This window comes from Streptomyces sp. NPDC028635, from assembly GCF_040637635.1.
Classification (GTDB): domain Bacteria; phylum Actinomycetota; class Actinomycetes; order Streptomycetales; family Streptomycetaceae; genus Streptomyces.
Genome location: NZ_JBEZWX010000006.1, coordinates 225,974 through 280,122, shown reverse-complemented (window position 1 = coordinate 280,122; position 54,149 = coordinate 225,974). Strand labels below are relative to the sequence as shown.

The following is a 54,149-nucleotide window of genomic DNA, read 5'->3' as shown; positions in this document are numbered from 1 at the left end:
AAACGCCCGGTTACATTCCGAACCCGGAAGCTAAGCCTTACAGCGCCGATGGTACTGCAGGGGGGACCCTGTGGGAGAGTAGGACGCCGCCGAACTCCTTTTAGAGCTCTGGCTCTTGGGCAGACAGCCCAAGAGCCAGAGCTTTTTTGCGTTGAGGTAGGGTCAGGGGGCATCGTTGGCTCATTTCCTACTGGAGGCCCCCGGGTGGAGGTCCAGGAGACTCGTGTTCAGACAGACCGGGTCCTCACCATCCCCAACATCCTCAGCATGGCGCGGCTCGTCGGCGTGCCCCTGTTCCTGTGGCTCATTCTGCGCCCCGAGTTCGGCGGCCCGAAGAGCGACGGCTGGGCACTTCTCGTGCTGGCCCTGAGTGGTGTCAGTGACTATCTGGACGGGAAGCTCGCCCGGCGCTGGAACCAGATCAGCAGCCTCGGCCGGCTGCTCGACCCGGCGGCCGACCGGCTCTATATCCTCTCCACTCTCGTCGGCCTCACCTGGCGCGAGATTCTGCCCCTTTGGTTGACCGCTGTACTGCTCGCGCGGGAGCTGGTCCTGCTGGTGATGGTGGGCATCCTCCGCCGGCACGGCTATCCGCCGCCGCAGGTCAACTTCCTCGGCAAGGCCGCGACCTTCAACCTGATGTACGCGTTCCCGTTGCTGCTGCTCAGTGACGGGTCTGGCTGGCTGCCGTCACTCGCTGCTATTTTCGGATGGGCGTTCGCCGGATGGGGTACAACGCTGTACTGGTGGGCAGGAGTCCTCTACGTGGTACAAGTCCGCCGCCTGGTCCGAGCGGATGCCACGGCCGACTGACTCCTCGCCCGTCGACGGTGACGGCGGTCCCCGATGGCCCGCTCTGGGAAAGTACGGGAGAATCTGGACGGGAGTAGTCGGCTAGACCGTCGTCTTTAGAGGAGGACGCTTCCGACATGAAGGCCGTCGTGATGGCCGGAGGCGAAGGCACGCGCCTTCGCCCCATGACCTCGAGCATGCCCAAGCCGCTTCTGCCGGTCGCCAACCGACCGATCATGGAGCATGTGCTGCGGCTGCTCAAAAGGCATGGGCTCAACGAGACCGTCGTAACAGTGCAGTTCCTGGCGTCGCTGGTCAAGAACTACTTCGGTGACGGTGAAGAGCTCGGCATGGAGCTCACCTATGCCAATGAGGAGAAGCCACTCGGTACCGCCGGAAGCGTCAAGAACGCCGAAGAGGCATTGAAGGACGATGCCTTCCTCGTCATCTCCGGTGACGCCCTGACCGACTTCGACCTCACCGAGCTGATCAATTTCCACAAGGAAAAGGGCGCGATGGTCACGGTCTGCCTGACCCGTGTGCCCAATCCGCTGGAATTCGGTATCACCATCGTCGACGAGGAAGGCAAGGTCGAGCGCTTCCTGGAGAAGCCGACCTGGGGCCAGGTCTTCTCGGACACCGTGAACACGGGCATCTATGTCATGGAGCCCGAGGTGTTCAACTACGTCGAGCCCGATGTGCCCGTCGACTGGTCCGGTGACGTCTTCCCGCAGCTCTTGAAGGAAGGCAAGCCGATCTACGGCTTTGTCGCCGAGGGCTACTGGGAGGACGTCGGCACCCACGAGAGCTATGTGAAGGCCCAGGCCGACGTCCTTGAGGGCAAGGTCGACGTCGACATCGACGGCTTCGAGATCTCGCCGGGCGTATGGGTCGCCGAGGGCGCGGAAGTCCATCCGGACGCCGTTCTGCGCGGGCCGCTGTACATCGGTGACTACGCCAAGGTGGAAGCCGGCGCCGAGATCCGCGAGCACACCGTGGTGGGCTCCAATGTCGTCGTCAAGAGCGGTGCCTTCCTGCACAAGGCCGTGGTGCACGACAACGTCTATGTCGGGCAGCACAGCAATCTGCGCGGATGCGTCGTCGGCAAGAACACCGACATCATGCGGGCGGCTCGTATCGAGGACGGTGCCGTCATCGGTGACGAGTGCCTGGTCGGCGAAGAATCGATCGTGCAGGGCAATGTGCGGGTCTACCCGTTCAAGACGATCGAGGCCGGCGCCTTCGTCAACCAGTCGGTCATCTGGGAGTCCCGCGGACAGGCGCACCTGTTCGGCGCCCGGGGTGTGTCCGGCATCCTCAACGTGGAGATCACGCCGGAGCTGGCCGTGCGGCTGGCCGGCGCGTACGCCACGACCCTCAAGAAGGGCTCCACGGTCACCACGGCCCGCGACCACTCCCGCGGTGCCCGGGCGCTGAAGCGCGCGGTGATCTCTGCGCTGCAGGCCAGCGCCATCGACGTACGCGATCTGGAGAACGTGCCGCTGCCGGTGGCGCGTCAGCAGACCGCCCGGGGAAGCGCCGGCGGGATCATGATCCGGACCACGCCCGGGGTGCCGGACTCGGTCGACATCATGTTCTTCGACTCGCAGGGCGCCGACCTCTCGCAGGGCGGCCAGCGCAAGCTCGACCGGGTGTTCGCGCGGCAGGAGTACCGGCGCGCGTTCCCCGGCGAGATCGGTGACCTGCACTTCCCGGCCAGTGTCTTCGACTCGTACACGGGGTCGCTGCTGCGCAACGTGGACACCACCGGCATCGCCGAGTCGGGTCTGAAGGTCGTCGTGGACGCTTCCAACGGAAGCGCCGGTCTGGTGCTGCCGAGCCTTCTGGGCAAGCTCGGCGTGGACTCGCTGACGATCAACCCCGGTCTCGACGAGACCCGGCCGACCGAGACCACGGAGATGCGCCGGGCGGGGCTGGTGCGGCTCGGTGAGATCGTGGCGTCCTCGGGTGCCGCGTTCGGTGTGCGGTTCGACCCGGTCGGCGAGCGGCTGTCGCTCGTGGACGAGAAGGGCCGGATCATCGAGGACGACCGGGCCCTGCTGGTGATGCTCGACCTGATCGCCGCGGAGCGGCGCAGCGGCCGGGTGGCGCTTCCGGTGACGACCACGCGGATCGCCGAGCAGGTGGCCGCGTACCACGGCACCCAGGTGGAGTGGACGACCACCTCGCCGGACGACCTGACGAGGGTCGGCGGCGAGGAGGGCACCATCTTCGGCGGTGACGGCAAGGGTGGCTTCATCGTCCCCGAGTTCAGCAGCGTCTACGACGGTACGGCTGCCTTCGTACGGCTGATCGGTCTGGTCGCGCGGACGCAGCTCACGCTCAGCCAGATCGACGCGCGGATTCCGCGGGCGCACGTGCTCAAGCGCGATCTGGCGACCCCGTGGGCCGTGAAGGGACTCGTCATGCGGCGGGTCGTCGAGGCGGCGGGAGACCGCCATGTGGACACCACGGACGGGGTGCGTGTCGTGGAGCCCGACGGGCGCTGGGTGATGGTGCTGCCGGACCCGGCCGAGGCGGTCACCCATCTGTGGGCCGAGGGCCCCGACGACGCCTCCGCTCAGGCCCTGCTGGACGAGTGGGCGGCCGTCGTGGACAGCGCGGGACGCTAGGCACAACGGCACGCGTGCGTGCCGGACAAGGCTCCCCGACAGGGGCCTGTCCGGCACGCCGGTGGGGCCATTCGGAGGAATCCGTCGCGACGTGCGACGATGTGCGGCATGCCGCAGCAGCCCCCCGTTCGGAGCACTCGCACGCCACCGTCGCGGCCGGACGCGTCCATGTCGCTGCTCACCAACGTCATGGACCACAGCCTCGACGACGGCTATGCGGAGGCCGCCGCCCGCAAGCGGGCGGCCGGCTCGGGAGGCCTGCCGAAGACGCTGAGAGCCAAGCTGGGGCTCGCCGCCGGACTGGTGCTCGCGGCGCTCGTGGTCACCGTCGGTGCCGCACAGGCGCGGGTGGCGGCCCCGGTCGTCGCCAAGGAGCGCCAGGAGCTGCTCGACCGGATCGACCGGGAGACGAAGACGGCCGACGACCTCGAGGGCACCGTCGACCAGCTGCGTGACGACGTGAGCGCGCGGCAGCGCGAGGCGCTCAGGACGAGCGGGGGCGGCGAGCAGGCGGAGCTGGCGGGCATCCTGTCCGGGGCGATCGCCGTGCACGGGCCGGGCGTGAAGCTGGTCGTGGACGACGCCAAGGAAGCCACGTCCGGACAGGCCGGCAACCCGCGGGAGACCAGCGGGTTCTCCGACACGGGCCGGGTGCGCGACCGGGACATGCAGCGGGTGGTCAACGGCCTGTGGGCGTCCGGCGCGGAGGCCGTGGCGATCAACGGGCAGCGGCTGACGGCACTGTCCGCGATCAGGGCCGCGGGGGACGCGATACTGGTCGACAACAAGCCTCTGGTGCCGCCGTACACGGTGCTGGCGGTGGGGGACGGCGAGCAGCTCAGCACGCGGTTCCAGGACAGCGCGGACGGGCTGTATCTGAACGCCCTGCAGGAGAACTACGGCATCCGTACCAACATCTCCGTGCAGAGCGACCTCCGGCTCCCCGCGGCACCGAGCGTGATCGTACGTACAGCACAGCCGGACACGGCAAAGACTGAGAAGGGCACATCGTGATCGCCGTACTGGGCCTCGTCGTGGGAGTCGTGGCCGGCCTGTTGGTCCGGCCGGAGGTTCCGGCGGTCGTCGAGCCGTATCTGCCGATCGCCGTCGTGGCGGCGCTGGACGCCGTCTTCGGTGGTCTGCGGGCCATGCTCGACGGCATCTTCGACGACAAGGTCTTCGTGGTGTCGTTCCTGTCGAACGTGGTGGTGGCCGCGCTGATCGTGTTCCTCGGGGACAAGCTGGGCGTGGGCGCGCAGCTGTCCACCGGTGTCGTGGTCGTGCTCGGCATCCGGATCTTCTCCAACGCCGCGGCGATCCGACGGCACGTGTTCCGGGCGTGACGGCGATGAGCAACGACGACAAGACGCCCGGGAAGAAGAGCGACCAGCCCGAGAACCCCGACCACAAGCTGCGCCGGGAGCTGCCCGAGGAGGTGCCGGCGCGGGCCCCCGAGGCCGATGCCGCTCCCGGGGCGGCGCCGAACGGGGCGGCGCCGAACGGGGCGGCGCCGAACGGGGTGGCGCCGAACGGGGTGGCGCCGGACGGTGCGGTGAGCGGACGGCAGCGGCTGGTGAAGGGGTTGTGGCCGCCGCGTGTCACGCGGGCCCAACTGATCGTCGCTGTGCTGCTCTTCGGTCTGGGCTTCGGGCTCGCCGTCCAGGTCGCCTCCAACAGCGACAGTGACAGCGCGCTGCGCGGTGCCCGGCAGGAGGATCTTGTCCGGATCCTCGATGAACTCGACGACCGCACACAGCGTCTTGAGGACGAGAAGCAGGGGCTCGACAAGCAGCGCCAGGAGCTGGAGAACAGCTCCGACCAGGCCGAGGAGGCCCGCAAGCAGACGGTGGAGAAGGAACGGCAACTCGGCATCCTGGCGGGCACGGTGGCGGCGCAGGGTCCCGGCATCACGATGACCATCGACGACCCGAAGGGGACGGTCCAGGCGGACATGTTGCTCGACGCGATCCAGGAGCTGCGCGCGGCGGGCGCGGAGGCGATCCAGGTCGACGATGTCCGGGTGGTCGCCGGCACATACCTCACCGACTCCGGCAAGAGTGTCAGCGTCGACGGGAACAAGATCACCGCGCCTTATCGTTTCAAGGTCATCGGCAAGCCGCAGGACCTGGAACCGGCGCTCAACATCCCGGGAGGCGTGGTGCAGACCCTGGAGAAGGAGCAGGCCACCGTGACCGTCGAGCGATCGAGCAAGATCGTCGTGGACGCCTTGCGAGCGGCGAAGCAGCCTGACTACGCTCGGTCGTCCTCCCAGTGAACCGGGGGTGCATGGGGGGCGTCGGACGAGGGCATGAGCTTGCGGGGGGTCGGCGCACCGAAGGGGTGGTGCGTGGTGGAAACTGTTTGGTGGATACGGACGTTGTGAGGATGTCCGGGTCGACCGGTGTGTTCAGTCAGGGTTCGTCCTGCCCCACGGGCGGGTCTGTTTCGGTCAAGGGGAATCGCCCGTGAAGTTGTTTGCGAGGTTGTTCGGCAAGAGCGCGCGAGAGGGCAGCGACAGCAACGCGACCGCTCGCCATCGCGCCCAGCCGGACGAAGAGGCACAGCGTCCGCTGTTCCGGGACCAGGTGGCTGGTCCGGGCGGTGGCATTTCCGGAGGTCAGGGCGCGCCGTCTGTTGACCCTGCCCAGGCCGGCGGCATAGGTTTCGGCCAACCGTCAACCTCAGGTACGGGTGGAGGGTTCTCGTCCGACCCGTACGCGTCCCATGCCCCGGCGGGGCAGCCGCGGCAGGAGGATCCGTCCATGTCGGCCCTGGTCTGCACGAGGTGCGGTCACCGCAACGCGGAGAACAGCCGCTTCTGCAACAACTGCGGCGCGCCGCTCCGCGCCGGGGCGGTGCCGGAGCGTGCCTCGGAGACGACGTCCACGATCTCCATCTCCGGCATCGAGGCCTACGACTCCGAGGTCACCGGTCAGACGCAGCTCCCGGCGCTCTCCCCGGAGGCGCAGGCGGCCGTGGACGCGCTGCCGCTGGGTTCCGCGCTCCTGGTCGTGCGCCGCGGGCCGAACCAGGGCAGCCGCTTCCTGCTGGACGGTGAGCTGACCACGGCCGGGCGCCACCCGCAGAGCGACATCTTCCTGGACGACGTCACGGTCTCGCGCCGCCACGTGGAGTTCCGGCGCAGCCCGGACGGCACGTTCACGGTCGCCGACGTGGGCAGCCTCAACGGCACCTACGTCAACCGCGAGCGCATCGACCAGGTCGCCCTGCACAACGGCGACGAGGTGCAGATCGGCAAGTACCGGCTGGTCTTCTACGCGAGCCAGCGGGGCTACTGACCCTCCCTCGGACTGAGTCCGGGGGCACCCCCAGGGAAGGTCCATGCTTCGAACACCGGGCGGCGGTGCCGGCCACGGCACCGCCGCGGCGGACAGTGGTCTGATGAGCATCGGCACCGTGCTGAACGCGCTGCGCGAGGAGTTCCCCGAGGTCACCATCTCCAAGATCCGTTTCCTGGAGTCGGAGGGGCTGATCGAGCCGCAGCGGACCCCCTCGGGGTATCGCAAGTTCAGCGTCCAGGACGTCGAGCGCCTCGGCCGGGTGCTGCGGATGCAGCGGGACCACTATCTGCCGCTGAAGGTGATTCGCGAGCACCTGGACGCCCTGGAGCGCGGCGAGACCGTCCGCCTGCCGACGCTCGGCCGGCAACGGGACGGCGAGCAGCTGCGTGAGCTGCCCGAGCAGCCCACCGTCGCCCGGATCGGCCGCGCCGAGCTGCTGGCCGCCGCCGAGATCGGCGAGGACGAACTCCGGGAATGGGAGTCGTACGGCCTGATCGCTCAGCTGGAGGAGGGCGTGTACGACGCGGAGGCGGTGACCGTCGCCTCGCTGATCGCCCAGCTCGGCCGGTTCGGGATCGAGCCGCGCCATCTGCGGGTGATGAAGGCGGCAGCCGACCGTGAGGCCGGGCTGGTGGAGCAGGTGGTGGCCCCGCTCAAGCGCCACCGCAATCCGCAGACCAGGGCTCACGCCGAGGACCGCACGAAGGAGCTGGCGGACCTCGCCGTCAAGCTGCACGCGGCGCTGGTGCAGAGCGCTCTCGGGGTGCGGCTGCCGTGAGCTCGGGCGGGCGCCGGATGTGATGATCATCCATGCGTTCCCGGCCCGACTACCCAAACATCCCGGGCACGGCCTAGGGTTGCTGTGTGAACGAGCTCGATGTCGTAGGTGTCCGGGTCGAAATGCCCTCCAACCAACCGATCGTGCTCCTGCGCGAAGTGGGAGGCGACCGTTACCTCCCCATCTGGATCGGGCCGGGGGAGGCGACGGCGATCGCTTTCGCCCAGCAGGGCATGGCCCCCGCGCGGCCGCTGACCCACGACCTGTTCAAGGACGTGCTGGAGGCCGTCGGTCAGGAACTCACCGAAGTCCGCATCACGGACCTGCGGGAAGGCGTCTTCTACGCCGAGCTGGTGTTCGCCAGCGGCGTCGAGGTGAGCGCCCGCCCGTCCGACGCCATAGCGCTTGCGTTGCGCACCGGCACACCGATCTACGGCAGTGACGCGGTGCTCGACGACGCGGGCATCGCCATTCCGGACGAGCAGGAGGACGAGGTGGAGAAGTTCCGCGAGTTCCTCGACCAGATCTCGCCGGAGGACTTCGGCACCAGCAGCCAGTAGCCGCGGGAAACGGGGCCGACGCGGGCTGGGAGGTCCGGTCCGCGCAGGTCGCGCCGTGCCTCGTGGCGGCCGACGAGGTCGGCATGTGCCGATGGCGCGTGAGAGCGTCCTACGCCCTGCCTCGAGCGCATTCGGCTAGCCTTTCCCCGTGGTGGGGTACGCGAAACCACTCTTAGGGTGATTATCACTCGGCGTGCCGAGTGTGGCGGTCGTTGACGCACCCCTGGTGGCTGCCTACCTTCGAGAAGGCAGGTCGAGGACGGAGGTCGGCGTGGGAAGCAGCGGCGGCGGTAGGGCCGGGGGTGCCCCCGAACGCGGTTTCGGCGGGAGCGGTCCCCTTCCTTCCCCTGGTTCCCGGCTGCGCTCGAGCAGCGGGTATGCCCATCCCGGCAGCGCGGCCGATCACGCTCCGCAGCGACCGACGGCCGTGCCGAGCGGCGGAGAGGCGACGTCCATGGCGTCCGAGGAGATCGGCTACCGGGGTCCGACGGCCTGCGCGGCCGCCGGGATCACCTACCGGCAACTCGACTACTGGGCCCGTACCGGACTCGTCGAGCCCAGCGTGCGGCCCGCCTACGGTTCGGGTACGCAGCGCCTGTACAGCTTCCGGGACGTCGTCGTCCTGAAGATCGTCAAGCGGTTCCTCGACACCGGGGTGTCGCTGCAGAACATCCGCACCGCCGTCCAGCACCTGCGCGAGCGGGGATTCAGCGACCTGGAGCGCATGACCCTGCTCAGCGACGGCGCGACCGTCTACGAGTGCACCTCGCCCGACGAGGTGCACGCCCTGCTGCAGGGCGGACAGGGCATCTTCGGCATCGCCGTCGGTGTGGTGTGGCGGGACGTGGAGCACGCGCTGTCGCAGCTGCACGGCGAGCGTGTCGACACGGGCGAGACCCTCGTCGGGCACAACCCGGGCGACGAGCTGGCGCGTCGGCGCAACCGGGCGGTCTAACCGGCCCCGAGCCCCGGCAGCCGCCGTACGACCCGGTACCGGCCCGGCCGCCGCGGGACTGTGCCGGCCCGGCCTCCCGGGCGGCATTGTCAGTGGCGTGGTGCAGGATCGGACATGTGAGGACCGCGCCCACGATTCTGCATCTGGACATGGATGCCTTCTTCGCGTCGGCGGAGCAGGCGTCCAAGCCCAGCCTGCGCGGGAAAGCCGTCGTCGTGGGCGGGCTGGGGCCGCGCGGGGTGGTGGCGACCGCGTCGTACGAGGCGCGGGTCTTCGGGGTCCACTCGGCGATGCCCACGGCCCAGGCGCGTCGGCTGGCGCCGAACGCCGCGTATCTCACGCCCCGCTTCACTTTCTACCGGGCGATCAGTGAACAGGTGATGGGGCTGCTGCGGGCGCTCTCGCCGCTGGTGGAGCCGCTCAGCCTGGACGAGGCGTTCGTGGACCTGGAGGCCGGGGGCGTCGCCTGGGACAGCGCGTCGGCCGAGCGGGCGGGGCTGAAACTGCGCGCCGACATCCGGGCGGTCACCGGGCTGACCGGGTCGGTGGGGCTCGCCGCGTCCAAGATGATCGCCAAGATCGCCTCGGAGCGGGCCAAGCCGGACGGCCTGGTGCTGATCGAGCCGGGTACCGAGCGGGCGCTGCTCGGGCCCCTGTCGGTGCGGGCGCTGCCGGGGGTCGGGCCGGCGACCGGCGACCATCTGCGGCGGGCCGGGATCACCACGGTCGACGAGATCGTGGAGGCCGGTGAGGACGAACTGGTCCGGCTGCTGGGCAAGGCCCACGGGCACGGTCTGTACGCCATGGCGCTGGCGCACGACGACCGGCCCGTGGTCGCGGAGCGGGAGGCCAAGTCGGTCTCCGTCGAGGACACCTACGACGTGGACATCCACGACCGGCTGCGGATCGGGCTCGAGGTGCAGCGGCTGGCCGACCGGTGCGTGCGGCGGCTGCGCTCCGCCGGGCTGTCCGGCCGGACCATCGTCCTGAAGGTGCGCCGGTACGACTTCTCGACGCTCACCCGGTCGGAGACGCTGCGCGGACCCACGGACGATCCCGCGGTCGTCCGGGAGGCGGCCCTACGGCTGCTGGACGCGGTGGACACGACGGGCGGGGTGCGGCTGCTCGGCGTCGGCGTCAGCGGGCTCGCCGACTACACCCAGGAGGACCTGTTCGCGCAGGCGGCGGGGGAGCGGGCGCGTGCGGAGGCACCGCAGGAGGACGACGTTCCGCACGCGCCGCAGCCCGTCCCCGAGGAACCGGAGCCGGCGGAGCGGCGCTGGCTGCCGGGGCACGACGTGCGGCACGCGGAGTACGGACACGGGTGGGTCCAGGGCAGCGGCCTGGGCCGGGTCACGGTCCGCTTCGAGACACCGGACTCGGAGCCGGGCCGGGTCAGAACGTTCCGGACGGACGACCCCGCGCTGGAGCCGACGGAACCGCTGCCGCTGGTGCGAAGACCGGACGTCCCGGCGGCGTGCCTCGACGGGGCGGCTCCGGGGACGGCCGGACCGGGGGCCGGGTCCGCGGCCGAAGGGCGAGCGGCCGACGGCGGCTCCGGGACCGGCCACCCGGTGGCCGGTGGGTGGAGGGGGCAGCCTTCCCTCGGCTGAAGCGGCGTGCACGGGTGCACGGGCGCACGGGCCCCGTAACGGCCCGCGTGCGGGCGCCTGTGCGGGTCTGCCGGGGAAAGGGCTCGGTCCGGGTCTGCCCGTCAGGGGAAGAGGTTCGGTCCGGGTCTACCCGTCAGGGGAAAAGATTCGGCTCGGATCTGCCCGTCAGGGCTCCTCCGTGCCGGCCACTTTGCCGAAGTCGTGGTCCTGCAGCGGGGGAGGGGCGGCGATGTCGAGGCCGTAGTGGTGGTAGAGCTGGAGTTCCTGTTCCGGGGAGAGATGGCGGCCCACGCCGAAGTCGGGGGCGTCCTTGATCAGGGCGCGTTCGAAGGGGACGTGCAACGCGCCCTCGATCAGTTCGCTCGGCTCCAGCGGGACGAAGGCGTCCCTGCTGAACAGACCCGTTCGTATGGCGGCCCACTCCGGCACGCCCGTCGCGTCGTCGAGATAGACCTCGTCGACGGTGCCGATCTTGACGCCGCTGCGGTCGAACGCCTTGCGGCCGATCAGGTTGCGCGGATCGATCTCGGTCTGCACGGGCCCTCCACTCGCTCGCAAGACTGGTGTAAGCACTACGAAAGAGCACAATGGTGACGGCGGCCACTCGAGGGCCCCGGCGTTGACCCCGCTGGTAGTCTGACTACGGCTGCTGACCCCGTGCGGGAGAGTCCTCCAGACATCATCGGAGGCGCCGAAGGAGCAAATCCTCCCCGGAATCTCTCAGGCTCACGTACCGCACGGACGAGGTCACTCTGGAAAGCAGGGCGGGTGTCGACGGCTTCCGCTCTCACCGACGGTGAAAGCCGGGTGCCCTCGGGCGCTCCGGTGAAGCTCTCAGGTCGAGATGACAGAGGGGGAGGCCGTTCGGGTACCCGTGCCGTGGTGCCCCTCGAAGGTCGTGTCAGACCAGGAGGCCTCCGCAATGACCGCCCATCGCATTCCGCTCTCCGAGCTCGAGAAGGGGATTCCCTTCGAGCAGCGTCACATCGGCCCCGACCACGAGGCTCGGGCCAAGATGCTCGCCCAGGTCGGGTACGGCTCGCTGGACGAACTCACCGCCGCCGCGGTGCCGGATGTGATCAAGAACGCCGACGCCCTCGACCTGCCGGGCGCCCGCAGCGAGGCCGAGGTGCTCGCCGAGCTGCGCTCCCTGGCCGACCGCAACCAGGTCCTCGGCTCCATGATCGGCCTCGGCTACTACGGCACCTTCACCCCGCCGGTCATCCTGCGCAACGTCATGGAGAACCCGGCCTGGTACACGGCGTACACGCCCTACCAGCCGGAGATCTCCCAGGGCCGGCTCGAGGCGCTGCTGAACTTCCAGACCACGGTCGCCGACCTGACCGGTCTGCCCACCTCCGGCGCCTCCCTGCTCGACGAGGGCACCGCCGCCGCCGAGGCGATGTCGCTGTCCCTGCGCATGGGCAAGAACAAGAAGGGTCTCTTCCTGGTCGACGCGGACGCGCTGCCGCAGACCATCGCCGTCATCCAGACCCGTGCCGAGCCGACCGGCGTCGAGGTCGTCGTCGCCGACCTCAGCGACGGCATCCCGGCCGACATCGCCGCCCGCGAGATCAACGGCGTGCTGCTCCAGTACCCGGGCGCCTCCGGTGCCGTGCGTGACCTCAAGCCGGTCATCGACCAGGCGCACGAGCTGGGCGCGCTGGTCACCGTCGCCGCCGACCTGCTGGCGCTGACGCTGCTGAAGTCGCCGGGCGAGCTGGGCGCGGACATCGCGGTCGGCACCACGCAGCGGTTCGGTGTGCCGATGGGCTTCGGCGGCCCGCACGCCGGCTACATGGCCGTACGGGAGAAGTTCGCGCGCAGCCTGCCCGGGCGGCTCGTGGGCGTGTCCGTGGACGCGGACGGGAACAAGGCGTACCGGCTGGCGCTGCAGACGCGTGAGCAGCACATCCGCCGGGAGAAGGCGACCAGCAACATCTGCACCGCGCAGGTGCTGCTCGCCGTCATGGCCGGCATGTACGCCGTGTACCACGGGCCGGACGGCCTGAAGGGCATCGCCCGGCGCACGCACCGGTACGCCACGATCCTCGCCGAGGGCCTGAAGGCCGGTGGCGTCGAGGTCGTGCACGGCGCCTACTTCGACACCGTCACCGCCCGGGTGCCGGGCCGGGCCGCCGAGGTCGTCGCCGCCGCGCGCGACAACGGGGTCAACCTGTACCCGGTCGACGCCGACCACGTCTCCCTCGCGTGCGACGAGACCACCACCCGCGACCAGCTGACCGCCGTGTTCGGCGCCTTCGGCGTCGAGGGCGACATCGAGGCGCTGGACGCCGCAGCCGGGGACGTGCTGCCGCAGGACCTGCTGCGCTCCGACGCCTACCTGACCCACCCGGTCTTCCACCAGCACCGCTCCGAGACCGCGATGCTGCGCTACCTGCGCAAGCTGTCCGACCGCGACTACGCGCTCGACCGCGGCATGATCCCGCTGGGCTCCTGCACCATGAAGCTCAACGCGACCACCGAGATGGAGCCGGTCACCTGGCCCGAGTTCGGCCAGCTGCACCCCTTCGCGCCCGCCGAGCAGGCCGAGGGCTACCTCACGCTCATCCACGAGCTGGAGGACCGTCTCGCCGAGGTCACCGGCTACGACAAGGTCTCGCTGCAGCCGAACGCCGGCTCCCAGGGCGAGCTGGCCGGTCTGCTGGCCGTGCGCGGCTACCACCGGGCCAACGGCGACGAGCAGCGCACCGTCTGCCTCATCCCGTCCTCCGCGCACGGCACCAACGCCGCCAGCGCCGTGATGGCCGGCATGAAGGTCGTCGTCGTCAAGACCGCCGAGGACGGCGAGATCGACGTCGAGGACCTGCGGGCGAAGATCGAGCAGCACCGCGACGAGCTGGCGGTGCTGATGATCACCTACCCGTCGACGCACGGTGTGTTCGAGGAGCACGTCGCCGACATCTGCGCCCAGGTGCACGAGGCCGGCGGCCAGGTGTACGTCGACGGCGCCAACCTGAACGCGCTGGTCGGCCTCGCCAAGCCGGGCCACTTCGGCGGTGACGTCTCCCACCTGAACCTGCACAAGACGTTCTGCATTCCGCACGGCGGCGGCGGTCCCGGCGTCGGGCCGGTCGCGGTCCGCGAGCACCTCGCGCCGTACCTGCCGAACCACCCGCTGCAGCCCGCCGCCGGCCCGGAGACGGGCGTCGGCCCGATCTCGGCCGCGCCGTGGGGCTCCGCGGGCATCCTGCCCATCTCCTGGGCGTACGTCCGCCTCATGGGCGGGGAGGGCCTGAAGCAGGCCACGCAGGTCGCCGTGCTGTCCGCGAACTACATCGCCAAGCGCCTCGAGCCGCACTACCCGGTGCTGTACACCGGCCCCGGTGGCCTGGTCGCGCACGAGTGCATCATCGACCTGCGCCCGCTGACGAAGGCGACCGGCGTGAGCGTGGACGACGTCGCCAAGCGGCTCATCGACTACGGCTTCCACGCGCCGACGATGTCCTTCCCGGTGGCCGGCACGCTGATGATCGAGCCGACCGAGTCCGAGGACCTGGCCGAGCTGGACCGGTTCTGCGACGCGATGATCGCCATCCGCGCGGAGATCGAGAAGGTCGGCTCCGGCGAGTGGTCCGCGGAGGACAACCCGCTGCGGAACGCCCCGCACACCGCCCGTGCGCTCGGCGGGGAGTGGGAGCACGCCTACAGCCGCGAGGAGGCCGTCTTCCCGGCCGGTGTGTCGGCCGCGGACAAGTACTGGCCGCCGGTGCGCCGTATCGACCAGGCCTTCGGTGACCGGAACCTCGTCTGCTCCTGCCCGCCGCTGGACGCGTACGAGGACTGAGACACCCTGACGTGAGCGAGGGCCCCGGTTTCGGGGGCCCTCGTGTCGGTTGGAGGCGGCCGCCGTGCCCGTGGCGCCGCCCCGGGGGACGTCGGTGACCGTGCCGGGCAACCGGTTGCGGATGCTCAGGGTCATGGCGGCGCGCCGTGAGGGCGGTGGCCGGTCAGGCCGGGTATGCGTGGGTCTGCGTCGCCTTGACCGTCGCCCAGACCGGGGCACCCGGGTGCAGGTCCAGCTCGGCAGCGGCGACCGTGGTGAGGTCGGCGGCCAGCGGCAGCTCACCCGTGAGGTCGGCGCGGATCTGGTCGCCGTGGGTCTCCAGTCCGGCCACCTCGCAGCGCCACAGGTTGCGGGCGCTCGAGCCGGTGGGGCGCTCGCGGTGCAGGGTGACCGCGCCCGGCGGGAACGCCACGAAGACCTCTCCGGTGAGGTGCTCGGTGGTGGTGATCTCGCAGCCCGCCTCCAGCGTGACGGTGTGGCCGTCGGCCCGCCCGCGGTACAGGTTCAGGCCGACCAGCTGGGCGATGTAGTCGGTGCGCGGATGGCGGGCGATGTCGCCGGGGGTGCCCTCCTGGACCACCCGGCCGTGCTCGATCACCACCAGGCGGTCGGCGAGGACCATGGCGTCCAGCGGGTCGTGCGTGACCAGGACGGCCACCGCCTCGAACTCGGCGAGATGGCGGCGCAGCTGGGCACGCACCTCCAGGCGGGTACGGGCGTCCAGGGCGGCCAGCGGTTCGTCCAGCAGCAGCAGCCGGGGGTGGGTGGCGAGCGCGCGGGCGAGGGCGACGCGCTGGGCCTGACCGCCGGACAGCCGGCGTGGCTTGGCTGCGGCGTGCTCGGCGAGGCCCATCCGCTCCAGCCACCCGGCGGCCTCGGCGCGGGCCTCGGCCTTGCTCGCGCCCCGGCAGCGCGGCCCGAACGCCACGTTGTCCAGGGCCGTCAGATGCGGGAAGAGCAGGTAGTCCTGGAAGACGACACCCACCGGGCGGGACTCGGGCGGCGTACGGTCCAGGCTGCTGCCGTCGAGGCGCAGCCGGCCGCCGGTCAGCGGAGCGAGGCCGGCCAGGGCGCGCAGGGCGGTGGTCTTGCCGGCGCCGTTCGGACCGAGCAGGGCGACGACGTCGCCGGGTGCGGCCGTCAGGGTCACGTCGAGCCGGAAGGCGCCGCGGTCGACGACGAGATGGGCGTCCAGACCCTCGGCGCCTGGAGCGGGGACGGCGGTCGTCGGCTTCTCGGTGTCGGTCACGAGGCGGTCTTCTCGGCGTCGGTCACGAGGCGGTCTTCCGGGTCGAGGTGGTCTTCCGGGTCGAGGTGGTCTTCCCGGTGCCGGTCACAGGCGGTCGTCCCGGTGTCGGTCACAGGCGGTCTTCCCGGTGTCGGTCACGAGGCGCTCATCCATCGGTCCCGCAGGCCCGCCAGCACGGCCACGGACACGGCGAGCAGCACCAGGCTGAGCGCGATCGCCGCCGCCGGGTCGTTCTGCAGGGCGAGGTAGACCGCGAGGGGCATGGTCTGGGTCCGGCCGGGGAAGTTGCCGGCGAAGGTGATCGTGGCCCCGAACTCGCCGAGCGCCCGCGCCCAGGCGAGCACCGCGCCCGCCGCGACACCCGGCGCGATCAGCGGCAGGGTGACCCGGCGGAAGGCGGTGAAGCGGGAGGCGCCCAAGGTCTGCGCGGCCTCCTCGTAGCGGCGGTCGGCGGCGCGCAGGGTGCCCTCGACGCTGATGACGAGGAACGGCATCGCCACGAAGGTCTCCGCGAGGACCACGCCCGTCGTGGTGAACGGCAGGGTGACGCCGAACCAGGAGTCCAGCCACTGCCCGATCACGCCGTTGCGGCCGAGGGCGAGCAGCAGGGCGACGCCGCCGACCACCGGCGGCAGCACGAGGGGCAGGGTCACCAGGGCGCGCACGAGACCGCGTCCGGGGAACTCGGTCCGGGCCAGCACCCAGGCCAGGGGCACGCCGACGATCAGGCTCAGCGCGGTCGCGGCGGTGGCGCAGATCAGGGACAGCTGGAGCGCCTGCCACACCTCGGTGCTGGTCAGCTGGTCCGGCAGGGTGCTCCAGGGCGCCCGGATCAGCAGGGCGACCAGAGGCAGCACCAGGAACGCCAGCCCGAGCAGCGCGGGCAGCAGCAGCGGGAGGGGGACGCCCGTGCGGGCACGGCGGCGCCGCGGACCGCCCTTCAGGGTGTCCGCGGCGCCGGTCCTGCCCAAAGACGTCACGGCTTCAGGAACCCGGCCTCGGTCAGCACCTTCTGGCCCTCGGCGGACTTGACCAGGTCGATGAAGGCCTGGGCGGCCTGGGCGTGGGGCGCGTCCTTCAGCAGGGCGATCGGGTACTCGTTGACGGCCTTGGCCGACTCGGGGAACTCCACGCCCTGCACCTTGTCACCGGCCGCCTTCACATCCGTCCTGTACACGACGGCGGCGTCGGCCTCCTTCAGTTCGACCTTGGTCAGGGCGCTCTTGACGTCCTGCTCGTAGGAGACCGGGGTGAGCGTCAGATCGGCGGCCTTGAGCGCCTTCTGGGCGGCGGCGCCGCAGGGCACCGTCTTGTCGCACAGCACGACCTTCAGGCCGGACTTGGTGAGGTCCTTCAGGGAGGCGACCTTGTCGGGGTTGCCCGGCAGGGTGGCGATCTCCAGCTGGTTGCGCACGAACGTGGTCGGCGCCGCTGCCGTGTCCTTGGCGTCCGAGACGATCTTCATCGTCTTCGGGCTGGCGGCGGCGAACACATCGGCGGGGGCGCCGCCGGTGATGCTGGCCGCGAGGGAGTCGCTGCCGCCGAAGTTGAAGCTCACCTTGGTGCCGGGGTGCTCCTTCTCGAACTCCTGGCCGAGGGCGGTGAAGCTCTCCTTGAGGGAGGCGGCGGCGAAGACGGTGACCGTGCCGGTCACCTTCGGCGACGACGAGGCGCTCGAACCGGCCGGCGCGCCGGAGGAATCGGCCTTGCCGGCCGAGTCGGAGGACGAGGAGCAGGCGCTCAGCGCCAGCAGCGCGGCGGCCGACGCGCCGGCGATCCACAGGGTCCGGCGGGCGGGACGGGTCATCACGGGTCGACTCCCTCGGTGCTCATGGCGGAGGCAGCCCAGCGGACCCCTCCCATCTGCCGATCATACTGACGTATCTGCCAGGGAGAAGTCTGCTGTCGCATCGCATGAGCCATGCGCAAGAAGGCTACGGGCGGCATGTGCGTTCGTACGGAGCCGGTGGCGCATGCGCCCGCCGTGTGGGTCAGGTGCGGTCGATGTGTACGTTTGTCGACTTCACGCGGGCGGTGGCCTCCATGCCGACCTCTAGGCCCAGTTCCTCGACGGCCTCCCGGGTGAGCAGGGAGACCAGCCGGTGCGGCCCGGCCTGGATCTCCACCTGGGCGGCCACGTCGCCGAGCTTGATGGCGGTGACGATGCCGGGGAAGGCGTTGCGGGCGGAGGTGTACGGCGCCTCCTCCCCGTCGCTGCCCGCCTTCGCGAGCTCCACGGAGAACGCCGCCAGGTCCCGTCCGTCGATCAGCCGCCGTCCGCTGTCGTCGCGGTGGGTGGTCACGCGGCCGGCGTCCGCCCAGCGGCGCGCGGTGTCGGGGCTCACACCGAGGAGCCGTGCTGCCTGGCCGATTGTGTAGGACTGCATGCCGGTCACGATAAGGGCGCCGGCGACCCGCACCCGAGGCGGGGCGGCCGGTGTGTCAGCCGGGCGAACGCGAGAGTGTCGGCCTGGTGGGCCCGGGGTGTCAGCCGGGGTGGGCGCGGGACGTCGGTCCGTGGGGACGTGTGGGTGTCAGCCGGTGTGGACGCGGGGGCGTCGCTCGCGGTCCGGTTCGGCCTCGCGCAGCACCTCGCGCGTCACCGGGGCGACCTCGCCCGAGCCGAAGAGGAAGAAGCGCAGGAAGTTGCGGAACGGATTGCCCTCGGTCCACTCGAAGTAGATGTGCGGGGTGCAGCCGGTGGTGTCACGCACGTGCAGCAGCAGCGCGGCGAGGGCGTTGGGCACGGAGGGGGAGTGCAGCGTCAGGACGCGGTAGCGGCCGTGCAGGATCTCGCCGTGCACGGTGAGGCCGCCCTCGAACTCCGACGGGTCGGTGACCGTCACCTCGGCGAAGACGAAGTCGTCCTGCTCCGGCATGTCGTTGTCCTCGCGGATCTGCTCGATCTTGTCGCGGTACTCCGCCTTGTCGCGCTGGTCGGGCTCATTGGCGATGAAGCGCATCTTCCGGCTGGCCATGTCCCGTATGAACCGCTCGGCCATCGGATCGAGCGTCACGCTGGTCACCCGCAGTTCGAAGGCGCGCAGCAGGCGCGACAGCAGGGAGATGAGGATGATGCCGGCGATGAAGCAGGCGCCGATCTTCACGCCGTCCGGGCGCTCGATGACGTTGACGACCGTCGTGTAGAGGAACACCGCCGAGATCACCGCGAAGCCGATGGTCCAGCCGCGCTGGCCGGCCTTGCGGGCGGCGATGGTCACCGCGATCGCGGCGGAGCTGATCAGCACGAGCACACCGGTGGCGTAGGCGCCGCCCTGCTTGTCGACGTTGGCGTCGAAGATCCAGGTGACCAGGAACGCGACCAGGGTGAAGACGAGGACCATCGGGCGCACCGCGCGGGCCCAGTGCGGGGCCATGCCGTAGCGGGGCAGGTAGCGCGGCATCAGGTTGAGCAGCCCGGCCATCGCGGAGGCCCCGGCGAACCACAGGATGGCGATGGTCGAGATGTCGTAGACCGTGCCGAAGGCGCCGCCGAGGTAGTGGTGGGCGAGGAAGGCCAGCGCACGGCCGTTGGCGGCGCCGCCCGGCTCGAACTCGCGTGCCGGGATCAGCAGCGTGGTGATGAAGCTGGTGGCGATCAGGAAGCAGCTCATGATCAGCGCGGCGGTGGTCAGCAGCTTCTTGGTGTCCCGGATGCGGCCCGCGGGATCGGCCTCCGTGTCGTCCGCGTCGCCCTTCACATGTGGCATCACCGCGACGCCGGTCTCGAAGCCGGAGAGGCCGAGCGCCAGCTTGGGGAAGACGAGCAGGGCCACACCGACCATTGCAAAAACGTTTCCGTGTTCGGCGGTCAGGGCGCTGGACCAGTCGGTGACGAGATGCCCGGCGGTGACCACGTGGTAGAGGCCGACGACCACGACGACCACGTTCAGCAGCAGATAGGTGCCGACCAGGGCCACGGCGACGCCGATCGCCTCCAGGAAGCCCTTGAGGAACACCGCGCCGAGCAGGGCCACCAGCAGCAGCGTGATCAGCATCTGTTTGTCGTGCAGGGCGCTGGTCAGGTGCGGGTTCTCCACCAGGTGCGTGGAGGCGTCGGCCGCCGACAGGGTGATGGTGATGAGGAAGTCGGTGGCGGCGAAGCCGAGCAGGGTGAGCACGAACAGTTTGCCCTGCCAGAACGACAGCAGCCGTTCCAGCATCGCGATCGACCCCTCGCCGTGCGGGCTCTCCTTGGCCACGCGGCGGTAGACGGGCAGTGCGCCCGCGAGGGTGACGATGACCAGCACGAGGGTCGCCACGGGGGAGAGCAGGCCGGCCGCGAGCGCGGCGATGCCGGGCTGGTAGCCGAGCGTGGAGAAGTAGTCGACACCGGTCAGGCACATCACACGCCACCAGCGCTGACCCTGGTGCGGGGGCTCCGGCGCGGCGTGCGGCCCGGTGTGGCCGCCGTTCTTGCCCATGTCGGACAGCCCCTCCAGCATCCACGTGCGCAGACGACTGGGAGAGGGGTGCTCGGTGGTGGCCATCGGGGTGCTCCTGAAGTGCGGCTCGGCGTGTGGATTCGGCCATCACGCGGTCGGCGGCACCAGCGTATGCGGAGCGTGACGCAGGGGCCTTTGGATCCAGGGCCGGGGAGCGTCAATCTTGCGTTAAGACTGGCGGTGTCGGTGGCGGTCGGTGGGGCCGCAGGTGGGAGACGGCGGTTGCGCCGGACGGGGGTGCGGGTGACCGGCGGGCGGCTGGGCGCCGGGGGCTCGGGATGCTCCCCGGGAGCGCGGGATGCTCCCCGGGAGGGGCGCCGGGACGGAGCCGCCGCGGCGCCCCTCGGGCACGGAACGCGTGTCGGCGGGGAGGCCGGCGTACCCGCGAGCGCCGCGGCCGGGCCGGACCGCGACGTCGGTCGGTCGAGATGCCGGGCGCTGTGCCCGCCGCACATGCAAGCGGGCCGCGGGGGTGTCGACAAGCCCCCGGGGAGCTTCTCTTACGGGCTTCTGACGCGGCCGGTCGCCCGGCAGCCGCCGCAGGACGCGGCCATGGGCACCGGTGCCTGAGCCGCGTAGGAGGCCGGCGACACGGTCGACCTCGACTCCGACCCGGGGAAAGCTCATCGAGATCGTCGCGATCGGGCGGGCAACTCCTCATCACGCGAGCGGCATTGACGACGTCATCGCTCGCCGACGACGTCGCGACGTCTCACGCGATCGTCCCCGCGCTGTTCGCGACCACCGAGGACCGCACGCTGGGTTCATAGGCGAGCCCCGCGTCAACGTGCTGCGGCTCCACCTCGCGCTGAGGGAGCTGGACGAGCGCTGACGCCGCCGCGGGGCGGGTGGGGCGGCGAGGGGGGCGCGCATCGTGCGGGGCCGGTGCGCAGCGGTGGCTGCGGCCGGCCCCGGAAGGTGGTGGATCGAAGGTGGTGGATCAGGCGGCCGTCACCACCCGGCCGGCGTCCAGCGGGCGGTGCGGCGCGATGATCTTGCCGTTCGGCAGGAGTTCGCCGGTGTCCTCGAAGAGGAGTACGCCGTTGCACAGCAGGCTCCAGCCCTGCTCCGGGTGGTGCGCCACGAGACGGGCGGACTCCCGGTCGGCTGAATCGGCTGAGGGGCACGGCGGCTGGTGCTGGCACATGGTGGGTGGGATCTCTCGCTCTGTTGTGGTCATGTCCGCCCCCGTTGGAAAGTCGGTCGGAATCCAGTGTTGCCCCACGGGCGTCAATCCGCAGGGATTTCGCAGCACCGCTCCTTCACAGAATGATGACGCATCACCCGCGCGGCTGGTTCAGCCCAACTGACCTGCACGTTCGGGTGGTTTCCGATGGCCGGGGATGACTAGTCCGGATGGGTCGGGCGGCTATTCGGTCCGACTCGTACGAGCGATGAATTGCTCGTCCGAGCGAATTCATCGGAGCGATGCGTGCGCGGGCCCCGCTTCCGGCGGGGAAGCGGGGCCCGGTGTGCCGAAGGCCGGGACGGAACCCGGTGAGGCGCCGGTCTCAGGCGGGCTGACCGAGCAGCGGGGCCGGGGTGGCCCGCAGGGTCAGGACCGGCAGCAGATCGGAGACCCGGTGCGGGCGGTGTGCGGCGATCCCCGGCGGTGCGGGCGCCAGCGGCACCAGCAGATCCGTGGCCTGCGGATGCCCGGTCGCCCCGTCCGCCGCCCCGTCCCCGTGCAGCCACAGGGTGAGCATGTACAGCCCGGGCACGGACAGCAGCCGCGCCTGGTACGGCTGCGCCACCGACTCGGCCTGCCGCAGCGCCCGCTCGGTGGAGGCGACGTAGGGCCCTTCGAAGAAGTGAGAGAAGGCCCAGCCGTCGGGTGTCAGCCGGGTCTCGGCCGCCGCCACCGCGCGCTCCCCGCAGCGGATCAGGAAACGCCAGCCGACCAGCCGCGTGGCCCGTACCCCCTCCGGGGTGATCGCTTCCAGCACGTGCACGGGCAGCGGCAGATCGGGCGTCGCCGGCCCCTCGGCGTTACGGAGGGACGGGGTGGGTGCTTGACGGACCGCGGTCGGGGAACCGAGTGCCGTGAGGACGGAGCGAAGTGCGGGCGCGGGAGCCGGGGGTACATGCAGCGGCATGGTGGGTCGCCTCTCATTCGGCAGGCACGGTGGCGTGAGGGCGGGGCGTGGGCGGACGACGCTGTCAGCTCTCGGAATCAGGGGTCGGCACGGCAGGGTCCGGGGTCGGAGTGAGAAAGAGGTGCGCTGTGGCCCGTCGTCCGTCACCCCGACGACAAGCCTTCGACCGCGGGCGCCAACCTGCTGCCCTGTCCCGCGAGTTTATACGACACGTGTTCAGCCTGTGTTTCGTCTAGCCGCTTCCGGAGCACTCGGCAAGAGACTATTCGGTCGGCGATTCGCGGGAATCATCCCGATTCCACGGGGGGTGAACGGCGATGACCTCGGGAAGTGCAGGTCCAGGGGACGGCCAAATGTCGTCGGCGTTTTTTACGAGATCCTTTCCCGGGGAAAATTCCGGGCGCCGTATGCCTTGCGAATGTGCCACTGGACAACCCGCCGGACAACCCGGCAAGCCTAGCCGCTCCCGCTCGGGCGCGCACACGTTATGGATCGCTTCGGCTGGGCATCATCCACCGTGCACCGGACACCGGAGGCCCGATCACCGGGCCCCGCCCCACCTGAGGAAGGGACGCTTCGATGGGCGAGAAGGTCGTGGCAGGCTCGTTCGACCTGTCCGATCGCCAGCGCTATCGCGACAAGCTGCAGCAGTGCCTGACGGGGCTGGAGCGGCTTCTGGCCCAGCAGCGGTTCGACCGTCCGAAGAACCTGATGGGGCTGGAGATCGAACTGAATCTGGTGGGCGCCGACGGCCTGCCGAAAATGCTCAACGCGGAAGTGCTGGAGCGGATCGCGAGCCGTGACTTCCAGACGGAACTCGCCATGTTCAACCTGGAAGTCAACATAGCCCCCCACCGGCTCGGAGACCGGGTATTCGACCGCCTCGCCGAGGAACTCCGCATCGCGCTGGCCTACGCCGACCGCAAAGCCTCGGAGGTCGACGCCGGAATCGCGATGATCGGCATTCTGCCCACGCTGGACCGGGACGACCTGGTCTCGTCCAACCTTTCCGACGTGGACCGCTACACGCTGCTCAACGACCAGATCGTCGCCGCTCGCGGTGAGGACTTCACGCTCGACATCGAGGGCGTGGAACATCTGCGCTGCACCTCCAGGTCGATCACCCCGGAGGCCGCCTGCACCTCGGTGCAGCTACACCTCCAGGTGACGCCGGGCCGTTTCGCCGACGTGTGGAACGCCGCGCAGTCCGTCGCCGCCGTACAGGTGGCCCTCGGTGCCAACTCGCCGTTCCTCTTCGGCCGCGAGCTGTGGCGTGAGTCGCGGCCGCCGCTGTTCGAGCAGTCCACCGACACCCGCCCGCCCGAGCTCAAGGCCCAGGGCGTGCGTCCGCGCACCTGGTTCGGCGAGCGGTGGATCACCTCGGCGTACGACCTGTTCGAGGAGAACCTGCGCTACTTCCCGGCGCTGCTGCCGATCTGCGACGAGGAGGACCCGCTGGCGGTGATCGACGCCGGCGGCACGCCCAAGCTCGCCGAGCTGGTCCTGCACAACGGCACGGTCTACCGCTGGAACCGGCCCGTCTACGACGTCGCCGACGGCGTCCCGCACCTGCGGGTGGAGAACCGTGTGCTGCCCGCCGGGCCGACCGTCACCGACGTGGTCGCGAACGCGGCCTTCTACTACGGCGTCGTCCGCGCCCTCGCCGAGGACGCGCGGCCGGTGTGGACCCGCCTGCCGTTCGAGGCGGCCGCAGCCAACTTCGACGCCGCGTGCCGGTACGGCATCGACGCCCGCCTGGAGTGGCCGCGGCGCGGCCGGCTCGGCGGCACCACGACGGTCGACGCGGTCAGCCTGGTCCGCGACGAGCTGCTGCCGCTGGCGGAGGCGGGTCTCGACGCGTGGGGCATCGAGCCCGCCGACCGCGACCTGTACCTCGGAGTCATCGACGAGCGGTGCCGGCGGCGCGCGAACGGGGCGACCTGGCAGGCGGCCACCTTCCACCGCGCGCAGGAGAAGGGACTGTCCCGCGAGGCGGCCCTGGCGGCGACGACCCGGCGCTACTGCGAGCTGATGCGCAAGGGCGACCCGGTCCACAGCTGGCCCGTGGGACTCCCGGAACCGGTGCCGCTGGGCTGAGCGGAACCGGTGCCGCTGGGCTGAGCGGCGCGGGGCCCCTGGCCGGGGCCCGGGGGCTACGGGTCCCCCGCCGGGCGGTGGGGCGCGTGACGCGAGCCGACGACCCGTGCCGGCGGGTCCGCGGCGCGAGGCGTGCCGCCTGGCGCGGCGTCGGATGCGGCGCGCATCGGGGGTCGGCGGAAAGCGCGGCGGGACGCGTGGCGCGGCGCGGGCTGTCCGGCTGCGGCATCTGACGCGCCCCGCGTCGGGGGCCGACGGCCTGTGCCGCTGGACCCGCGGCACGGTGAGGGCCGCTCGGCTGCGGCGTCGGATGCGCCCCGCGTCGAGGTCGCGCGGGCCGTCCGGCTACGGCGTCGACGCGCCCCGCATCGCGGGCCGGCGGAATGGTGGCCCGACGCGCAGCGCGGGGTGGGCTGTCCGGCTCCCGCGTCTGACGCGCCCCGCGTCGGGGGTCGGGGGACTTCGTCGCGTCGTGATCGGGCATGCTGTGACCTCCCACGGTGTGCAGGCGGAGGCGGGTCAGGTGACCGAGACTTTTCCCGAACAGCGGCTCTCGCGACGGATCTTCCGTGACGAGACGCTGCTCGTCCTGGGGCTCTCGCTCGGTGCGAGCGGAGTGTCCGCGCTGATCAGCTTCGTCGGTTCGGTGACCAAGCCGGGCGGCCTGAAGGAGCAGGCGGCCACGCTCAACGCCTCCGCCGCGCCGGGCCGCCCCTGGCTGGACCTCGCCTGGCAGCTGTTCGGCATCGCCACCGCGCTGGTGCCGGTGGCGCTCGTCGCCCACCTGCTGCTGCGGGAGGGCGGCAGCCTGCGCACCCTCGGCTTCGACCGCACCCGTCCCTGGCCCGACCTCGGCCGGGGCGCCGCGATCGCCGCGGTGATCGGCAGCACCGGCATCGCCTTCTACCTGGCCGCCCGTGGCCTCGGCTTCAACCTCACGGTGGTCCCCGAGGCGCTGCCCGACGTGTGGTGGAAGTACCCCGTGCTGATCCTGTCGGCGGTGCAGAACGCGGTCCTCGAAGAGGTCATCGTCGTCGGCTATCTCCTGCGCCGGCTGCGGCAACTGGGCTGGACACCCGGCACCGCGCTGGTCGCCAGCTCGGTGCTGCGCGGCTCCTACCACCTCTACCAGGGCATCGGCGGCTTCATCGGGAACATGGTGATGGGCGTCGTCTTCGTCTGGCTGTACCGCCGCTGGGGCCGGGTCGGCCCCCTGGTCGTGGCGCACTCCCTGCTCGACATCGGGGCGTTCGTGGGCTATGCGCTGCTCGCCGGCAAGGTGGGCTGGCTGCCGACGGTGTGAACCGCCGGCAGCACCGTCGTCAGGGTCGTGTGAGCAGGTCGCCGTCGATCACGGTGACCGCCCGTCCGCTGAGCAGCGTGCGCTCACCGCGCACCTCCGTACGCACCCGGCCGGAACGCGGCGAGGCCTGCAGCCCGGTGAGGTCCGGGCGGCCGAGGCGCTCGGACCAGAACGGTGCGAGGGCGGTGTGGGCGCTGCCGGTGACCGGGTCCTCGTCGATGCCGACGTTGGGGAAGAAGCAGCGCGAGACGAAGTCGTAGCCGCGCGCCGGGTCCTCGGCGGGGGCGGTGGCGATGATGCCCCGCTCGGAGAAGGCGGCCAGGGCTTTGTGGTCCGGGGTGAGGCCGTGCACCGTCTTCTCGTCGGCGAGCTCGACCAGGAGGTCGCCGACGTTCGGCCCGGTGTCGAAGGCGGCGCGCGGCGCGGCGCCGAGGGCCTCGGCGACCCCGGCCGGGACCTCGACACGGGTGAGCGGGGCGGTGGGGAAGTCCAGCGTGATCGAGCCGTCCTCGCGAGGGGTGGCGATGAGGACGCCGCTGCGGGTGGCGAACCGTACCGGGCCCTCGTGAGCGCCGGTGGTGTGCAGGACGTGGGCGGTGGCGAGGGTCGCGTGGCCGCACATCGCGACCTCCGCGGCCGGGGTGAACCACCGCAGCGCCCAGTCGGCCTCGCCGTCCTCGGGCAGACGGTGGGCGAACGCGGTCTCGGCGTGGTTGACCTCCAGGGCCACGTTCTGCAGCCACTCGTCGGCCGGGAACGAGTCGAGCAGGAGCACACCGGCCGGGTTGCCGGCGAAGGGGCGGTCGGTGAAGGCGTCGACGATTCGAATGCGCATGGCCCGACGGTAGTGCTCCGCGGAAGGAGCCGACCAAGGCCAATCGCGCGCCGCTGGACCGATCGGGGCACGCCGGGAAGCAGCCGCGTCAACTGCCCGGCGGACGCCGGGGAACGGACGGGCACACGTGACCGGATCTCCTCGCCGCCCGTCAGTGCAACGGCTGGTCGGGGTGGCCGTGAGCAACCGCACGGTGGACTTGCGCAACGCCGCTTCTCCGGGGGCCGGGGCTCACGGGTTGGTCGCGGGCGAGCGCCGGCGGGCGAGGGCGAGGCTGGTCAGCGTCGTGACCGCCATGGCGCCGATGCCGGCCAGCGCCGCGGTGGTGTAGGCGCTGTCGTCGGGGAAGAGGTGGCCGGGGCCGGTGCCCGCGGTGAGGATCAGGCCGCCGACGGCGCTGCCCAGGGAGTATCCGACGCTGCGGACGACGTAGTTGAAGCTCATGGCGCTCGACGTCTCGCTCTTGGGGGTGACGGCGAGGATGACGCCGGGCATCGCGGCCGAGAAGCCGCCGACGCCGAAGCCGAGCACGCCCATCGCCGCGAAAAGTTCGGCCAGGTCCGACCGGGCCACCGCGAACAGGGCGAACCCGCCGCCGACCACGGCGGCGCTGCCGGCCAGGAGCAGGGGGCCGGCGATCCGCTTCCGGATCCGCGGCGTGAGCTTGCCGGCGACGAACCCCAGCACCGAGAACGGGACGAGGACCAGCCCGGCGACGAACGTCGTCAGCCCGAAGCCGTAACCGGCGCCGCGCGGCGTCTGCGCGTACCGCGTGACGAGCGTGAGCAGGAGGTACATGCCGATCCCGCCGACGAACATGGCGAGGTTCGCCCCGGCGACCGCCGGGTGCCGCACCGCCCGCACATCGATCAGGGGAGTCGTGCTGCGCAGTTCGATGACGGCCCAGACCCAGAGCAGTACCACCGCGACAACGGCGAGGCCCGCCGCCACGGCGAGGTGCCGGCTCCACAGATTCCGTTCGCCGGCGAGGAACAGCACCAGGAGCAGGGCGGCGGCCAGGACGACCGCGCCTGGCACGTCCACGTGGGCGGAGCGTCCTGCGGGGGCTTCGGGCATGGAGCGCCACGCGGTCAGGAGGGCGGCGGCGGTGACGACCAGGCCGAGGCCGTAGGCGGCCCGAACCCCGCCGAGCTCGGCGAGCAGTGCGGCCAGCGGGTAGCCCACGCCGGCCCCGATGACCGAGACCACCGAGATCAGGGCGATCACGGCCGCGCTGCGCTCCTCGGGGAGGTGGTCCCGGGCCACGCCCATCATCAGGGCCGTCAGCCCGAGCCCGACGCCCTGGGCCGCCCGGCCGGCCAGCAGCCACGCGAACGGCAGCTGCAGCACGGTGAGCGCGCTGCCGGCGACGACCACGGCGAGCGTGGCGAGGATCGTGGCCCGCCGGTGCGGGCCGGCTCCGAGCCGCCCCAGGACCGGCGTGGCGACGGCGCCGCTGAGCAGCGCGACGGTCAGCGTCCACTGCGCGCTGCCGAGCGAGACGTGGAACGAGGTCGCCACGCTGGTGATGAGCGGCGTCCCGAGGCTGGCGACGGCCGCCACGACCAGAGCGATGAACACCAGGGCGGGGACCAGCAGCCGCGCGTCGGAACGCGCCACCGGGATCGCCTTCACCGCGGCTCCGCCGACCGGCTCCCCGGTCACCGCTTCGGCCCTTCGCGGTCCTGGCTCTCGAGTTCTGCCAGACGGTGCAGCGCGGGCAGGGCCGCCACCAGCGCCTCTACCTCGTCGCCGCTGAGCTTGCCGATCAACTGCTCGAACGCGTGGACGCCCGCCCGGCGCCGCGTCCGGACGTAGGCGGCGCCGGCCTCGGTCAGGCACACCAGCGTCACGCGCTTGTCGGACGCGTCGCCGCGCCGCTCGACCAGGCCGGACTCCTCCATCACCCGGACCAGGGTGGTCATCGCGGGCTGGGTGACGCCCTCGACCGCGGCGAGATCGGTGATGCGCCGCGGACCGGTCCGGTCCAGGGTGGCCAGGGTGGCGGCGGACGTCAGGCTCATGTCCCGGGGCAGGCGTCTGGCGGCCCTGGTGGCCAGGCCGTAGAGGGCTGCCCCGATGGCTGCGGACGCACCAGAAGCGGTGTCTTGACGACTCATGCTCGAAGCATAGCGATTTTATATTCATGATGTATGTAAATGCTGGATGACCCTGCTCGGCGGCAGGGTTGGCCGACCGGCCCTCCGTGCGGGTCTTGTCATGCGAACTTTTCCGATATATCGTTGAAGCATCACGAAAGATCGACGATCGAATGATGATGGAATGGAGAGTGATCGTGATGCGTACTCACGGTTTCGAGCACGGACATCGGCACGGCGGCCCCGGGCGCGGCCCGGAGCGCGGCTTCGGTGGCTTCGGCGGTGAGGGCCGGCGTGCGGCCTTCGGCCCCTTCGGGCCGGGTGGCCCCGGCTTCGGTCCCGGCGGTCCGGGCTTCGGCGGACACGGCCCCTGGGGCGGGCGAGGGCGCGGCGGACCGCGCGGAAGGGCCCGGCGCGGTGACGTACGGGCCTCGATCCTGGCCCTGCTGAAGGACCGGCCGATGCACGGCTACGAGATGATCCAGGAGATCGCCGAACGCAGTGGCGGCGCCTGGAAGCCGAGCCCCGGCTCGGTGTACCCCACCCTCCAGCTGCTGGAGGACGAGGGGCTGATCAGCAGTGAGTCGGAGGGCGGCAAGAAGCTGTTCTCGCTCACCGAGGAGGGCCGGACGGCGGCCGAAGCGGGCCCGGACGCCCCCTGGGAGGAGGCCTCCCGAGGGATCGACTTCGAGGCGCTCGGCGAAATCCGCCAGGCCGGCGTCGGCCTCATGGAGGCGTTCGGCCAGGTCTGGAAGACCGGCACGAAGGAGCAGCGCGACAAGGCGCTGTCCGTCCTCAACGACGCCCGCAAGAAGCTGTACCTGATCCTCGCCGACGAAGACTGAGCGGTACGGCGGTGAAGGCGCCCCACGCGGTGACGCGCGGGGCGCCTTCGTGCGTCCGTCTGCGTCCGTGTGCGTCCGTCTGCGTCCGCGCTGTCGTGCCCGGCGGGAACCTCACCCGCCCGCTCGGCCGACCCGCCGTATGCGCGCCGCGTCGAACAGGTCCCACGCCCGGGGGAAAGGGCCCTCGTCGTGGCAGTGCCAGGCCTCCCAGAACAGGTCGGCGAGCAGCGCGTCCCGCGGGGCGTACACCCGGTACACGTAGTGCCGGCCGTCGACGGCCGGCAGGGACACCAGCCAGCACTCGCTCTCCATGTCCGTGTGGGACGAACCAGGGCGCGGGGTGGTTGCCCCGGGGGCGCGAGGCAAGGCGGCGCGCGCCTTTCGTGGGGGAACAGCTTGATCTCATCCCCAAGGAGGAGATTCCGGCCGGCCCGGTCCACTCCTCGTGGGACGCGGAAATGCTCCGCTCCGGGGATGCGGGTACCTCTCGGGACTGATGGGGTAGGAGACGTGCACCCGCGTATACCCCAGCAAGCCGGCCGCGACCAGGGCGTTCGCCGTGACGACAACGATGTCCCGTTGGGCGCCGAGCTGGCCGCGGTGGTCGCCGGCGCCCGGCGCCGGGCCGTACGGGACAGGGACCGGCACATCGACACCGCCCACCTGCTGCACTCCCTGCTGGAGTCCGACCCCGGCGTGCGCGCGGTGTTCGAGGCGGCGCAGGTCGCCCGGCTGCTCGGCTATCTCGTCCAGCGCAGCATCGGCTACGGGCTGCGCTGGCAGACCGCCGTGGAGGAGTCCGGCGCGCTGCCCGGGGCGGGGCCGGCCGAGGGCTGCTCTCCGCTGGCCGCACTCGCCCTGACACGGACCGAGGAGCGTGCCGGGCGGCACGGGCGAACGGCCCGCGGTGTCGACCTGCTCGCCGCGCTCGTCGCGGACCCCGAGGCGCGCGCCGTGCAAGTGCTCGAGCATGCCGGGATCGACGCCCGGGAGCTGTCCGCGCGCCTCGCCCGGGAGCCGTCCGGCGACGGAGCGTCGTCCAGCCGGTGAGACAGCAGCCATCAAGGATGACGCTCCTGTCGGTCCCTGTCATCATGTGCCGGTGCATACGTCAGCAAGCATTCCGGGCAGCCGCGGCAGGGGCGCCGGGCTGTCACTCGCCCTCGCGTCGGCCCTCGCCTTCGGCGGTTCCGGCGTCGCGGCCAAACCGCTGATCGAGGCGGGGCTCGACCCGCTGGACGTGGTGTGGCTGCGGGTGACCGGCGCGGCCCTGGTCATGCTGCCGCTCGCCGTCCGGCACCGCGCGCTGCTGCGCCGCCGCCCGGTGCTGCTCGCCGGTTTCGGACTGCTCGCCGTCGCCGGCGTCCAGGCGTTCTACTTCGCCGCGCTGTCCCGGATCCCGGTCGGGGTCGCCCTGCTCGTCGAGTACCTCGCCCCGGCGCTGGTGCTCGGCTGGGTCCGCTTCGTGCAACGGCGGCCGGTGACCCGGGCCGCGGCGCTCGGCGTGGTCCTCGCCGTCGGCGGCCTCGCCTGCGTCGTCGAGGTGTGGTCGGGGCTGAGCTTCGACGCCCTCGGCCTGCTGCTCGCGCTCGGCGCGGCCTGCTGCCAGGTCGGCTACTTCGTCCTGTCCGACCAGGGCAGTGACTCCGGCGACGACGCGCCCGACCCGCTCGGTGTCATCGCCTACGGCCTGCTCGTCGGCGCCGTCGTGCTCACCGTCGTGGCCCGCCCGTGGGGCATGGACTGGTCCGTGCTCGCGCACACCGCCCGCATGGACGGCACGCCCGTCGCGGCCTGGCTGCTGCTGGCCTGGATCGTCCTGCTCGCCACGGTCGTCGCCTACATCACCGGCGTGCTCTCGGTGCGCCGGCTCTCCCCGCAGGTGGCCGGTGTGGTGGCCTGCCTGGAGGCGGTCATCGCGACCGTGCTGGCCTGGGTCCTGCTCGGCGAGCACCTGTCCGCGCCGCAGATCGCGGGCGGCGCGGTGGTCCTGGCCGGCGCGTTCATCGCCCAGTCCGCCACACCCGCGAAGGGCTCGGGGGAGCCGGTGGCGACCGGCGGTGCGGAAAGGGAGTTGTCGGCCCGCGGAACGGCCGCATAAGGTGCCGAACATGCCTTCGGACGCACTCGTTCTTCCGCCCCCGGCCGCCTGAGGCGGGCCACCCGGTGAAGTACGCCCGGCGCGCCGCGCCGGGCCGAACGGTGCTGCCCGCAGAAGACGTCAGCGGACCCCGCACGGACGGGGTCCATCCACGACCTTCTGCCTTCTGCGGAGAGAACGCGTGTCCACTCCTGCTTCCGGCCTGCCCGTCGGGCGAGGCCTGCTCTACCTGATCGTCGCCGGTGCCGCCTGGGGCACCGCCGGCGCGGCCGCCTCGCTGGTCTACCGGACCAGCGACATGAGCGCCGTCACCCTGTCCTTCTGGCGCTGCGCCGCCGGACTCGTCCTGCTGCTGGCCGCCCGCCGCTTCGGCCCCCGTCCGGCGGCGGCCGCGACCCCCGGACCCCTGCGCCGCAGGCTGCTGCGGGCCGGGGCCACGGGCGTCGGGCTCGCGGTGTTCCAGACGGCGTACTTCGCCGCCGTCTCCGCCACCGGCCTCGCCGTGGCGACCGTCGTCACCCTCGGCGCCGGCCCCGTCCTGATCGCGCTCGGCGCCCGGCTGACCCTGGGCGAGCGGCTCGGTGGCGGCGGCCTGGCCGCGGTGGCCGGCGCGCTCGCCGGGCTCGGCGTCCTGGTCCTCGGCGGGGGAGCGGCGACGGTCCGGCCGTACGGCGTCGGCCTGGCGCTGCTGTCCGCCGCGGGCTACAGCGCGATGACGCTGCTGACCCGCCGGTGGGGGCGCGACGGCGGCGCGGACGCCGCCGGCACGTCCGTCGGGGCGTTCACGGTCACCAGCCTGTGCCTGCTGCCGTTCGCCCTCGCCGACGGTCTGGTCCCGCACACCGCCGACCCCGTGCGGACGGTGTGGCTGCTGGTGTACATCGCCGCCGTACCGACCGCCCTGGCCTACGCCCTGTACTTCGCGGGCGCCGCGGTCGTCCGGTCGGCGACGGTGTCCGTGATCATGCTGCTGGAGCCGGTGAGCGCGGCCGTGCTCGCCGTGGCCCTCCTCGGCGAACGGCTCACGGCCGCGACGTGCGCCGGGACGGTCCTGATGCTGGCCTCGGTCACCGGGCTCGCGCTCGCGGAGGCCCGGACGCCGGCGCCGGCCTGACCGACTGCCCGAGCCGTGCGGGCCGTTGACGGCGAGCCGGCCGCATGCGTGGGAGGCGGGCCGGATCCGCCGCTGCGCTTCGTCCGCCCCCCGGGGCGCGGAGCGGCGTCACAGGGTCGCGCCCCGGGAGCGGAGCGGCGTCACAGGGTCGTCAGGTAGTCCGGCAGCCGCGTGCCGGGGGCCAGCTCGGAGTCGGCGACCGGGGCGTCGTAGACCTTGCGTACGGGGACCACGCCGGCCCAGTGCGGGAGGGCGAGGTCCTCCGGCTCGTCGTTGACGCCTCCGGTGCGCAGCTTGGCGGAGACCTCGTCCAGGTCGAGGCGGATCACGGCGGTGGCTGCCAGTTCCTTCTTGTTGGCCGGCCGGGAGTCCGCGGCGCGGCCGGGGACGACATGGTCGACCAGGGCGTCGAGCGCGAGCCGCTTCTCCTCGGGGTCGGTGACGTCATGGGCGATGCCGTGCACCACGACCGAGCGGTAGTTGATCGAGTGGTGGAAGGCGGACCGGGCCAGCACCAGCCCGTCGACGTGCGTGACGGTCAGGCACACCGCGAGCCCCGGGTCTGCCTGGCCGGTCATCCGCAGCGGGCGCGAGCCGGTCGAACCGTGCACGTAGAGCCTCTCGCCGACCCGGGCGTACAGCGTCGGCAGCACCACGGGCGCGCCGTCGCGGACGAAGCCGAGGTGGCAGACGTAGCCCTCGTCGAGTATCGCGTGCACCAGATCCGCGTCGTAGCGGGCGCGTTCGGCGGAGCGGGTGGGGACGGTGCGGTCGGTCGGGGTGTAGGCGGTGGCCTGAGTGGTCGTGGTCCCCTGCATGGCGCTCTCCCTGAGGTGGCGTCGTCGCACTGGCGATCTTTATTGCACTAGTGCATAATCTGTTTTGTGCTAGGAGAATATCCGATCAAAGGGCGGCGCGCAGCAGAGATTGCCGCCGATGTCGAGCGCGCGGTGGCCGCAGGGGCCCTCACGCCGGGCGAACTCCTGCCGCCCATGAGGGAGTTGGCGGTGCGGCTCGGCGTCAACCCGAACACGGTCGCAGCCGCGTACCGCACCCTGCGTGAGCGCGGGGTCATCGAGACCGCCGGTCGCCGCGGCAGCCGGGTACGGCCGCGGCCGGCCACGACGGAGCGCGAGTACATCGGCGTGGACATCCCCGAGGGGGTGCGCGACCTGGCCGACGGCAACCCTGACCCGGCGCTGCTGCCGCCCCTCGGTCCCGCCTTCGCCGCGGCAGCGGCCCAGGGCGACCGGGACCCGGTGCTCTACGGCGCCGCGCCCGTCGAGCCGGAACTGGAGTCGGCGGCGTGCGAAGCGCTGCGTGCCGACGGCGTGCCGCAGGGGCCGCTGGCCGTCTGTTCCGGCTCGCTGGACGCGGTCGAGCGCGTGCTCGCGGCGCATCTGAAGCCCGGGGACACGGTCGCCGTGGAGGACCCCGGCTGGGGCAGCCTCCTCGACCTCGTACCGGCGCTGGGGCTGCGCACGGCGCCGGTCGGCGTCGACGACGAGGGGCCGCTGCCCCAGGACGTACGCGGCGCGCTGGCGGCTGGCGCGCGCGCGGTGATCGTCACCGACCGCGCGCAGAACCCCACGGGTGCCGCGGTGAGCGCCGCACGCGCGCGTGCCCTGCGGGCGGTCCTGCGCGAGTACCCCGGGACACTGCTCGTCGAGGACGACCACGGACACGCGATCGTCGACCTGCCGCTGCATCCCCTGGCCGGGGTCACCCGGCACTGGGCCTTCGTCCGCTCGGCCGCGAAGGCCTACGGCCCCGACCTGCGGCTCGCCGTGCTCACCGGCGACGACGTCACCCTCGATCGCGTGCGTGGGCGGCAGCGGCTCGGGCCCGGCTGGGTCAGCCGGATCACGCAACGCGCGGTGGCCCGGCTGTGGGCCGAGGGCACGGTGGACGTGCCGGCCGTGGCGGGCGCGTACGGCCGCCGCCGGGACGCGCTCATCGGCGCGCTCGCCGAGCGGGGCGTGCGCGCGCACGGGCGCAGCGGGCTGAACGTGTGGATCCCGGTCCCCGACGAGACCGGTGCCGTCGCCCGGCTCCTTCAGGCCGGCTGGGCGGTCGCACCCGGCGCACGCTTCCGGATGGGCGCGGCGCCGGGCATCCGCGTGACGGTCTCGACCCTCCCGGAGGCGGAGGCCACCGCACTGGCGACGGCGATCGCCGCGGCGCTGGGGGCGGGCGGAGCGAGGCGGCCGGTTTGAGACGCGGGCGATTTGAGGCGCGGGCGGGAGGGGGGTGGTCGGTGCCGGTGCCGTGCCCGTGCCGATGCCGGTGCGGGTACGCGTGCGGGCAGAGGGGAGTGGGGCGGCCCGTGCGGGCGCGGGCGACGCCGGGGCCAGCCGGCAGTGCCGGGCGGCGCTAGGGAGGTCGGTGCGGGTGCGGTCGGTGCCGCGCTGGGTCCGTCCCGTCCGGCGAAGTGGCCGGTGTTCCGCTCAGCGTTTCGAGCGCGCCTGCGTCAGGGCCGCTCCCGCCAGGACGATCGCCGCGCCCACCGGGGTCGACCAGCGCAGTGACTCGTCCAGCAGGGCGACACCTGCCGCCGTGGCGATGACCGGGATGAAGTACGTGACCATCTGGGCCGTCGTCGGGCCGACCTCGGCGACCAGGCCGTACTGGATCAGGACCGCCAGGCCCGTGCCCAGGGCTCCCAGGGCCGCGACGGCGAGCAGGGGAAGCGCGGTGACGTGGGTGGGCACGCCGGTGAACAGCGGGGTGACGACGGCCAGTTGCAGCGTGGCCAGCAGCAGTTGGGCACCGGTCAGCGAGAGGTGTGAGTGACCGCTGCCGGCCAGTGTGCGGCGGACGTGGATCCAGCCGACCGGGTAGCTGAAGGAGGCCAGCAGGGCCAGCGCCGTGCCCCTGGCGTCCAGACCGCTGAAACCCTGCCAGGCGCCGAGGACGGTCAGGACGCCGAGGAAGCCGATGCCGAGACCCGCCACGCGCAGGCGCGTCGGGCGGTCCTCGGACAGCGCGACCAGCGACAGCGCCATGCCCCACAGCGGCGACGTGGCGTTGCAGATGCCGGCCAGGGTGGACGGGATGGTCAGCTCGGCGTAGGCGAAGAGCGAGAAGGGCAGCGCGTTCAGCAGGAACGCGGCGATCGTCAGATGCGCCCAGGTGCGCGGCCCGCGCGGGAGGCGCTCCCGCCGCACCGCCATCGCCGCGGCGAGCACCGCCGTACCGAACACCAGCCGGCCCAGGGTGACCTGGAAGGGGGCGTAGCCCCGTGTGCCGACCTTGATGAGCAGGAAGCTGAAGCCCCAGATCAGCGACAGCGCGGCGAAGCGCAGCCGCCAGCCGAAGCGGGGGGAGCGGGGCTCGGGGGCGCCGCCGGTACGCGAGCGGGGGCGGGTGACGGGGACGGTGCTCATGCGGGCAACCATGCGGGACGGCGATCTCGTAGCACAATCGAGAATTCGCACCCGGTATCTCGTAGCATCGCTAATGCGTTGTCCCTCCCCGAAGGAGCCCCGCCGTGCTGAACCTCGAGCGCCTGCGCACCCTCGACGCCGTCGCCCGGCACGGCTCGGTCAGCGGCGCCGCCGAGGGCCTGCACATCACCACCTCCGCCGTGTCCCAGCAGCTGGCCAAGCTGGAGCGCGAGTGCGGTCAGCAACTGCTCGCCAAGCACGGGCGCGGCGTGCGGCTCACCGACGCCGGGCGGCTGCTCGCGGAGCATGCCGCGCGCATCCTCTCCCAGGTGCAGCTCGCCCAGTCCGACCTGGAGGCGCAGCGCGGTCAGGTGGCCGGCGAACTGCGGCTGTCGGCGTTCCCGACCGCCGCGCGCGGTCTCTTCCCCGCCGCCCTCGCCGCGCTCCGCGCGCGGCATCCGGCCCTGCGGATCCGCTCCTGCGAGCTGGAACCCGAGGCAGGCATCCGGGCGGTGGTGCGCGGCGACCTCGACCTCGCCGTCGTCCTCGACTGGTACAACAAGCCCATGCCGCTCCCCGACGGGCTGGTCAAGGCGTCCATCCTCGACGACCCCGCCGACGTGGCCATGCCCGCCGGGCATCCACTTGCCGACCGCGCCGAGGTGGACCTCGGGGAGTTCGCCGAGGACGAGTGGATCACCTGGGGCGAGGGCGAGTTCTGCCACGAGTGGCTGATGTACACGCTGCGCTCGCGCGGCGTCGAGCCGATCGTCGGCCACCGCGCCGGTGAGACCCACACCCAGTTGGGCCTGGTCGCCGCCGGCCTCGGCGTCTGCATCGCGCCGCTGCTCGGACGCCACCCGGTGCCCGAGGGCGTCGTGACGGTTCCGCTCAAGCAGCGGGTCCGCCGCCATGTGTACGTCGTCTGGCGCGCGGACGCCGACCGCCGCCCCTCGATCCGCGCGGCGGTCGCGGCTCTACGGGCGGCGGCCGAGCAAGTGGGGGGCGGGCCCACGGCCACTACGGGGTGAGCTTGCGGAAGTCCCAGGAGACGACCTTCTGCGGGACGAGTCTCAGCCAGGCGTGGCGGCCGTCGTGCGGCAGCGTGTCCAGGTCGAAGTACTTGCGCGCGAACCGCGTCTCCACCGCGTCGAGTTCGGCGCACAGCTCCCCGGTGCGCGGCACCTCGCCCACCGTCTCCAGGGCGCCGGACAGCTCGACGCCCCGCAGCTCGCCGTACTCCTCACCGGTGTCGACCGCGACCGCCACCCGCGGATCGCGGCGCAGGTCGGCCCACCGCCTGCTGCGCACCACGGAGTACAGCCACAGCGCCGTGCCGTCCCACAGGAACCACAGGGCGCTCACGTGCGGGGCGCCGTCGGCCGACACCGTGGCCACCCGGCAGGTGCGCTGCTCGGCGAGGAACGCGTCCAGTTCGCCGGGCGTCATCATGATCTTCCGGCCCCGGCGCTGTGTGGCGGTCATCCGGCCCCCTCCGCTCGCCCGACACGACGCCGGGAATCATGGGTCGTTCCCCAGGACCGCGCAAGGGCGGCTCCCCGCGGCCGGCCGGGCGTCACGCGAGGGTGATGTCGTTCCCGGACACGGTGATCCGCACCTCCGGCAGCGGACGCGTCGCCGGGGACTTCTTCACGCTGCCGTCGGCGATGGAGAACTCGCTGTGATGGCAGGGACAGCTGATGACGCCGTCCCGCACCCCGCTCACCGCGCAGCCCTGGTGGGTGCACTTCGACGAGAACGCCTTGAACGAGCCGGCCGACGGCTGGGTGACCACCACCTGATGCTCGGGGAGGATCTTGCCGCCGCCCTCGGGAATGTCCGAGGTCTTCGCCAGTACCGTTCCCGACTTCGCGGCCTTGGTGCCGCCGCCCGAGTCGCCCGAGCCGCACGCGCTCAGCGCGACCGCGGCCCCGGCCGCGCCCACCACCGCGACGACCGTACGGCGGGTGGGGCCCGAGGTGCCCTGGAGCGATTCGCTGGTCATGCCGACATCCCTTCGCTGACTGTCCGGAGATCTGCTGCCCCCCAGTACGGCGCCGGGGGACCGGAGGTTCACCGCACGGCCCCAAGTAACCTGGGGCGATGCTCAAGGAAGTCACCGCGACCCGCTACATCACCCCCCTGCGGGAGGGCGGCTCGCTGCCGGGACTCGTCGAGGCCGACGACTTCGGGACCTACGTCATGAAGTTCACCGGGGCCGGGCAGGGGCGCAAGACGCTCGTCGCCGAGGTCGTGTGCGGCGAACTCGCCCGCCGGCTGGGCTTCCGCGTGCCGCGCCTGGTCGCCCTCGACCTCGATCCGGTGCTGGGCCTCGGCGAGCCGGACGCCGAGGTGCAGGGGCTGCTGCGCGCCAGCGGCGGCACCAACCTCGGCATGGACTTCCTCTCCGGCGCGCTCGGCTTCGACCCGCTCGCCTTCGCGGTCACGCCCGAGGAGGCGGGGCGGATCATCTGGTTCGACGCCCTGATCAACAACGTCGACCGGTCCTGGCGCAACCCGAACCTGCTCGTGCGGCGGGGCGAGCTGTGGCTCATCGACCATGGCGCCACCATGATCTGGCACCACAACTGGCCCGGGGCGGAGACCTCCGCCGCGCGTCCGTACGACGCCGGTGACCACGCCCTGCGCGGTTTCGCCCCCGACCTCGCGGGCGCCGCCGCCGAGCTGGCGCCGCTCGTCACCGAGGACCTGCTCGCCGAGGTCACCGCCGAGGTGCCCGACGCCTGGCTGACCGGTGAGCCCGGTTTCGACCACCCCGACGACCTGCGCCGCGCCTACGCCCGCCCGCTGCTGGCCCGGGCCACCGCCATCCACGAACGCGTCACGGGGATCGAGGGAGACGAGTGAGCGAGCGGCACGCGACGGAAAGCGAGGCGGACAAGTGAGCGAGCAGCACATCCACATGGCCGGCGGACTCGCCGAGCGCCACATCATCCGGGCCGGCCAGGGCGGCGGCCGTGACGTCTACGAGTACGCCCTGCTGAGGGTCGTGCCGCGGATCGAGCGCGGCGAGTGCATCAACGCCGGTGTGCTCGTCTACTGCCGTGCCCGGGCCTACGTCGGTGCCCGGACGCACCTCGACGAGGCGCGGCTGCTCGCCCTGGACCCCGACGCGGACGTGGCCGGTGTGCGGGCGGCGCTGCGGGCCGTGGAGGCGGTCTGCGGCGGCGGGGCCGGCGCGGGCCAGGCCGCCGGTGACGACGCCGGCCGCCGCTTCCGCTGGCTGGTCGCCCCCCGCTCGACGGTGGTCCAGCCGGGCCCGGTCCACACCGGCCTCACCACGGACCCGGCGGCGGAGACGGAACGGCTGCTGGGTCTGCTGGTGCGCTGACCCGGCGGGGCGCCACGCCGGCCACGTCTCCAGGCCGCCGGGTCGCCGGGTCGAGCGGCCTGGAGCCGCACGGGCACCGGACGACCGCGCTCGGCGGACCTGCCCGGGGCCGCACGGCACGGGACCGTGGCCCCTCGTTCGGTGACCTGAGCGCGGCCCGGTCCGGACGGGCGCGATCGGCGGCGCGTCCGCCCCGCCGGGTCCGCTCCTGTCCTCATCCGCGATCCGCCCGCCCCCCATCTGCGTCCGCCCGTCCCCTCGCCCGCGTCCGCCCGTCTCCTCACCCGCGTCCGCCCGTGCCGCCACCCGCGCCGCCGCCTCAGCCGCGGCGGCGCCTCACCACGTAGCCGGTGGCCAGCACGGCGCCGGCGACGAAGGTCAGGCCGATCGCGATGTCCCAGTCCGTGGGCCCGGCGACGGAGCCGCCGCCCAGCCCGCCCTGCACACCCCGGGTCGGCGCGACGGGCGCGGGCGTGACCGGCAGAGGGGTGACCGGCCTCGAGGTCGAGGAGGTGAGGCCCTGCGACCGCCGCGGCAGCGCCTCGCAGGCGATGCCGTCGTCCGGGCCCTGGTCCTCGTCGAGCCGGTTCGGATCGCTGCGGTCGGCGTCGAGGACGGCCTGGGCGTCCTCCTGGAAACGGAAGTCGCGGCAGTCCAGGTCCTGCGCATGAGCGGGGTCGGCCAGCGGCATGAGCGCGGCTATCGCGATCAGGGTGCCGACGGCTCCGGTGCTGCGGCGCATGAAGCGCCTCCTTTCCGGGCACGGTTGGCTCGCGCTTCGACGCTAGGGGCGCGGCGCGCGGGCGGCGCGCGGCCGTCGGCCGAACGGGTGTTCCGGCGCGTCGGCACGGCCCGCGATCAGGTAATGGATCACACCGCGCCGGTGTGCCGTTGACACCGGGTGCCAACGCTTCTAGCGTCAGCCATGCCGAAGGTACTAAGCGGTCGCTCACCTGACGGGCGTACCGTAGGAGCAACACTGAGCCGCAGGCGTTCAGGTTTTCTCGAGGGCGAGGAGAAACAGCAATGTCCACCACTGAGCAGCGGGTCGCCGTAGTCACCGGTGCCGCGCGCGGCATCGGCGCCGCCACCGCCGTACGACTGGCCGCCGAAGGCCGTGCGGTCGCGGTGATCGACCTCGACGAGGCCGCCTGCAAGGACACCGTCGAGAAGATCACCGCGGCGGGCGGCAGGGCCATCGCCGTCGGCGCGGACGTCTCCGACGAGGCCCAGGTCGAGGCGGCGATCGCACGCGTCGTCGAGGAGCTCGGCGCGCCGACGATCCTGGTCAACAACGCGGGCGTGCTGCGCGACAACCTGCTGTTCAAGATGAGCGTCGCCGACTGGGACACCGTCATGAACGTGCACCTGCGCGGCTCCTTCCTGATGTCCCGCGCGGTGCAGAAGCACATGGTCGACGCGGGCTTCGGCCGGATCGTGAACCTGTCGTCGTCCTCCGCCCTCGGCAACCGCGGCCAGGCCAACTACGCCGCCGCCAAGGCCGGCCTGCAGGGCTTCACCAAGACCCTCGCCAAGGAGCTCGGCAAGTTCGGCATCACCGCCAACGCGGTCGCCCCCGGCTTCATCGCCACGGAGATGACCAAGGCCACCGCCGACCGCGTCGGCATGGGCTTCGAGGACTTCAAGGCGGCGGCCGCCACCCAGATCCCCGTGCAGCGCGTCGGCGAGCCGGAGGACATCGCCAACGCCGTCGCCTTCTTCACGGGCGAGGCGGCCGGCTTCGTCTCCGGCCAGGTCCTGTACGTCGCCGGCGGACCGCTCAACTAAGGGGCAGCGCACATGACTTCCGTGGAACTCCCCGAGCTGTCGGGCAAGGTCGCCCTCGTCACCGGCGCCAGCCGCGGCATCGGCTACGGCATCGCCGAGGCGCTCGTCGCGCGCGGTGACCGGGTCTGCATCACCGGCCGGGGCGAGGAGGCGCTGAAGGAGGCCGTCGAGAAGCTCGGCGCCGACCGCGTCATCGGCGTCGCCGGCAAGGCGCACGACGAGGCCCACCAGGCCGAGGCCGTCGAGCGCACGATGGAGGCCTTCGGCCGCGTCGACCACCTGATCAACAACGCCGGCACCAACCCGGTCTTCGGCCCGATCGCCGACCTCGACCTGAACGTCGCGCGCAAGGTGTTCGAGACCAACGTGGTCTCGGCGCTCGGCTTCGCCCAGCGCACCTGGCACGCCTGGCAGAAGGACAACGGCGGCGCGATCGTCAACATCGCCTCCGTCGCGGGCCTCGCCCCCTCGCCGTTCATCGGCGCGTACGGCATCAGCAAGGCCGCGATGGTCAACCTGACCATCCAGCTCGCGCACGAGTTCGCGCCGAAGGTCCGGGTCAACGCGATCGCCCCGGCCGTGGTGAAGACCAAGTTCGCCCAGGCGCTGTACGAGGGCCGCGAGGAGGAGGCCGCCGCGGCATACCCGCTGAAGCGGCTCGGCGTGCCCTCCGACATCGGTGGCACGGCCGCGTTCCTCACCTCCGAGCAGTCCGACTGGATCACCGGTCAGACCCTCGTCGTCGACGGCGGCCTGTTCCTGAACGCCGGCGTCGCCTGACGCGCGCGTCCCCGGCGCCGTATGACGATTCGGGCGCCGTTACCGTCGCACTCTTGACGGAAACGGCGCCCGGGTACGCAAAAGGGCGTGTTCCGGGACCCAGGACAACGCTGTCATCAACAGTGTGTTCACATGACGAACGAAGCAGGTTCAACACCCGTCGCACTGCGGTATGGTCTGCCGACCCTTGGCATGGCAGATCGAGGAGCGTGCGCGTGTTCAACCGGAACCGATGCCTGCGGCAAGTGGCGGCGATCGCTTCCATAACGTCCCTGATGTCCGGCTGCGGCCTGCTGTCCGGGGACGATTCCAAGGACGCGGGACCCATCGTCGTCGGCACGACGAGCGCCCCCAGCACCCTCGACCCAGCGGCTTCCTGGGACGGCTCGTGGGAGCTGTTCAGGAACATCTACCAGACGCTGCTCGCCTATCCGAACGGCGCGACCACGCCCCAGCCGGACGCCGCCGAGGAGTGCTCGTTCACCGACAGCTCCAACCGTACCTACCGCTGCAAGCTGCGGTCCGGGATGAAGTTCGCCGACGGCGACACCCTCGACGCCAAGGCGGTCGCCTACTCGATCGAGCGCATCCGCCGCATCGACGTCCCCGGCGGCCCCGCGGGGCTCCTCGGCAGCCTGCAGAGCGTCGAGGCCACCGGCGCGGACGAGGTGGTCTTCCACCTCAACAAGTCCGACGCCACCTTCCCGTTCGTGCTGGCCACCCCGGCCATGTCGATCGTCGACCCGGACGACTACCCGGCCGACAAGCTGCGGGAGGACGGCAAGGTCTTCGGCTCCGGCCCCTACACCCTCGCCTCCTACGACGAGGGCAAGGAGGCCCGGCTCGAGCGCAACGACAACTACCAGGGGTACGCCCAGCGCAAGAACACGGCGGTGACGATCCGCTACTTCCAGGACTCCGACGTCATGGTCAAGGCGCTGCGCGACAAGCAGATCGACGTCACCTACCGGGGTCTCGCCGCCGACGACATCGTGGCCCTCCAGCGCAAGGAGAGCGCCCCGGACCTGCAGCTGGTCGAGAGCACCGGCGCGGACATCAACTACCTGGTGTTCAACCCCAAGGACAAGTGGGCCGGCAAGGGCGCCGTGCGCCGGGCGGTCGCCCAGGTCGTCGACCGCGGGGCCATCGCGCACAAGATCTACAAGGACACCGTCGACCCGCTGTACTCCATGGTCCCCAAGGGCCTCACCGGTCACACCACGGGCTTCTTCGACGACTTCGGCGAGCCGGACACCGCCAAGGCCCGCAAGATCCTTACCGAGGCGAACATCCCCACGCCCGTCCCGCTCACCCTCTGGTACACCACCGACCGCTACGGCTCCGAGACCGCCCTGGAGTTCAAGGAACTCAAGCGGCAGCTCGACGACTCCGGGCTGTTCACGATCACGCTGAAGAGCCGGCCCTGGAAGACCTACGTCGAGGGCTACCAGAAGGGCGAGTACCCGGTCTTCGGGCGCGGCTGGTTCCCCGACTTCCCGGACCCGGAGAACTTCATCGCCCCGTTCGTCGGCAACCAGAACGCCCTCGGCACGCCCTATCCGCAGCCCGAGATCACCGGCATCCTGCTGCCCCGCTCCCGCCGGGAGAGCGACCGCGCCAACGTGGTGAAGGACTTCGAGGAAGCCCAGAAGATCATGGTCGAGGACGCCCGGCTGCTGCCGCTGTGGCAGGGCAAGCAGTACGTGGCCGCCAGCGAGGACATCGCCGGCCCGGAGCGCGCGCTGGACCCGTCGACGATCATGATGATGTGGGAGCTGTCCCGCAAGACCAGCTGGTAGGGACCGCGCGGACGGCGTTGTCAGTGGGTGCCGGTAGGTTCTGAAGTCAGGAAGCGACCGCACGAATCTTGAGGACGTTGACGTGACCGACACCGCCATGCTGCCCGAGTCCTGGCGCGGGGTTCTGGGCGAGGAACTGCAGCAGCCCTACTTCAAGGAGCTGATGGAGTTCGTCGAGGAGGAGCGGGCGAACGGTCCCGTGTACCCGCCGCGCGAGCAGGTCTTCGCCGCGCTGGAGGCCACGCCGTACGAGAAGGTGAAGGTCCTGATCCTCGGTCAGGACCCCTACCACGGCGAGGGGCAGGGCCACGGCCTGTGCTTCTCGGTGCGGCCGGGCGTGAAGATCCCGCCGTCGCTGCGCAACATCTACAAGGAGATGCACGCCGAGCTGGGCACGCCGGTCCCGGACAACGGCTATCTGATGCCGTGGGCGCAGCAGGGCGTGCTGCTGCTCAACGCGGTGCTGACCGTGCGCGGCGGCGAGGCCAACTCCCACAAGGGGCGCGGCTGGGAGAAGTTCACCGACGCGGTGATCCGCGCGGTGGCCGACCGCCCGGATCCGGCGGTGTTCGTGCTGTGGGGCAACTACGCGCAGAAGAAGCTCCCCCTGATCGACGAGAGCCGGCACGCGGTGGTCAAGGGTGCGCACCCCTCCCCGCTGTCGGCGAAGAAGTTCTTCGGCTCCCGCCCGTTCACCCAGATCAACGAGGCGGTCGCCCGCCAGGGCCACGAACCGATCGACTGGACCGTGCCGAACCTGGTCTGAACCGCCACGCGGCCGACTCCACGGGGGGCCGCCCGGGCGGGGGTCGTACCCCTCCTGCCCGGGCATCCCGTGCCGCGTGAACGGAGACGTCTCGTGTCGCGGCCGGCCCGCGTCGCGCGAGGGGAAGCGGCCCCGTGCCACCGGGGCGGTCTCCGGAGCAGCCCGCGCGGGAACGGCCCCCTGCCGCCCGTGCGGGATCGTCCACCTGCCGCCCGTGCGGGATCGCCCCGGTGCCGCCTGTGCGGGATTGTCCGTGCCTGCGGTTAGCGTCGGGGCAAGGAGCGGGACGGCCGACGGAGGGCGACGCGGTGGCGGAGCGACAGGAGCAGACGGCGCCGGACGCCGTGCTGACGCGGATCGGGCAGGTGGTGATGCTGCTCCACGGCGGGGACCGCGAGGAGGCCCGGCACCGCTTCCTCGGCCTGTGGGCGGAGATCGGTCAGGACGGCGATCCGCTGCACCGCTGCACGCTCGCCCACTACCTGGCCGACACCCAGGACGATCCCGCCGACGAACTCGCCTGGGACCTCAGGGCGTTGACCGCCGCCGAGGAACTCACCGGCGACCGGCTGGACCGGCACGAGGGGGCGCCTGCGGCCCGGGCGCTGTACCCCTCGCTCCATCTGAACCTCGCGGCCGACTACGTCCGCCTCGGCCACCCCGACGCCGCCCGCACCCACCTCGCCCGCGCCCGCCACGCCTCCGACGCCCTCGCCGACGACGGCTACGGCGACGGGGTCCGGGCGGCGATCCGGCGGATGGAGCTGCGGCTGGGGGAGTGAGGCGGGCCCGCGTCCGCGCCGGACCCCGCCTCCCTGCCGGGAGCCTGGCCGGGGGAAGGGGGAGGTGGGCCTCAGTCAGGAACCGGTCTCGCGGCGCCGTGACGAACCGTCGGCTCAGCGAGAGCAGGCCCGCCCGTAACCGGCCCCGCCGCGTCGTCCGGGACTTCGGCTCAGCGAGAGCAGCCCCCGCCCGGAACCGGCTCCGCCGCGTCGTGCTGAACCGTCCGCTCAGCGGCCGTACGTCTGCTTGCAGATGCGTGCCTGCGGGCTGTCCGGGCGCCAGCCGCCGTACTGCTCGCCCAGGGCGCACACGCCGCCGTCACGGCGTGCGACGTCCGGGATGGCGGGGACCTTCCCGCGGCGGGCCTGCGGCCGGCGGTGTTCCGGCGGGGAGGTGTGGTGCCGGGACTGCTGGTGCCGGTGCTGCGGCCGCGTCGGCGCCGGGGGTGCGGTGTGGGCCGGGTGGTGGGGCCGGGGCGGCTTCACGGGCTGCGGGCGGCGGGACGGTCCGACCATCTCCAGCGCTTCACGGGCCGGCGCCTGCACGACCCGCTGCTCCGCGTCGCCGTCCGGCCGTGGGACGGACGGAGAGGCGGAGCGGACGGAGGGGACCGGCGGCCCCGACGCGGGTGGACGCTGGACCGTCACACAGCCGCAGAGGGCCCAGACAGCCACGGTGACCAGGAGCGTTGCGGTGGTCGTCGTTCGATGCACCCGCGTCACTCTGCTGGCTCGGCGCTGCGAGAGGGCAGCGGACAGGCGCAGGATGCCCCGCACGGGTGATCTCCCGCCCCGTAAGGAGGTCCCGCGCGCGTCCCGGCTGACGTCAGTGGCCCGTCGCGCCGTCGATCCGCTCCCGGAGCAGGTCCGCGTGGCCGTTGTGGCGGGCGTACTCCTCGATCATGTGGGTGTAGATCCAGCGCAGGCTCACGGGCCCGCCGTCGCCCAGCCGGGTGACGCCCTTGGACAGGTCGGACAGGCCGAAGCCGGCCGCGTGGCGCCGGGCGGCCTCGATCTCCGACTGCCAGGTGGTGTACGCCTCCTGCCAGGTGTCGGTCTCGCTGAGATGGAACTCGCCGTCGGGATCCTCGTCGCTGAACCAGATCGGCCCGGCGCCGTCGTCGGCGAGCACCGTGCGGAACCAGATCCGCTCCACCTCCGCCATGTGCCGCACCAGCCCCATGAGGGACAGCTCGGAGGGCTCCACCGCCGTGGTCCTCAGCTGGGCGTCCGTCAGGTCCTCGCACTTCACGGCGAGTGTCCGGCGGTGGTACTCCAGCCAGCCCTCCAGCATGGTGCGTTCGTCGGCGTCGGCTGCGGGGATGCGGCGCTGCGTCGTCATACCCGGCATCCTCGTACAGGCGGGCGGCGGCGGACCAGCGGATTTTCAGCGGCCGAGCATGCCCGCCAGCAGCTCCCGCACTCCCTGCCGCAGCGCTGGGAGGGGCGGGGGCTCGTAGGAGCCGGCCACACAGGAGAACATCAGGCCGTCGCCCCAGGCCGCCAGCGACAGCGCGTGGCGGTCCGGGTCCGGTGAGCCCAGCGCGCCGACCAGGGCGGTCAGCTGGTCGCGGAAGCGGGCGCCGGTGGTGTCGTAGGACGTACGCAGCTCGGGGCGTCGGGTGGCCTCCAGGGCCAGCTCGTAGCGGGCGAGCGTGAGGTCGCGGTGGCGGGTCACGGCGCGGTGCAGTGCCAGGGCCAGGGCGTTTGCCACCGCGTCGGTGCCGGCGCCCGGGCCGGGCATCTCGTCCAGTGCGAGCACCCGGGCCTCGCGCTCGGCGAGGCGTCGCACCGCCAGCTCCAGCAGTGCCTGCCGGGTCCGCGCCACGTTGGACGTCGAGCCCTGGGGCAGGCCGGCCGTGTCGTCCACCGCCCGGTGGGTCAGCCCGCGCATCCCGCGTTCGGCGAGCAGGGCCAGGGCGGTGTCGGCGACGAGGTCGGCGCGGGAGGCGCCCGAGATGCTTGCGGACATGGGGATCACGCTACCCGGCGCCCCCACGCGGTCACTACGTCTGTAGTAGAGTCGACGCATACTACAGATGTAGTTACGTCAGGAGGGTTCATGAGCCAGGCACAGCGCGCTGTCGTCATCGGCGGCGGTATCGGCGGGCTGACCGCGGCCGCCGCCCTGCACCGCAGAGGTCTGCGGGTCACCGTCCTGGAGCGGGCCCGCTCCCTCGAACCGGTCGGCGCCGCCATCTCGCTCGCCCCCAACTCCCTGCGTGCGCTGGACGTCATCGGCCTCGGCGACGAGATCCGCGACCTCGCCGCCTGGCAGGGCGACGGCGGGCTGCGCACTCCGGGCGGCCGCTGGCTGTCCCGCTCCGACGCGGACGCCGCCGCCGCGCGCTTCGGCGGCCCCCTGGTCCTGGTGCACCGCGCGACGCTCGTCGGCCTCCTCGCCGCGCAACTGCCGCCCGGCGCCGTGCGCACCGACGCGCAGGCGGCCGTCAGCGACCCCGGCGACGCGCGCCGCCCGGCCGTCGTGCGCACCGCCGACGGGGAACTGGAGGCCGACCTGGTGGTGGCCGCCGACGGGATCCACTCCGCCGTACGCCGCGCCCTCTTCCCCGACCACCCCGGAACCGTCTACTCCGGGTTCACCACCTGGCGGGTCGTCATCCCGCTGCCCGGCGTCGCCTTCGCCTCGCACGAGACGTGGGGCCGGGGCCGCATCTGGGGCACCCACCCGCTGGGGGACGGCCGCGTCTACGCCTACGCCGCCGCCACCGCCCCCGCCGGCTCGCGCTCCCCGGACGGTGAACGGGCCGAGCTCCTGCGCCGTTTCGGCGACTGGCACGACCCCATCCCCGCCGTCCTCGCCGCCACCCGCCCCGAGGACGTGCTGCGCCACGACGTGCACCACATAGACGAGCCGCTGCCCGCCCACCACCGCGGCCGCGTCGCCCTCCTCGGCGACGCCGCGCACGCCATGCCGCCCAGCCTCGGCCAGGGCGGCAACCAGGCCGTCGAGGACGCGATCGTGCTCGCCCACCACTGCGACGACCTCGCCGCCTACACCGCCGCCCGGCTGCCGCGTACGACGGCGATCGCGCGCCGGGCGGTGAAGGTCGCGCGCCTCAACCTCACCGCCAACCGGCCGGTGATCGCCGCACGCAACGCGCTCATCGCCTCCCTTTCGAAGGCGGGACCCGCGCTGTTCCTGCGGAGTTTCGACGGGATCGCCGACTGGCGCCCTCCGCAGGACCCGTATGCTGCCGTCACGTCAGCAGCGGACACGCAGTGAAGGAGCCCGCAGTGAAGGTCGGCGCCATCGGACTCGGCGACATCGCGCAGAAGGCGTACCTGCCGGTGCTCGCCTTCCAGCCCGGTGTGGAGCTGCACCTGCAGACCCGCACCCCGGCGACGCTGGACCGGGTCGCCGACAGCCTGCACCTGCCCGCACCGCAGCGCCACCGCGACCTCGACGCGCTGCTCGACCAGGGCCTGGACGCCGCGTTCGTGCACGCGCCCACCTCCGCGCACCCCGAGATCGTCACCCGGCTGCTCCAGGCGGGCGTCCCGACCTACGTCGACAAGCCGCTCGCCTACGAACTCGGCGACTCCGCACGGCTGGTGGAGCTCGCCGAGCAGCGCGGCGTGTCGCTGGCCGTCGGCTTCAACCGGCGTTTCGCGCCCGGGTACGCGCAGTGCCTGGAGCACCCGCGTGAGCTGATCCTGATGCAGAAGAACCGGATCGGGCTGCCGGAGGAACCGCGCAGCATGGTCCTGGACGACTTCATCCACGTCGTGGACACCCTGCGCTTCCTGGTGCCCGGGCAGGTCGACGACGTCACCGTGCGGGCCCGCGTCGAGGGCGGACTGCTGCACCACGTCGTGCTCCAGCTCGCCGGCGACGGCTTCACCGCGCTCGGCGTGATGAACCGGCTCAGCGGCTCCACCGAGGAGGTCCTGGAGGTGTCCGGGCAGGACACCAAGCGCCAGGTCGTCAACCTCGCCGAGACGGTCGACCACAAGGGGCAGCCGACCGTGCGCCGGCGCGGCGACTGGGTGCCGGTGGCCCGGCAGCGCGGCATCGAACAGGCCGTGCTCGCCTTCCTGGACGCCGTCCGCGCCGGCCGGCCGCTCAGCGCCCGTGACGCACTGGAGACTCACGAACTGTGCGAGCGGGTGGTACGAGCGGTGCAGGAGCGCTCCGGCGCAGCCTGACCGCGCGCACGCCCTCCGCAAGACCCAGCGCCACCAGCACCAGCACCGCCACGTCCACCGGCCAGTCCCCGTAGCGGACGTACGGCGTGACCCCGTCGGCGAGCGGCACCTCGTACACCGCGGCCCGGCTCGCGCTCGTGCCCAGCCAGGAGCCGACGCGCTCACCGCCGGGTCCGTACACCGCCGACACCCCGGTGAGCGTCGCGTGCACCATCGGCCGGCCCGTCTCCGCGGAACGCAGCGCGGCGAGCGAGGCGTGCTGCTCCGGCGCCCAGCTGTGCTGGAACGACGACGTCGACGACTGGCCGACCAGCACGTCCACGCCGTCCTGGGTGAGCCGCCGGCTCATGTCGGGGAACGCCGTCTCGAAGCACACCAGCGGGCCCACGCGCAGCCCGTGCCCGGCGTTCATCACCACCTGCTCGGTGCCGCGCCTGCGGTCCTCGCCGGCCGCCTTGCCCACGGAGGTCGCCCAGCCCAGCAGCGAACGCGCCGGGACGTACTCGCCGAACGGCACGAGGCGCATCTTGTCGTAGCGGTCTCCCGTGGGGCCGTCCCGTCCCACCAGCACCGAACTCTTGTAGATCCCGGGCTGGTCCGAGCGCCGCGCGTCCACGTTGACCAGGATGTCGGCGCCCGTCTCCCGGGACAGGGCCGCGATGCGCCGGGCCAGGTCGGGCCGCGCGGTCAGGTCGAAGCCGACACTGCTCTCGCCCCAGACGACCAGGTCGACGCCCTGTCCGGCCAGTTGCCCGGTCAGCCGCTCCTCGACGGCGAACCGCCGGTCGCCGCTGTCGGTGCCGTCCACCACCCCCGGCTGGACGACGGCGATCCGCGCCCGGCCGTCCACGTGCGGGCGCGGCGACCACGCCCAGGCCGCCGAGGTCGCCGCCGCGGTGGCGACCAGCCCGGCCACGGCCGGCACCCTCGACTCCCGCACCGCCAGGAGCACGGCCGCCGCCACGTTGACGGCCACCACCAGGAAGCTGAGCAGCCACACCCCGCCCACCGAGGCGAGCCGCAGCGCGGGCCCCACCTGCCACTGACTGGCGCCCAGCATGCCCCACGGCCCGCCGAGCCCCTGCCACGAGCGCACCAGCTCGACCATCAGCCAGGCCGACGGCAGCACCAGCAGCGCCGCCGCGACCCGGCCCCGCGAGGGCACACCGGCCAGGAAGCGGTGCACCAGCCACGCCCAGGGAGCCCACAGCGCCCCCAGCAGGGCGGCCAGCACGAGCGTGAACACATGCAAGTCCGGCAGCAGCCAGTGGTGCATGCCGAGCATGAACCCGAAACCGCCGCACCAGCCGTCGTACGCCGCCCGCCGCTGACTGGGAGCGCCCCGGGCGAGCAGGATCCACGGCACCAGCGCGACATAAGCGAACCACCACGCGGCGGGCGCCGGGAACGCGAGCACGGGCAGGGCGCCGGCCAGCGCACCGAGGGCCGCGCGCCGCCAGGGGGAGGAGAGCCAACCGCTGAACGTCTTCATATGCCGCCCTCCTACCCGGTGGGGGCTCCAGTGTGCGCGCCCGGCACGATCCGGGCACAGAGGACCACGGCTCAGCGGTCCGCGCGCCGCCATTTCTCCTGGACGGCCACCCGGTGCAGCCGCCAGCCGTCGTCCGTGCGCAGCGCGCCGAAGGCATACCGGCCGCCGCACACGAAGTCCGGCGCCGTGAGGGCGCCCTCGGAACCGGACAGGCGCATCGGACTGACGTAGTCCGCCCGCATCTCGGCGGTGTCACCGGCCGCCTGGTCCAGGACACCGAAGCGCAGCCGGCGGTTGACGATGAGGTGCTGCCGCATCACGACCGGCCGCATGCTGTCGGCGAGCCATGCGGCGACCTGCTCCACGTCCCCCTCGACACCCCCGGCCGAGCGGTAGTCGGCGCGCCCGTCCGGCGCGAACAGCGCGCGAAACGCCGCCCAGTCACCGTCGTCGAGCGCCGCCGCGTAGTCCGTGATCAGGGCGTCGACGGACAGGCGGTCTCTTACCGTGGCGAGCTCCACACGCTGCGTCATCGCCTCAGTGTTGGGCATGACGCGGGCCCAGCCAAGGGGCGCGCGGCACTGTTCGGCGACGGCGCCGGTATTTCGGTGGCCGTCACGCCCCCGGGCGGGGCAGCCTTGCGTCCGTGAATGATCAGACCGTCGCTCCCGAACCCCGTTTCCGCATCCGCGCCCGGTACACGGACACCACCGTCACCGTCTACCAGGCCTACCGCCCGCAGATCGGCCTTCCGGCCGCCCGGACCGGGCGCTTTCCGTCCAGTTGGAAGCGGGAGCGCATGACCTGGATCAAGCCGTCCTTCCTGTGGATGATGTACCGCTGCGGATGGGGGACGAAGCCGGACCAGGAGAGCGTCCTCGCCGTCGAGATCACCCGCGAGGGGTTCGAGTGGGCGCTGCGCCACGCGTGCCTCTCGCACCACGTGCCCGGCCTGCATGGCGACCGGGAGGCGTGGCAGCGGCAGTTGAGACAGGCGCCGGCGCGCGTGCAGTGGGACCCGGAGCGCGACCTGCACTTCACGGCGCTGCCGCACCGCTCGCTGCAACTGGGCCTCGGCGGACAGGCCGCGGCCCGCTACGCCGACGAGTGGATCGTCGGCATCGAGGACGTGACACCGCTGGCCGCCGAGATCCACGCGCACGTGCGGGCGGGGGAACTCGACGCGGCGTCCGCGAAGCTGCCCGAGGAACGGCCGTACCCGGCCGACGGGGATGTGCTCGCGCATCTGTGCGCCTAGAGTGATCGATGATCGATCGCTTGGCGTCTCCGGAGGTCCTCATGGCGCTCACCGTCGTCACCGGCGGCAGCCGCGGTATCGGCGCCGCGACCTGCCTCAGACTCGCCTCCGACGGCCATGACGTGGCGGTGGGGTACGTCCGGGACGCCGAGGCCGCCGAGCGGGTCGTGGAGGCTGTCCGCGCCGTCGGACGGCGCGGTGTCGCGGTACGGGTGGACACGTCCGTCGAGGCGGACGTCGACCGTCTCTTCGCCACCGCGGAAGGCGAGTTGGGGCCGGTGACCGGGCTGGTGAACAACGCCGGGGTCACCGGACCGCTCGGCCGCCTCGCCGACACCGGCACCTCCGATCTGCGGCGGGTCGTCGAGGTGAACCTGCTGGGCGTGCTGCTGTGCGCGCGGCGCGCGGCCCAACTGATGGCGGAGCGGGGGAGCGGGGCCATCGTGAACGTGTCGTCGGCCGCCGCGACTCTCGGCAGCCCCGGCGACTACGTCCACTACGCCGCCACCAAGGCCGCCGTGGACGCCCTCACCGTGGGGCTGGCCAAGGAACTGGGCCCGGACGGCGTCCGGGTCAACGCGGTCGCGCCCGGCATGATCGACACGGGGATGCACGCCGCGATGGGCGACCCGGGGCGGGCGCAGCGCGCGGCGGCGGACATTCCGCTGCGCCGTCCCGGCCGGGCGGAGGAGATCGCCGCCGCCATCGCCTGGCTGCTGTCCCCGGACGCCGCGTACACGACGGGCGCGGTGCTGCGGGTGTCGGGAGGGCGGTGAGACGGACGGGAGGGCGGTGAGACGGTGAGCGGGCAGTGGGGCGGGCGGGCAGTGAGGCGGGAGTTCTCAGGCTGCTTCGACCACCGCGCTGCGCACGGCCGCGGCCCACTGCACCACCAGCAGCTCGTACTCCTCGCGTTCCTGTGCCGACAGCGAGCCGCCCGCGCGCAGCCACAGCGCGCGGATCTCCTCGTTCACCTCGGCGGCGGAGCGCACGGAACCAGAGGTCATGGAATCGGGGGCCATGGGCCCCAGCCTAGGGGCAGGAACTGACACTGCGCTACCGATCGGCTACGCATCCCGTGGAGAGCCGGTCGACACGCGCTGGGAAGTCGGTCGACAGGCGCTGAGGAGAGTCGGTAGACAACCGGTGGGAAAGCGGTCGACCACCGGTCCGCGACGGACGACAGCCGGCGTCAGTCGATCCAGACCACGACGCACTGCCCCCGGCGTGCGGCACCGTCGTAGAACTCCCGCAGCGCGGCGAACCGCTCGCCGAGATGAGCGCGTACGTCACCGCTGAAACTCTCCAGGTGACCGCACATCTCCGTGGCCTCGGCGGCGTCGCTCGGCAGCCCGGCGAGCACCGTGTCCACGTCGACGTCCCGCAGATCCCGGGCGATCTTCTCGACCTCGGCCGGGTCCAGCACGCGCGGCGGGTCGGTGAAGCCGTCGTACACCTCGTCGTGATCCAGATAGCCGGCCGTCTGGCCGAAGGTGGCCGAAACCGCACGGTCGATCAGGTCGGCCAGGGCCGGATCGGCCCCGGTGGAACGGCAGTACGCCGCGAGCCCCCAGCTCGCCCAGCCGGTGTCCAGCAGGTCCGACGCGGGCGGGTCCCAGCCGGGTGCGGCACCCGGGGAGTCGAGCGCCGACTGACGGCAGCGTTCCAGGTACTCGGGGGTCACACGGGCGAACTGCTGGGTGAGAGCCATGGGTTCATTCCTCCCCGCTGCTCCGGTCCGTGATTCAGCCGGCCGACTCCGCCGCGTGCGGGCTCAGGACGCCCGCCGTGACCAGGGCGATGATGACGATGCCGAGGATCACGCGGTACCAGACGAACGGCATGAAGGACTTGCTGGAGATGTACTTCATGAACCAGGCGATGACGGCGTATCCGGACCCGAACGCGATCACCGTCGCGAAGATCGTCGGCCCCCAGGAGACGTGATCGC

At 72.2% G+C, this 54,149-nt stretch carries 55 protein-coding genes, 1 rRNA gene, 1 pseudogene and 1 riboswitch (1 of these 58 cut by a window edge); of the genes and pseudogenes, 32 read left to right on the top strand and 25 right to left on the bottom strand.

What is annotated here, in order from left to right; translation table 11 throughout:
- The 11 genes from rrf to AB0E88_RS09810 form a co-directional block, all read left to right on the top strand.
- Positions 1-95, top strand: a 5S ribosomal RNA gene (rrf, locus tag AB0E88_RS09860); the annotation flags it as partial.
- 109 nt (positions 96-204) lie between these two features.
- Complete coding sequence (locus AB0E88_RS09855; RefSeq protein WP_361626716.1) at positions 205-813, top strand: CDP-alcohol phosphatidyltransferase family protein; 609 nt, start codon at positions 205-207, stop codon at positions 811-813.
- 116 nt (positions 814-929) lie between these two features.
- Positions 930-3,425 carry a mannose-1-phosphate guanyltransferase gene (locus AB0E88_RS09850; protein WP_361626713.1) on the top strand — a complete coding sequence of 832 codons (2,496 nt, stop codon included), beginning with the start codon at positions 930-932 and terminating at the stop codon, positions 3,423-3,425.
- Positions 3,426-3,533: 108 nt separating this feature from the next.
- On the top strand, positions 3,534-4,439 hold the full coding sequence (locus AB0E88_RS09845) for a DUF881 domain-containing protein (RefSeq protein WP_361626710.1): 906 nt from the start codon (positions 3,534-3,536) through the stop codon (positions 4,437-4,439).
- Positions 4,436-4,768 (top strand): small basic family protein, encoded by a 333-nt coding sequence (locus tag AB0E88_RS09840; RefSeq protein WP_003988855.1) that lies wholly within the window; start codon positions 4,436-4,438, stop codon positions 4,766-4,768. The genes AB0E88_RS09845 and AB0E88_RS09840 overlap by 4 nt, the downstream gene beginning before the upstream one ends.
- A 5-nt stretch (positions 4,769-4,773) precedes the next feature.
- The gene (locus AB0E88_RS09835) at positions 4,774-5,700 is read left to right on the top strand and encodes a DUF881 domain-containing protein (protein WP_361626706.1); all 927 of its coding nucleotides are present in this window, start codon (positions 4,774-4,776) and stop codon (positions 5,698-5,700) included.
- A 190-nt stretch (positions 5,701-5,890) separates the two neighbouring features.
- Positions 5,891-6,724: an FHA domain-containing protein gene (locus AB0E88_RS09830; protein WP_361626703.1), complete on the top strand. Its 834-nt coding sequence runs from the start codon at positions 5,891-5,893 to the stop codon at positions 6,722-6,724.
- A gap of 43 nt (positions 6,725-6,767) precedes the next feature.
- The gene (locus tag AB0E88_RS09825) at positions 6,768-7,505 is read left to right on the top strand and encodes a MerR family transcriptional regulator (RefSeq protein WP_361626700.1); all 738 of its coding nucleotides are present in this window, start codon (positions 6,768-6,770) and stop codon (positions 7,503-7,505) included.
- 86 nt (positions 7,506-7,591) lie between these two features.
- On the top strand, positions 7,592-8,065 hold the full coding sequence (locus tag AB0E88_RS09820) for a bifunctional nuclease family protein (RefSeq protein WP_053666762.1): 474 nt from the start codon (positions 7,592-7,594) through the stop codon (positions 8,063-8,065).
- 271 nt (positions 8,066-8,336) lie between these two features.
- Complete coding sequence (locus AB0E88_RS09815; RefSeq protein WP_361626697.1) at positions 8,337-9,020, top strand: MerR family transcriptional regulator; 684 nt, start codon at positions 8,337-8,339, stop codon at positions 9,018-9,020.
- 116 nt (positions 9,021-9,136) lie between these two features.
- The gene (locus tag AB0E88_RS09810; RefSeq protein ID WP_361626694.1) at positions 9,137-10,633 is read left to right on the top strand and encodes a DNA polymerase IV; all 1,497 of its coding nucleotides are present in this window, start codon (positions 9,137-9,139) and stop codon (positions 10,631-10,633) included.
- Positions 10,634-10,798: 165 nt separating this feature from the next.
- Here the strand turns inward: AB0E88_RS09810 and AB0E88_RS09805 are convergent, their stop codons facing one another.
- Positions 10,799-11,170 carry a PRC-barrel domain-containing protein gene (locus AB0E88_RS09805; protein WP_361626691.1) on the bottom strand — a complete coding sequence of 124 codons (372 nt, stop codon included), beginning with the start codon at positions 11,168-11,170 and terminating at the stop codon, positions 10,799-10,801.
- Positions 11,171-11,283: 113 nt separating this feature from the next.
- Positions 11,284-11,379: riboswitch (glycine riboswitch) on the top strand.
- Positions 11,380-11,555: 176 nt separating this feature from the next.
- Between AB0E88_RS09805 and gcvP the strand changes: the two genes are divergently transcribed.
- Positions 11,556-14,441 (top strand): aminomethyl-transferring glycine dehydrogenase, encoded by a 2,886-nt coding sequence (gene gcvP / locus AB0E88_RS09800; RefSeq protein WP_361626688.1) that lies wholly within the window; start codon positions 11,556-11,558, stop codon positions 14,439-14,441.
- Between the two features lie 163 nt (positions 14,442-14,604).
- On the opposite strand, the gene AB0E88_RS09795 is transcribed toward gcvP, so the two are convergent.
- The 5 genes from AB0E88_RS09795 to AB0E88_RS09775 all read right to left on the bottom strand — a co-directional run bounded on the left by AB0E88_RS09795 (position 14,605) and on the right by AB0E88_RS09775 (position 20,180).
- The gene (locus AB0E88_RS09795; protein ID WP_361626684.1) at positions 14,605-15,690 is read right to left on the bottom strand and encodes an ABC transporter ATP-binding protein; all 1,086 of its coding nucleotides are present in this window, start codon (positions 15,688-15,690) and stop codon (positions 14,605-14,607) included.
- 134 nt (positions 15,691-15,824) lie between these two features.
- Positions 15,825-16,670, bottom strand: a complete 846-nt coding sequence (gene modB / locus AB0E88_RS09790; RefSeq protein ID WP_361626681.1) for a molybdate ABC transporter permease subunit — start codon at positions 16,668-16,670, stop codon at positions 15,825-15,827.
- Positions 16,667-17,497 (bottom strand): molybdate ABC transporter substrate-binding protein, encoded by an 831-nt coding sequence (gene modA, locus AB0E88_RS09785; RefSeq protein ID WP_361626678.1) that lies wholly within the window; start codon positions 17,495-17,497, stop codon positions 16,667-16,669. Before modA ends, modB begins: the two co-directional genes overlap by 4 nt.
- Before the next feature lie 184 nt (positions 17,498-17,681).
- A complete protein-coding gene (locus AB0E88_RS09780; protein ID WP_361626675.1) occupies positions 17,682-18,077 on the bottom strand; it encodes a helix-turn-helix transcriptional regulator in 396 nt (131 codons plus the stop codon).
- Positions 18,078-18,224: 147 nt separating this feature from the next.
- On the bottom strand, positions 18,225-20,180 hold the full coding sequence (locus tag AB0E88_RS09775; RefSeq protein WP_361626672.1) for an amino acid transporter: 1,956 nt from the start codon (positions 20,178-20,180) through the stop codon (positions 18,225-18,227).
- A gap of 504 nt (positions 20,181-20,684) precedes the next feature.
- On the opposite strand from AB0E88_RS09775, the pseudogene AB0E88_RS09770 reads away from it, so the two are divergent.
- Positions 20,685-20,875, top strand: a pseudogene (locus AB0E88_RS09770) (hypothetical protein); the annotation flags it as partial.
- A gap of 200 nt (positions 20,876-21,075) precedes the next feature.
- Here AB0E88_RS09770 and AB0E88_RS09765 read toward each other — a convergent pair.
- On the bottom strand, positions 21,076-21,282 hold the full coding sequence (locus AB0E88_RS09765) for a DUF5999 family protein (RefSeq protein ID WP_361626743.1): 207 nt from the start codon (positions 21,280-21,282) through the stop codon (positions 21,076-21,078).
- A 364-nt stretch (positions 21,283-21,646) separates the two neighbouring features.
- Positions 21,647-22,231: a hypothetical protein gene (locus tag AB0E88_RS09760; RefSeq protein ID WP_361626669.1), complete on the bottom strand. Its 585-nt coding sequence runs from the start codon at positions 22,229-22,231 to the stop codon at positions 21,647-21,649.
- Positions 22,232-22,810: 579 nt separating this feature from the next.
- On the opposite strand from AB0E88_RS09760, the gene AB0E88_RS09755 reads away from it, so the two are divergent.
- On the top strand, positions 22,811-24,328 hold the full coding sequence (locus AB0E88_RS09755) for a glutamate-cysteine ligase family protein (protein ID WP_361626666.1): 1,518 nt from the start codon (positions 22,811-22,813) through the stop codon (positions 24,326-24,328).
- 502 nt (positions 24,329-24,830) lie between these two features.
- On the top strand, positions 24,831-25,631 hold the full coding sequence (locus AB0E88_RS09750) for a type II CAAX endopeptidase family protein (RefSeq protein ID WP_361626740.1): 801 nt from the start codon (positions 24,831-24,833) through the stop codon (positions 25,629-25,631).
- Between the two features lie 19 nt (positions 25,632-25,650).
- Here the strand turns inward: AB0E88_RS09750 and AB0E88_RS09745 are convergent, their stop codons facing one another.
- From AB0E88_RS09745 to AB0E88_RS09735, 3 genes are all read right to left on the bottom strand, one after another.
- Positions 25,651-26,466 (bottom strand): PhzF family phenazine biosynthesis protein, encoded by an 816-nt coding sequence (locus tag AB0E88_RS09745; protein ID WP_361626663.1) that lies wholly within the window; start codon positions 26,464-26,466, stop codon positions 25,651-25,653.
- A gap of 231 nt (positions 26,467-26,697) precedes the next feature.
- Positions 26,698-28,131: an MFS transporter gene (locus tag AB0E88_RS09740; RefSeq protein WP_361626660.1), complete on the bottom strand. Its 1,434-nt coding sequence runs from the start codon at positions 28,129-28,131 to the stop codon at positions 26,698-26,700.
- On the bottom strand, positions 28,128-28,586 hold the full coding sequence (locus tag AB0E88_RS09735; protein WP_361626657.1) for a MarR family transcriptional regulator: 459 nt from the start codon (positions 28,584-28,586) through the stop codon (positions 28,128-28,130). Before AB0E88_RS09735 ends, AB0E88_RS09740 begins: the two co-directional genes overlap by 4 nt.
- Positions 28,587-28,765: 179 nt before the next feature.
- Between AB0E88_RS09735 and AB0E88_RS09730 the strand changes: the two genes are divergently transcribed.
- Positions 28,766-29,410: a PadR family transcriptional regulator gene (locus AB0E88_RS09730; protein WP_361626654.1), complete on the top strand. Its 645-nt coding sequence runs from the start codon at positions 28,766-28,768 to the stop codon at positions 29,408-29,410.
- A 111-nt stretch (positions 29,411-29,521) separates the two neighbouring features.
- On the opposite strand, the gene AB0E88_RS09725 is transcribed toward AB0E88_RS09730, so the two are convergent.
- Positions 29,522-29,722: a hypothetical protein gene (locus tag AB0E88_RS09725; protein WP_361626651.1), complete on the bottom strand. Its 201-nt coding sequence runs from the start codon at positions 29,720-29,722 to the stop codon at positions 29,522-29,524.
- 198 nt (positions 29,723-29,920) lie between these two features.
- On the opposite strand from AB0E88_RS09725, the gene AB0E88_RS09720 reads away from it, so the two are divergent.
- The 3 genes from AB0E88_RS09720 to AB0E88_RS09710 all read left to right on the top strand — a co-directional run bounded on the left by AB0E88_RS09720 (position 29,921) and on the right by AB0E88_RS09710 (position 32,625).
- A complete protein-coding gene (locus tag AB0E88_RS09720; protein ID WP_361626648.1) occupies positions 29,921-30,460 on the top strand; it encodes a Clp protease N-terminal domain-containing protein in 540 nt (179 codons plus the stop codon).
- 46 nt (positions 30,461-30,506) lie between these two features.
- Positions 30,507-31,511, top strand: coding sequence for an EamA family transporter (locus tag AB0E88_RS09715; protein ID WP_361626645.1), 1,005 nt, complete (start codon positions 30,507-30,509; stop codon positions 31,509-31,511).
- 181 nt (positions 31,512-31,692) lie between these two features.
- Entirely contained in the window at positions 31,693-32,625 is a 933-nt protein-coding gene (locus tag AB0E88_RS09710; RefSeq protein ID WP_361626642.1) for a DMT family transporter, read from the top strand.
- Positions 32,626-32,765: 140 nt separating this feature from the next.
- Here the strand turns inward: AB0E88_RS09710 and AB0E88_RS09705 are convergent, their stop codons facing one another.
- The gene (locus AB0E88_RS09705) at positions 32,766-33,443 is read right to left on the bottom strand and encodes a pyridoxamine 5'-phosphate oxidase family protein (RefSeq protein WP_361626639.1); all 678 of its coding nucleotides are present in this window, start codon (positions 33,441-33,443) and stop codon (positions 32,766-32,768) included.
- A gap of 66 nt (positions 33,444-33,509) precedes the next feature.
- On the opposite strand from AB0E88_RS09705, the gene AB0E88_RS09700 reads away from it, so the two are divergent.
- Positions 33,510-34,841 carry an aminotransferase class I/II-fold pyridoxal phosphate-dependent enzyme gene (locus AB0E88_RS09700; protein WP_361626636.1) on the top strand — a complete coding sequence of 444 codons (1,332 nt, stop codon included), beginning with the start codon at positions 33,510-33,512 and terminating at the stop codon, positions 34,839-34,841.
- Positions 34,842-35,072: 231 nt separating this feature from the next.
- On the opposite strand, the gene AB0E88_RS09695 is transcribed toward AB0E88_RS09700, so the two are convergent.
- Complete coding sequence (locus AB0E88_RS09695) at positions 35,073-36,011, bottom strand: DMT family transporter (RefSeq protein ID WP_361626633.1); 939 nt, start codon at positions 36,009-36,011, stop codon at positions 35,073-35,075.
- A 104-nt stretch (positions 36,012-36,115) separates the two neighbouring features.
- On the opposite strand from AB0E88_RS09695, the gene AB0E88_RS09690 reads away from it, so the two are divergent.
- A complete protein-coding gene (locus AB0E88_RS09690) occupies positions 36,116-37,042 on the top strand; it encodes a LysR family transcriptional regulator (RefSeq protein WP_361626630.1) in 927 nt (308 codons plus the stop codon).
- On the opposite strand, the gene AB0E88_RS09685 is transcribed toward AB0E88_RS09690, so the two are convergent.
- Complete coding sequence (locus tag AB0E88_RS09685) at positions 37,032-37,496, bottom strand: pyridoxamine 5'-phosphate oxidase family protein (protein ID WP_361626627.1); 465 nt, start codon at positions 37,494-37,496, stop codon at positions 37,032-37,034. The genes AB0E88_RS09690 and AB0E88_RS09685 overlap by 11 nt on opposite strands.
- Positions 37,497-37,587: 91 nt before the next feature.
- Positions 37,588-38,016, bottom strand: coding sequence for a Rieske (2Fe-2S) protein (locus AB0E88_RS09680; protein ID WP_361626624.1), 429 nt, complete (start codon positions 38,014-38,016; stop codon positions 37,588-37,590).
- A 98-nt stretch (positions 38,017-38,114) separates the two neighbouring features.
- Here AB0E88_RS09680 and AB0E88_RS09675 point away from each other — a divergent pair, with 98 nt between their 5' ends.
- Positions 38,115-38,879 (top strand): HipA family kinase, encoded by a 765-nt coding sequence (locus AB0E88_RS09675; RefSeq protein WP_361626621.1) that lies wholly within the window; start codon positions 38,115-38,117, stop codon positions 38,877-38,879.
- Between the two features lie 34 nt (positions 38,880-38,913).
- Positions 38,914-39,363 carry a DUF3037 domain-containing protein gene (locus AB0E88_RS09670; protein WP_361626618.1) on the top strand — a complete coding sequence of 150 codons (450 nt, stop codon included), beginning with the start codon at positions 38,914-38,916 and terminating at the stop codon, positions 39,361-39,363.
- A gap of 319 nt (positions 39,364-39,682) precedes the next feature.
- Here the strand turns inward: AB0E88_RS09670 and AB0E88_RS09665 are convergent, their stop codons facing one another.
- Positions 39,683-40,105, bottom strand: coding sequence for an excalibur calcium-binding protein (locus AB0E88_RS09665; protein ID WP_361626615.1), 423 nt, complete (start codon positions 40,103-40,105; stop codon positions 39,683-39,685).
- A 284-nt stretch (positions 40,106-40,389) separates the two neighbouring features.
- On the opposite strand from AB0E88_RS09665, the gene fabG reads away from it, so the two are divergent.
- The 5 genes from fabG to AB0E88_RS09640 all read left to right on the top strand — a co-directional run bounded on the left by fabG (position 40,390) and on the right by AB0E88_RS09640 (position 45,278).
- Positions 40,390-41,151 carry a 3-oxoacyl-ACP reductase FabG gene (fabG, locus tag AB0E88_RS09660; RefSeq protein ID WP_361626612.1) on the top strand — a complete coding sequence of 254 codons (762 nt, stop codon included), beginning with the start codon at positions 40,390-40,392 and terminating at the stop codon, positions 41,149-41,151.
- A 12-nt stretch (positions 41,152-41,163) separates the two neighbouring features.
- Positions 41,164-41,931, top strand: a complete 768-nt coding sequence (locus AB0E88_RS09655) for an SDR family oxidoreductase (RefSeq protein WP_361626609.1) — start codon at positions 41,164-41,166, stop codon at positions 41,929-41,931.
- Between the two features lie 215 nt (positions 41,932-42,146).
- Entirely contained in the window at positions 42,147-43,730 is a 1,584-nt protein-coding gene (locus tag AB0E88_RS09650) for an ABC transporter substrate-binding protein (RefSeq protein WP_361626606.1), read from the top strand.
- An 82-nt stretch (positions 43,731-43,812) separates the two neighbouring features.
- Positions 43,813-44,496, top strand: a complete 684-nt coding sequence (gene ung, locus AB0E88_RS09645) for a uracil-DNA glycosylase (RefSeq protein WP_361626603.1) — start codon at positions 43,813-43,815, stop codon at positions 44,494-44,496.
- Positions 44,497-44,804: 308 nt separating this feature from the next.
- Entirely contained in the window at positions 44,805-45,278 is a 474-nt protein-coding gene (locus tag AB0E88_RS09640; protein ID WP_361626600.1) for a hypothetical protein, read from the top strand.
- Positions 45,279-45,506: 228 nt separating this feature from the next.
- On the opposite strand, the gene AB0E88_RS09635 is transcribed toward AB0E88_RS09640, so the two are convergent.
- The 3 genes from AB0E88_RS09635 to AB0E88_RS09625 all read right to left on the bottom strand — a co-directional run bounded on the left by AB0E88_RS09635 (position 45,507) and on the right by AB0E88_RS09625 (position 47,250).
- Entirely contained in the window at positions 45,507-45,992 is a 486-nt protein-coding gene (locus AB0E88_RS09635) for a hypothetical protein (protein WP_361626597.1), read from the bottom strand.
- 112 nt (positions 45,993-46,104) lie between these two features.
- Positions 46,105-46,620: a DinB family protein gene (locus AB0E88_RS09630; protein WP_361626594.1), complete on the bottom strand. Its 516-nt coding sequence runs from the start codon at positions 46,618-46,620 to the stop codon at positions 46,105-46,107.
- Between the two features lie 45 nt (positions 46,621-46,665).
- Entirely contained in the window at positions 46,666-47,250 is a 585-nt protein-coding gene (locus AB0E88_RS09625; protein WP_361626592.1) for a TetR family transcriptional regulator C-terminal domain-containing protein, read from the bottom strand.
- Between the two features lie 90 nt (positions 47,251-47,340).
- On the opposite strand from AB0E88_RS09625, the gene AB0E88_RS09620 reads away from it, so the two are divergent.
- Together AB0E88_RS09620 and AB0E88_RS09615 are read left to right on the top strand one after the other, a co-directional pair.
- Positions 47,341-48,525 (top strand): FAD-dependent monooxygenase, encoded by a 1,185-nt coding sequence (locus AB0E88_RS09620; protein ID WP_361626589.1) that lies wholly within the window; start codon positions 47,341-47,343, stop codon positions 48,523-48,525.
- Between the two features lie 11 nt (positions 48,526-48,536).
- Entirely contained in the window at positions 48,537-49,448 is a 912-nt protein-coding gene (locus AB0E88_RS09615; protein ID WP_361626586.1) for a Gfo/Idh/MocA family oxidoreductase, read from the top strand.
- On the opposite strand, the gene lnt is transcribed toward AB0E88_RS09615, so the two are convergent.
- Together lnt and AB0E88_RS09605 are read right to left on the bottom strand one after the other, a co-directional pair.
- Positions 49,366-50,940 (bottom strand): apolipoprotein N-acyltransferase, encoded by a 1,575-nt coding sequence (lnt, locus tag AB0E88_RS09610; RefSeq protein ID WP_361626583.1) that lies wholly within the window; start codon positions 50,938-50,940, stop codon positions 49,366-49,368. The genes AB0E88_RS09615 and lnt overlap by 83 nt on opposite strands.
- 71 nt (positions 50,941-51,011) lie before the next feature.
- Positions 51,012-51,473, bottom strand: coding sequence for a nuclear transport factor 2 family protein (locus AB0E88_RS09605; protein WP_361626580.1), 462 nt, complete (start codon positions 51,471-51,473; stop codon positions 51,012-51,014).
- Positions 51,474-51,586: 113 nt separating this feature from the next.
- Between AB0E88_RS09605 and AB0E88_RS09600 the strand changes: the two genes are divergently transcribed.
- Together AB0E88_RS09600 and AB0E88_RS09595 are read left to right on the top strand one after the other, a co-directional pair.
- Positions 51,587-52,198, top strand: coding sequence for a DUF4291 domain-containing protein (locus tag AB0E88_RS09600; RefSeq protein WP_361626577.1), 612 nt, complete (start codon positions 51,587-51,589; stop codon positions 52,196-52,198).
- Positions 52,199-52,239: 41 nt separating this feature from the next.
- A complete protein-coding gene (locus AB0E88_RS09595) occupies positions 52,240-52,974 on the top strand; it encodes an SDR family oxidoreductase (RefSeq protein ID WP_361626737.1) in 735 nt (244 codons plus the stop codon).
- 66 nt (positions 52,975-53,040) lie between these two features.
- On the opposite strand, the gene AB0E88_RS09590 is transcribed toward AB0E88_RS09595, so the two are convergent.
- The 3 genes from AB0E88_RS09590 to AB0E88_RS09580 form a co-directional block, all read right to left on the bottom strand.
- On the bottom strand, positions 53,041-53,220 hold the full coding sequence (locus AB0E88_RS09590; protein WP_361626574.1) for a hypothetical protein: 180 nt from the start codon (positions 53,218-53,220) through the stop codon (positions 53,041-53,043).
- 170 nt (positions 53,221-53,390) lie between these two features.
- Complete coding sequence (locus AB0E88_RS09585) at positions 53,391-53,909, bottom strand: DUF1877 family protein (RefSeq protein WP_361626571.1); 519 nt, start codon at positions 53,907-53,909, stop codon at positions 53,391-53,393.
- Positions 53,910-53,943: 34 nt separating this feature from the next.
- A protein-coding gene (locus AB0E88_RS09580) for an undecaprenyl-diphosphate phosphatase (RefSeq protein ID WP_361626568.1) crosses the window boundary here: on the bottom strand, positions 53,944-54,149 show its 3' end. Its footprint extends 670 nt past the window's final position; the window shows 206 of its 876 coding nt (coding positions 671-876); its start codon lies beyond the right edge, outside the window; its stop codon occupies positions 53,944-53,946.

Coding starts and splice junctions, on each gene's coding strand:
- AB0E88_RS09605 (WP_361626580.1), bottom strand. CDS start 51,473: ATGACGCAGCGTGTGGAGCTCGCCACGGTAAGAGACCGCCTGTCCGTC.
- AB0E88_RS09675 (WP_361626621.1), top strand. CDS start 38,115: ATGCTCAAGGAAGTCACCGCGACCCGCTACATCACCCCCCTGCGGGAG.
- AB0E88_RS09730 (WP_361626654.1), top strand. CDS start 28,766: ATGCGTACTCACGGTTTCGAGCACGGACATCGGCACGGCGGCCCCGGG.
- AB0E88_RS09775 (WP_361626672.1), bottom strand. CDS start 20,180: ATGGCCACCACCGAGCACCCCTCTCCCAGTCGTCTGCGCACGTGGATG.
- AB0E88_RS09725 (WP_361626651.1), bottom strand. CDS start 29,722: ATGGAGAGCGAGTGCTGGCTGGTGTCCCTGCCGGCCGTCGACGGCCGG.
- AB0E88_RS09755 (WP_361626666.1), top strand. CDS start 22,811: ATGGGCGAGAAGGTCGTGGCAGGCTCGTTCGACCTGTCCGATCGCCAG.
- AB0E88_RS09835 (WP_361626706.1), top strand. CDS start 4,774: ATGAGCAACGACGACAAGACGCCCGGGAAGAAGAGCGACCAGCCCGAG.
- AB0E88_RS09685 (WP_361626627.1), bottom strand. CDS start 37,496: ATGACCGCCACACAGCGCCGGGGCCGGAAGATCATGATGACGCCCGGC.
- AB0E88_RS09765 (WP_361626743.1), bottom strand. CDS start 21,282: ATGTGCCAGCACCAGCCGCCGTGCCCCTCAGCCGATTCAGCCGACCGG.
- AB0E88_RS09735 (WP_361626657.1), bottom strand. CDS start 28,586: ATGAGTCGTCAAGACACCGCTTCTGGTGCGTCCGCAGCCATCGGGGCA.
- AB0E88_RS09590 (WP_361626574.1), bottom strand. CDS start 53,220: ATGGCCCCCGATTCCATGACCTCTGGTTCCGTGCGCTCCGCCGCCGAG.
- AB0E88_RS09845 (WP_361626710.1), top strand. CDS start 3,534: ATGCCGCAGCAGCCCCCCGTTCGGAGCACTCGCACGCCACCGTCGCGG.
- AB0E88_RS09695 (WP_361626633.1), bottom strand. CDS start 36,011: ATGAGCACCGTCCCCGTCACCCGCCCCCGCTCGCGTACCGGCGGCGCC.
- AB0E88_RS09705 (WP_361626639.1), bottom strand. CDS start 33,443: ATGCAGGGGACCACGACCACTCAGGCCACCGCCTACACCCCGACCGAC.
- AB0E88_RS09630 (WP_361626594.1), bottom strand. CDS start 46,620: ATGACGACGCAGCGCCGCATCCCCGCAGCCGACGCCGACGAACGCACC.
- AB0E88_RS09850 (WP_361626713.1), top strand. CDS start 930: ATGAAGGCCGTCGTGATGGCCGGAGGCGAAGGCACGCGCCTTCGCCCC.
- AB0E88_RS09760 (WP_361626669.1), bottom strand. CDS start 22,231: ATGCCGCTGCATGTACCCCCGGCTCCCGCGCCCGCACTTCGCTCCGTC.
- AB0E88_RS09680 (WP_361626624.1), bottom strand. CDS start 38,016: ATGACCAGCGAATCGCTCCAGGGCACCTCGGGCCCCACCCGCCGTACG.
- AB0E88_RS09745 (WP_361626663.1), bottom strand. CDS start 26,466: ATGCGCATTCGAATCGTCGACGCCTTCACCGACCGCCCCTTCGCCGGC.
- AB0E88_RS09595 (WP_361626737.1), top strand. CDS start 52,240: ATGGCGCTCACCGTCGTCACCGGCGGCAGCCGCGGTATCGGCGCCGCG.
- AB0E88_RS09625 (WP_361626592.1), bottom strand. CDS start 47,250: ATGTCCGCAAGCATCTCGGGCGCCTCCCGCGCCGACCTCGTCGCCGAC.
- AB0E88_RS09620 (WP_361626589.1), top strand. CDS start 47,341: ATGAGCCAGGCACAGCGCGCTGTCGTCATCGGCGGCGGTATCGGCGGG.
- AB0E88_RS09655 (WP_361626609.1), top strand. CDS start 41,164: ATGACTTCCGTGGAACTCCCCGAGCTGTCGGGCAAGGTCGCCCTCGTC.
- AB0E88_RS09825 (WP_361626700.1), top strand. CDS start 6,768: ATGCTTCGAACACCGGGCGGCGGTGCCGGCCACGGCACCGCCGCGGCG.
- fabG (WP_361626612.1), top strand. CDS start 40,390: ATGTCCACCACTGAGCAGCGGGTCGCCGTAGTCACCGGTGCCGCGCGC.
- AB0E88_RS09585 (WP_361626571.1), bottom strand. CDS start 53,909: ATGGCTCTCACCCAGCAGTTCGCCCGTGTGACCCCCGAGTACCTGGAA.
- AB0E88_RS09780 (WP_361626675.1), bottom strand. CDS start 18,077: ATGCAGTCCTACACAATCGGCCAGGCAGCACGGCTCCTCGGTGTGAGC.
- gcvP (WP_361626688.1), top strand. CDS start 11,556: ATGACCGCCCATCGCATTCCGCTCTCCGAGCTCGAGAAGGGGATTCCC.
- modA (WP_361626678.1), bottom strand. CDS start 17,497: ATGACCCGTCCCGCCCGCCGGACCCTGTGGATCGCCGGCGCGTCGGCC.
- lnt (WP_361626583.1), bottom strand. CDS start 50,940: ATGAAGACGTTCAGCGGTTGGCTCTCCTCCCCCTGGCGGCGCGCGGCC.
- AB0E88_RS09665 (WP_361626615.1), bottom strand. CDS start 40,105: ATGCGCCGCAGCACCGGAGCCGTCGGCACCCTGATCGCGATAGCCGCG.